This window comes from Falsiroseomonas sp. E2-1-a4 (assembly GCF_051433165.1).
Lineage (GTDB): Bacteria > Pseudomonadota > Alphaproteobacteria > Acetobacterales > Acetobacteraceae > Falsiroseomonas.
This window is the reverse complement of the sequence record NZ_JBHMFS010000007.1, coordinates 164,472-219,003: the sequence shown is the minus strand read 5'-3', so window position 1 is coordinate 219,003 and position 54,532 is coordinate 164,472. Positions and strand designations below refer to the sequence as shown.

The window sequence follows — 54,532 nt, the reverse complement described above, 5'->3', positions numbered from 1 at the left end:
GGCTTCGCCATCGCCGCCGGGGCGCTGGCCGCGCTGCTCGCGAACCCCCAATAAGGCGGGACCGCCCACATGATCCTTCGTATCCTCGTCGTCCTGTCGCTCATTATCACCGCTGCTGGCCTCGGCGCGTTGGGCACGCAGATGCTTGCGCCCCAGGCCCAGGCACCTTCCACCGAGATTGCCGCGCCCGCCCCGCCGCCCCCGCCCGTCCTCGCGCGCATGCTGGTCGCCGCCCGCGCGCTGCCCGCCGGCACCCTGCTGAAGGAGGAGGATTTCACCACGCGGGAGATCGCGCCGGAGCTGCTGCCCGAAGGCGCGGTGCCACCGACCGATACGGCGAAGGCGGAACTGCGCGGTGCCATGCTGCGGCATTTCATGGAAGCCGGTGCACCGCTGGATCGCGCGCAGTATCTGCGCCCGCGCGACCGCGGCTTCCTCGCCGCCGTGCTGGCGCCGGGCAAGCGGGCGATCTCGGTCGGCGTCGATGTGGTGACCGGCGCCGCCGGCCTGATCTGGCCGGGCGACCAGGTGGATCTGATCCTGACCCAGGAACTCGCCGCCGGCGACGCGCCGCTGGCCCGCCGCGTGGTCGGGGAAACGCTGCTGACGGATGTGCGCGTCATCGCCGTGGACCAGCAGATCACCCAGGGCGCCACCGGCGCCGAAGCCACCGCCAACCGCATCGCCCGCACCGTGACTCTTGAGGTCACGTCCGCGCAGGCCGAGCGCGTCGCCGTCGGCAGCCGGCTCGGCCGCCTCGCGCTGACGGTGCGCGCGATCGAGGCGGAATTGCCACTGGCCATCATCGTCCCGCCCGGCTCGGTGTTCGGGGAAGACGTATCGCCCGCGCTGGCCCGCGCCGGCCTCAGCCAGGGGCTGCGGATGCGCGTCATCCAGGGCGACGAAACGCAGAACGTCCTGTTTCGATGAGGCGCTTCCTCACCCTCATGGCCTGCGTACTGGCCACCGGCCCGGCGCTGGCGCAGCAGGCCGTGACGATGCCGCGGGACCAGCTGGCACCGCGCCCCTCCGCCGGCACCTCCGTGCCGGCCGCGACGGTGGCCGCCGCGCCGCGCATCAGCGGGGCGCAGCGGCTGACCCTGGTGGCCGGCACGGGCCGCCTGCTGGTGCTGCCGGAAGCCGCGCTGACGGTGCTCGCGGCGGATCCGCGCATCGCCCGGGTGCAGCCGGCTTCCCCCACGAGCCTGTTCCTGATGGCGGTCGGCGCCGGTCGCACCACCATCATCGCGACCGCGGAGGATGGCAGCCCGGTCGCCGAATACGACGTAACCGTGCTGCCCAACACACCCGCGCCGGAGCCTGGCCTTGCCGGGCCGGTGGCGAGCCCAGCTGCCAGCCCCGGCGCGATCCAGAGCATGATCCGCCGCATGGTGCCCGGCGCCGCCACGGCGCGCGTGGCCGCCGCCGGGCCGCGGATGCTGGAACTGACGGGCCAGGCCGCCTCCGCCGTTGATGCGCGCCGTGCGGAGGCGATCGCCCAATCCATGGCCGGCACGGACCGGGAGGTGACGAACAGCCTGGTTCTGCTCGGCTCGATCCAGGTGAATGTGCGCGTGCGCGTGGCCGAAATCTCTCGCCAGGTGTCGCGCGAACTGGGCTTCAACTGGCAGGCGCTGGCGAATACCGGCGGCAATTTCCTGCTTGGGTTGCGCAGCGGCGGCGCAGGCGCCGTGGCCGGAGCATTGCTGGGCGGCGCCGGTGTCGCCGTGCCGCAGCGCTATGGTGCGGCCTACAACTCGTCCCGCTTCGACATCAACGCGGTGATTGACGCACTGGCCGAAGACCAGCTCATCACCATCCTGGCGGAGCCGAACCTGACGGCGCAGTCGGGCGAGGTGGCGAGCTTCCTGGCCGGCGGCGAATTCCCCGTGCCGGTTTCCGCCAGCGCCGCCTCCGGCGGCATCACCATCGAGTTCAAGCCCTTCGGCATCAGCCTGGCCTTCGTGCCAACCGTGCTGGCGCCGGACCGGCTGAACCTGCGGATCCGGCCGGAGGTCAGCGAGCTGACCGACAATGGCGCGATTTCCCTGCCGCTCGGCGGTGGCGTGGTGCGGATCCCGGCGCTGTCGGTGCGGCGGGCGGAAACCACGGTGGAGCTCGGCAGCGGGCAATCCTTCGCCATTGCCGGGCTGCTGTCGCAGGGCAGCACCATGGCGAATAGCGGGCTGGCCGGCCTCGCCGACGTGCCGGTGCTCGGGGCGCTGTTCCGGTCAGACCGGTTTCGTCGCAACGAGACGGAGCTTGTCATCATCGTCACGCCCTATCTGGTGCGGCCGGTGTCCGACCCGAACCTGCTGGCCGCGCCGACCGATGGCTTCCGCCCGGCGACGGACCTCGACCGCATCCTGCACCGCCGCCAGATCGCCCGTGGCGCGCCGCCCCCGGCGAGCGGCGGCGCGATCGATGCCGGCTTCATCCTGGAGTGATGCCGATGCGCCTGCTGCCGATCCTGCCGATGCTGTTACTCGCCGCCTGCCAGGGCGAAGGCAGTGACTTTGCCCGGCCCGGGACCTGGCATTCCCGCGGGGCCAATGAGGCCAATCTGCGTGCCATGCTGGACGACCCGCAGGATGCCAGGCGTGGTCGCGCCGCGATCGGTGAACGCGGGCAGGCCGGCGCCGTCGCCGTGCGGCGTCTGGAAGCCGGGCAGCGCTTCCCACTGCCGGCCTCAACCCTGTCGAAGATCGCGCCGGTCAGCCCGGAGCCGGTGGCGCAACCGATGGGCGGCCCCAATGCGCGGTGACCTGCCACGCGAAGCCGCCGACCAGGCCCGTGGCGGCGGCCGCGCGGCCGGGGCAGGCCGCGGCGACCGCGCGCCCTTCCTGGCCTTCGTGCAGGACGAGGCCTCCGAGGCCGCGATCCGGGGCGGCCTTGCGGCGTTCGGTGGTGGGCTTGCCGTGCGGCGCGGCGGCATCGCAACCGCGATCAAGGCGCTGGAGCGAGAGGCGACGCCGCTTGTGCTGCTGGTTGATATCGCCGGCATCGACGACCCGATGGAACAGCTTGAGGCGCTGGCCGGTATCTGCACGCCGGACCTCCGTATGCTGGTGCTGGGCGACAACAGCGAGATCAGCTTCTACCGGCAACTGACACGGGACCTCGGCGTCGCCGAATACGTCCACAAGCCGCTGACCCGCGACGGGGCGGAACGCCTGTTCGGTCCCTTCCTGCGGGGTGGCGAGGCCGAGACAGAGGCGGCGCGGCGCGGTGGCCAGGTGGTCGCCGTCTGCGGTGCGCGCGGCGGCGTCGGCGCGACCACGGTCGCCGTGAACCTCGCGCTGCAACTCGCGGATGTCAGCCGTGGCCATGTGGCGCTGCTCGACCTGAATCTGCGCGGCGGCACCACCGGGCTGATGCTGGGTGTGCGCCCGGCGCCCGGTTTGCGCGTGGCGCTGGAAGATCCGGAACGGGTCGATGGGCTGTTCCTGGAACGCTGCGCGGCGCCGATCGGGGAGCGGCTGAAGCTGATCGCGGCCGAGGAGCCGATGGATGCCATGCCGCAGCCGACCATCGAGGGCGTCGCCGGGCTGCTCGGCCTGCTGCGGCAGCGCTTTAACTATGTGGTGGTGGATCTGCCGATGCCGCCCGGCCCGGCGGAGCGTGCCGTGCTGGCGGCGTCCCGCCTGATGCTGCTGGTGATGGGCCCGGACGTTGCCGGCATCCGGGATGCCATCGCCGCGCGCAAGCTGGCCGCGGGCGGCGCGGCGCGGATGATGACGGTGCTGAACCGCGAGGGCCTGCCCGGTGGGCTGAAGCGCAAGCACATCCTCGAAGGGCTGGGTGCGACGCCGGAGGTCACCATCCCTGACCTGCCCAAGCTGCTGCCGCGCGCCGCCAATCTCGGCAAGCCTGCGCTCAACGCCGTGCTGCGCCGCGCGCTGGCGCCGGTGACGGAGGAGGTGGCGGCGGTGCATAGCGGGCCGGTGCGTACCGGCCTGATGGCACGGCTGTTCGGGGGCCGCACATGAAGGCCTTCGGACGCCGGCTGGACGCACCGATGTCGCTGGTCAGCGCGACGCTGCCTGCGGAGGCCGGTGGAACCGTCATGCCGCTGGCACCCGGCGTGCCGCTGGAACAGCTGCGGGCGCGGGTGATGGAGCAGGTCGACCCCATCGTCGCCTCCGAACTGCCGCGTGCGGCGCTGCGCGCGCAGCTCGAATCGCTTGTGCACGACCTCGCGGATCGTGAGCGCATCGGGCTTTCGGCACGCGAGCAGGCGCGCATCGCGGAGGAGCTGGAACACGACATGGTGGGCTACGGCCCGCTGGAGCCGCTGCTGGCCGACGACACGATCAGCGACATCATGGTGAACGGGCCGGACCACGTCTTCATCGAACGGCGCGGCAAGCTGGTGCGCGCCGATGTGCGCTTCCGCAACGCGCAGCAGGTGGCCAACATCGCGCAGAAGATGGCCGCCACGGTCGGACGGCGCGTCGATGAAAGCAGCCCGCTGGTCGATTGCCGCCTGCTCGACGGTAGCCGCGTCAATGTGGTGTTCCCGCCGCTGGCGATCGACGGATGCAGCATCTCGATCCGGAAATTTTCCAAGAAGAAGATCGACCTGCAGGCGATGGCCGATGGTGGATCCATGTCCCACAGCGTGGCGCGCGTGCTGGAGATCGCGGCGCGGTGTCGGCTGAATGTGGTGGTGTCCGGTGGTACCGGATCCGGCAAGACCACCATGATGAATGCGATGAGCCGCTTCATCGACCACGGCGAGCGTATCGTCACAATCGAGGACGCGGCGGAGCTGCAACTGCAGCAGCCGCACATCGTCCGCCTCGAAACCCGCCCGCCGAACCTGGAAGGCAAGGGCGAGATCAACCAGCGCGACCTGATGAAGAACGCGCTGCGGATGCGGCCGGACCGCATCATCGTCGGCGAGGTGCGCGGCGCCGAGGCCTTCGACATGTTGCAAGCCATGAACACCGGCCATGACGGGTCCTACTGCACCGTCCACGCCAATACGGCGCGCGATGCCGTCGTGCGGATCGAGAACATGGTGCAGATGGGACAGAACAACCTGCCCTCGCGCGCCATCCGCACGCAGATCGCCAGCGCGGTGGACCTGATCGTGCAGATCGAGCGCATGCGCGACGGCGGTCGCCGCGTCTCGCAGGTGTCCGAGGTGGTCGGGCTGGAAGGCGAGGTCATCACCATGAACGACGTCTTCGCCTTCGAGTATCTGGGCGACGACGAGAATGGCCGCATCCGCGGACGCTGGGTCACACCCGGCATCCGCCCCGGCTTCTTCGACCGGCTGACCTATTTCGGCCTTGGTGAGGCCTGGATGCGCGCCATGCAGGATGGCCGCGATGCCGCGTGACCTCCTGTTGATCGTCCTGCCGGCCTTGCTGCTGCTGTGCGTGCTGCTGGCTGGCGTCGCATTGGCGCAATCCGGCGACGGCAGCGCCTTGCGCGCCCGGCTGCGCGACCTGGGCGGCGCCACGCCGGATGACGGGCCGAAGGTCGTGCTGCCCTCCATCCGGGTGGCGCGCTCGCGGCACGGCCGTGCCTCTGTCCGCCTGCTGCGGCTCATCCGCTTCGATCCGGAAATGCCGCAGGCGCGGTCCATCCCGTGGCCGCTGGTCGCGTTGATGGCGCTGGGCATGGCGGCGGTGGTGCACGCCATGGCGAGCGGCCGGCTCAGCCTGTCGCTCACCTGGCTGGCGTCGCTGGCCGCCGGGGTGATGGCGGCGCGTTTCCTGTTCGGCATGCAGCACGCACGCTATGCGGAAGCGGTGTTCCAACAGATTCCAGACGCGCTCGGCCTGATGGTCCGCGCGATCCGCGCCGGGCTGCCGCTGGCCGAGGCGCTGCGCGGCGTGGCGCGCGAGATCTCATCCCCGACGCGGGAGGAGTTTGCCCGCGTCGCCGGCGAGATGGCCATCGGCCGACCGGTCGAGGATGCGCTGGTCAGCCTGTCGCGCCGCACCGGCGTCACCGAATATGCCTTCCTCGCGGTCACGCTCGGCCTGCAGTCGCAGACCGGCGGCAGCCTGGCGGAAACGCTGGACAATCTGGCGGATCTGGTGCGCAAGCGCGTCGCCATGGCGAAGCGGGCACGGGCGCTGGCGGCGGAGGCCAACATGCAGGCCGGGATGCTGGTGGTCCTGCCCTTCCTGGCCGCCGGCGCCATGGCGATGATCCAACCCTTCTACATCGAGACCTTCACGCAGAACCCGACCGGCCAGACCATGGCCGTTGTCGGCCTGGTGATGATGGCGCTCGGCCTGGTCACCATCCGCTGGCTGATCCGCCAGGCCGGGAAGGGCTGAGCGATGCCGGCACCGGAAACCCTGCTGATGTTCGCGGCGGTCGGTGGCGCGGTCTGCCTCGCGCTGATCGCGGCGCTGCTGCTGGCGCATGCGGCGGAGGATCGCGACATGTCCGTGCATCTCCGCAGCGTGGTGGCGGCGGCGCAGCCGAAGGCCGCGGAACGGCGGCCCACCAGCCTGGGTGCGCGCACGCTGGGGCCGGTGCTGTGGCTGGGTGAGGTTCTGCGCAACAGCGCCTTCGTCTCGGAAAAGGATGCGGCCGGCTTCCAGCGTTCGGTCGCCGCCGCGGGGCTCGACCCGCGCGCGGCCGTGCCGGCGCTGATCGGGGCCAAGGCGGTGCTGGTGGTCCTGCTGCCCGCCGGGGCCGTGACCTATGCCGCCATGGCCGGGGTCAGCACCATGAACGGCGCCATGCTGTTCGCGCTCGCGCTATGCCTCGGGGTCGTGGTGCCGAACTGGCTGGTGGGCATGCTGCGGCGGCCCTTCCAGCAGCGGCTTCGCATGGGGCTGCCGGATGGGCTGGACCTGCTGGTGGTCGCGGCGGAGGCAGGCCTTGGCCTGGAGACCGCGGTGGACCGCGTGGCGCGGGAGCTTCAGGGCTCGAACCCGGCCATTGCGCTGGAGTTCAGCATCCTGGTGCAGGAGTTGCGCATGCTGCCGGATCGGCGCGTAGCGCTGGAACGGATGGGCGAGCGCACCGAGATGGAGGGCTTCAAACGGCTCGGCGCCACGCTCTCGCAGACGCTGCGCTACGGCACGCCGCTGGCGCAGGCGCTGCGCATGCTGTCGGCGGAGATGCGGACGGAACGCATGCTCCGCATCGAGGAAAAGGCAATCCGCCTGCCGGCACTGCTGGTCGGGCCGCTGATCCTGTTCATCCTGCCGGCGCTGTTCATCGCGCTGGTCGGGCCATCCGTGCTGGAAATCGGCCGCCAATTCTCGGGGACGCCATGATGCTGTTGCGGGGATGGGCGGGGCTGGCCCTGCTGCTGCTGGCGGGGTGCGCGGGCCAGGGATCGGGGCCGGTGACGCATGATACCGCGGCGCGGCTGCGGGTGGCGGCCGCGGCCGAAGCCTCCGGGCAGACCGACGTGGCGCTGTCCATGCTGGCCTCGGCGGCGGCGGCAGCGCCGGGGGATGCTGTGGTGCAGTCCCGCCATGCCGCGGCGCTGCTGCGCGCGGGGCAGTCCGGGCGGGCGGAGGACGTGCTGATGCGGGCGCTGCGCGGCCAGCCGGATGCGGCGCCGTTGCTGGTCGGGCTGGGCCGCCTGCGGTTGCGTGCGGGCGCGGCGCCGGAGGCGCTGGTGCTGTTCGGCCGCGTGCTTGCGCGCGACCCCGCCAACCCAGCGGCGCTGTCCGGTCAGGGTGTCGGACTGGATCTGCTTGGCAGGCACGCTGACGCCGCGGCAAGTCACCGCGCCGCGCTGTCCCGGTCGCCGGACAATCTTGCGATCGCGAACAACCTGGCGGTGTCACTGCTGCTGGCCGGCCAGCCGGCCGAGGCAGCGGTGATACTTGCGCCGCTCGCCCGACGCCCGGAGGCGCCGGAGCGTGTGGCCGTAAATCTCAGGCTGGCGCGCGCTGCGGCTGGGGACGATGGCGGCCCAGGACGCTTGCGAAACGGGGAGGACGGTTTGATGGCCCTGGCGGCGACGCTGCGCGCCGCGCCGTGACCTCGGGCGTCTGCGACCCGCCTCATGCGGCGCGCAGCTTTTCGTCTTCAAGGCGCCCATCGCGCAGCGCCACCATGCGGTCGAAGCGATCGAAGATCTTCTCGTCATGCGTCACCACGAGGATCGCCGCCTGCTGGTCGCGCGCCACTTGTCGCAGCAGATCCATCACCACCCGTGCGCGTTCGGAATCCAGCGCCGCGGTCGGCTCATCGGCCAGGATCACCTGCGGCCGGTTGACCAGCGCGCGGGCGATCGCCACGCGCTGCGCCTCGCCCCCCGAAAGCCGCGCCGGCATGGCGGAGGCGCGCTTGCCGACCTGGAGATAGTCGAGCAGCGCGCCCGCCCGCTGCCGCGCCGTGGTGCGGTCCACACCATCCAGCGTCATGGCCAGCGCCACATTGTCGATGGCGTTCAGGAACGGCAGCAGATTGTGGAACTGGAAGATGAAGCCGATGCGCTCCCGCCGCAGGCGGCGCAGATCGGCCACACGCCAGCGCCCATCCCACACCGTTTCTCCGCCGATGGAGAGCCTGCCGCCGGTGGGTTCCTGGATGCAGGCAATCAGGTTCAACAAAGTCGATTTGCCGCTGCCCGATGGTCCCTTGAGGCCGACGACCTCGCCGGCCTCAACCACAAGGTCCACGTCGGCCAGCGCGCGCACCGCGGTCTCGCCGGCGCCGAAGGTCTTGCTCAGCTTCTCGACCTGCACGAGGGGCATCGCCATGCGCCTCAGCCCCCCAGCGCCTGTTGCGGTTCGATCCTGAGCGCGGCACGGATCGATACCATGCTACCCGCGAGGCAGATCAGCGCGATCACCACGGCCATCACGGCGACCTCCGCAGGGCCAAGCGCCACGGCGCGCGGAAAGACATCCCTTGCGGCGAACACGATCCCCACGGCAGCGACATACGCGACGCCACCCAGGAGCAACGCCTGTTGCAGCACGAGGCCGATGATGGTGCGGTCCGGTGCCCCGATCAGCTTCAGCGTCGCGATCTCGCGCAGCTTGTCCATCGTCATGGTGTAGATGATCAGCGCGATGATGACGGCCGAGACGAACAGCAGCACCACGGTGAACATGCCGAGCTGCACGCGCGCACGGTTCACCACCGACAGTGTCAGCAAGTCCGATTGCTGCCGGTCCGTCAGCGCCGCCAGATGCTTCCACCGCCGCACCGTCTCCGCCACCAGGACCGGGTCCGCGCCCGGATGAAGCTGGGCGATGATGGCGTTCACCGTATCCGTCCCGCCACCACCGGTGGCCGCCGCGAGGGCGCGCCGTGCCGCGGCGGGGGCGAGGCGGAATTGCAGATCCTGGCTGTCACGCAATTGCATGAAGATCAGCGGATCGCCACCCGAGGAAACCAGCCCGCGCGTCGTGCCAACCACGTGGTAGCGATGCCGCCCCAGCAACAGCACGGCGCCGAGTGGCAGGCCTGAGCGCGCATCGGCGACGATCTCGAAGCGTGTCGCCCCCAGGCCGCGCCCCGTGGCGAGCGCCGAAGGCCCGCCCGGCCGGCCCGGCTCGTAGCCGATCACCTGCACGCGGATCGTCCCCTGCGGCGCCTGGGCCTCGGCGGTGCGCAGCGTGATGGCGCCGGCCGCCGCCACGCCAGGCAGCCGCGCCACCATCTCACGCACATCGCCCGGGATGCGCGAAGCTTCCGCGAAGGGGCCGCGCGTGCCGGATTCCACCACCCACAAATCCGCGCGCAGGCTGCGTGACAGGGCCAGCGCCTCGCTCACCACGCCCTGGTAGATGCCCACCATGGACAGCGCGACCGCCATCAGCAGGCCGAGCCCGAGGCAGGTCAGTACGAAGCGGCCGAGCTTGTGGCGGATGTCGGCGAGGGCGAGGTTCACGGCACGGACACCGCGCGCGCCGCGCGCCCGACGACGAAACGCGCGCCCACCTGGCTCACCAGCGCGACATCCTCGGGCAGGCCATCGGTGATGGCAACGCGCCCATCGACCAGCCGTGCGGCGATGCGCACGTGTCGTCGCGCAAGCTTTCCATCCTCGATGGTCCAGACGGTGCCGGCAGCACCATCGAAGCCGTGCAACGCCTGTTCGGGCAGCAGTCGCGCCCGTGGCAGGCGTGAGGTTTCGATCACCACCTCCGCCTGCTCGCCCACGACGGGCATGGTGGGGCAGGCCCGGCAGCGCAGATAGACGCGCCGTTCTTCCGTCACGCGGTCGGCCTCCAGCCCGATGCGGACGATCTCGGCGGCGACTGGCCGGCCAGGGCGGCTGCGCAGCGTCACCATGCCGGTCTGGCCGAGCGCCAGGTCACCGGCGCGGCCTTCATCGATGAAGGCCTGCATCCAGATGCTGTCGGGCGCGACCAGCGTAAACACCGTCTCGCCCGGATTGAGCGCGCTGCCGACCTCGCGTGCGCGGGCGATCACCACCGCGTCGAAGGGCGCACGCAGCGTGTACTTGGCGAGGGTGGCCTGCTCGGTTTCGAGGTTGGCGCGCGCCTCGGCCTGGGCGGCGCGCGCCACGGCGGCATCGGCGCGATTCACCAGGAGATCGACGCGCGCGAGTTCCTGCTCGGTCTCGGCAAGCTCCGCGGCTTCCTGGCTCCCCACACCCCTGTTCGCAAGGTCGCGCCGCCGCCGCGCAGTCGCCTGTTTCTGGGTGAACTGCGCCTCCGCACGTTCGCGCTGCGCATCTGCGCGCGCCGCGGCAGCCGCGGCGGAGAGCACGGCGGCCTCGGCGCGCGCCACGCGCGCCTGCTGGCTGATCGAACTAATGCGTGCGAGCACGGAGCCGGCCGCGACGCGGTCCCCATGGTCGGCGGCAAGGTCAATCAGCGTGCCGGGCACTTCGAAGCCGATACGCGCGAGCACCTGCGCCTCGACCGCGCCCAGGCCGAAGACCGTGACCGGCACATCCCGTTCGATGGTGGCGACGGGCACGGCCAAGGCGCGCCGCTTTGCGTACCACCAGACGCCACCTGCAGCGATGGCAAGTATCAGCCCGGCGATCGCCAGGTACAAAAGGCGCCTGCTGCCGGTCGCGTTCATGTCGTGCTGTCCAGTCAACCGCGGTTCTGCATGTGGTGGGCAAGTTTATCGATCTGCGGCAGCACATCCTGGCTGAGCGCCGGATCCTTCACCTGCTCGTCCCAGGCGCGATGGAAGCACAGCAGCCAGCCGCGCACTTCCTCAGCGCCTATCGGGGCGCGCAGATGGCGGCGTCGCAGCATAGGCCGCCCATGGCGTTGGATGTACAGCGACGGGCCGCCAAGCCAACCCGAGAGGTATTCGAAAAGCCGTTGCTCCGCATTGGCGAGGTTCGGAGGATGGACGGCGCGGCAGGCGCCGGCCTCGGGCAGCGTGTCCATCAGCGCATGGAAGCGCCGCGTGAAGTGCCGGATGCCGGCTTCGCCGCCGATCCGGTCACGGGGGGTCACCGCCGGCCGAACCATCGGGCGGTGCGCTGGCTGTAGGCACCCCATTCCGCGCCGAACAGCGCCGCCAGATGCGCTTCCTCACGACGGATCGCAAGCTGCGTCACCGCCAGCGCGGCCATCAGTGCGGCCGGCAGGAACCACGGATTGGCGAAGGCCAGCGTGGCGCCCGTCATGGCGATGGTGTTGCCAAGGTAGATCGGGTTGCGCGACCAGACGAAGGGGCCGGTGGTGACCAGGGCGGTTGCCGCGCGGTGCGGCAGGATGTTGGCGCGCCGGCGCCACATCGCGACCATCGCGGCGAGGTCGATCGCCAGCCCGCTGAGCAGGGTCAGCCAGCCCAGCACCATCCAGGCCGACGCGTGCAGCCAGGCCGGCCCGGGCAGGACCATGCCCAGCCCCACCGCCGCAAGAGCCGCCGACACGAACAGGATCGGCGGCCAGGGGATGCGGTTGGGGGCAGCGACCATGCCTGGCCCTGCTTCATTGTCGCGCCGCCCGGTCACGGTGCGGCGGCTTCGCCGAGGGCCTCGGCGGCGGCAGCCTTTGGCGGCGGTACGATGAGTTTCTCGCCGGGTTGCCAGCCCTCCGGCGTGGCGACGCCGTGCGCATCCGAGGTCTGCGGCGCGACCAGCAGGCGCGGGATCTCATCGATGCTGCGGCCATTGCTCATCGTGTCGTACAGCATCGCGCGCAGCTTGCCCTCGGGGTCGGTCAGGAAGATCGGGCGCACGCCCTGCGGGTCTGCGTCACCGGGATGTACCATGCCATAGGCGCCGGCCACTTCCATCTTGATGTCCTCGATGATCGGAAAAGGATTGGCGACGCCAATCGGCTGATCGTGGCACCTTTCTGTAATTATTAGAATATACGGACAGGCGAATATTATATATTTGCGTCCAATGAATTGTTTGCGGCAGGAGGATCGACCTGCTCACTGCGGCCGAAGGCCAAGCCGGTCAGCCTTGCCGAGACATCCCACAGCCGCGCCGCCGCCACGCTGTCCCGCGCCTGCGGCGCGATCCGGCCCGGTGCTGGCGGCCCGCGCAGTTCCCACAGCCAGCTTCGGCCATAAAGGCAGCCGCCGCACGCCCTGGGCGAGGTTGCCGCGAACAGGATCGGCCCGGCGCCATGTACGGCGGAGTGGCTGAAGACCCGCGTGCCGAGCCGCATCAGACGCATCAGGGCGCTCGGCGTGCCGGCCGAGGCCGGGCCGTTCGAGAACAGGTTGGTCAGCGCCCAGCCCGGATGCGCGGCCAGGCTGGTCACGCCCCATTGCGCCGCATCGCTGCGCCGCTGCAACTCCAGCGTGAACATCAGCACGGCGAGCTTCGACTGGCTGTAGGCCTGCCACGCTCCATAGTGCGCTTCGGCCTGCAGGTCCTCGAAGTCGATCCGGCCGGTGCGGTGCGACAGGCTGGTGACGCCCACCACGCGCGGCGCCGGGGCGCGGCGCAGCAGCGGCAGGAGGCGGGCGGTCAGCGCAAAATGGCCGAGATGGTTGACCCCGAACTGCCGCTCGAACCCGTCGGCCGTGACGCGCCGCTCCGGCAGCGCCATCACCCCGGCATCGTTCACCAGGATGTCCAGCGCATCCTGCCGCGCAGCGACACGCGCGGCGAAATCCGCAACGGAGGCGAGATCCGCCAGGTCCAGCGCCTCGAAGCGCACGGAACTGCCGGGCGCGTGTTCCCTGATCACCGACACCGCCTCGGCACCGCGCGTGGCGTCGCGCCCGGCCAGGATGACCGCGGCACCGGCCGCCGCGAGGGCCGTCGCCGTGGCATGCCCGATCCCGCTGGTTCCGCCGGTCACCACGGCGCACCGGCCGTGCAGGGATCGCAGGTCTCGCTCGGTCCAACCCGTCACGCCTGTCTTGTCAGGGTCAGGTACATCAGCGCCGGATAGCCCGGGGCATGGCCAGCAGTACGATGGCAATGGTCACCACGGGTGCCCCACTGGTGCTGGCCGAAAGCCGCCAGGCGGCCACGCCGATCGCCGCGACAGGGCAGCAGGCGGTTGCGCGGCGTGATGGCAGGCATCGATGGATCTCCTCTTCTGAAGGTCACCGCATTGATCGGGTCCCCACGCGCGCGATCCCGGTCAGTGGGGCGCTGTGGCCTCGGCCCAGGCAATGATACGCCCGGCCGGCATGGCGCCCGCCTGCCGCGCGATTTCCCGGCCGCCGGCGAACACGGCGAGGGTTGGGATGCTGCGGATTTCCAGTTCGCCCGCGAGGCCCGGTGCCTCCTCGGTCGAGACCTTGATCACACGCATCCGCGGCTCCAGGGCCGCCGCCGCTGCCTCGAAGGCTGGCGCCATGGCGTGGCAGGGGCCGCACCAGGACGCCCAGAAATCCACCAGCAGCGGAATGCCGCTGAGGCGCAGATGCCGGCGGAACCGATCCTCCGACAGCGCCACCGGCTTGCCCGTGAACAGGGCTGATTTGCAGGCGCCGCAGCGTGGCGCCTCATGCAGCCGCGCCTGGGGCACGCGGTTGATCGCATCGCAATGCGGGCAGAGGATCTGAGTTGTCTCGGTCATGGTCGTGCTGCTGGTCACTCCACCGCATCTGCGGCATCGGGGTTGGCGCGGATCCAGTCCAGGATCGGCCCCCAGGGATCGAACGAGCGTAAACCTCGTGGGCAGGCCGAGGTCGGGCACGCTAGCCGCACAGAGGGCCGCAGACCATCCGGCCCGAACGCCGAGCCGACGCACCGGTTGCGAGGCGGCCCTCAAGGGCAGGCGCCGCACGCCCTGCACATTTTCGCACAAGGCACGGCGGGGCCAGCGCGCTGCAGCCTGGTCGGCTGATCGGCGTCGGGCCGTCACTGTCCCTGCAACGACTGACGGTTGCAGCAAACACCGAAAAGTGTTCACCAGGCGCCAGGGCTTGGCGCATAACCACGTACCGCACCTGCCAAGCCACGGGTTTGTGCCGTAAGGCAGACGCAATCCGGCCCGGTTACAACCGGGCGCCCTTTTTCAGGAGGTTGCGATGAACCGGACGCGGGAGCGGGCCGAGGTGCCCTGTCGTCGGGCAGGGCAGGACTACCCGAGATGAGCAGCCTGGCCGCCGCCCTGGCGCAGCGTATCGGCGCCGCCCATGTCGTGACCGATGCCGCAAGCTGCGCGCTGGCGACCTCCGACCTGTTCGACTGGCCCGATGCAGCCCCCGCCGAAATCGTCATACGCCCGGGCAGCACCGCCGATACCGCGACCGCCCTGCGTCTGCTGGCGGAGTTCGGCCGCAGCATCGTGCCGCGCGGCGCCGGTATGTCCTACAGCGCCGGGGTGGTGCCGCGGGCGCCGGCGGTGGTGGTGGACACCACGCGGCTGAACGACATCTCGATCGACGCCGGGAACCTGACCGCCGTGGTCGGCGCCGGCACCACCTGGCAGGCGCTGGCCGCGGCGCTGGCCCCGCACGGGCTGCGCGCGGCGCAGGCCTCCCCGGTCTCCGGCTCGGTCAGTACCGTGGGCGGCACCGTGGCGCAGAACCTGCCGGGCGGGATGGATGGCATTCTCGGGCTGACCGTGGTGCTGGCCGATGGCAACGCCGTCTGCACCGGCGCGCTGGCGCTGCGCGGCGCGTTGCCCTTCTGGCGCCATATGGGGCCGGACCTCACCGGCCTGTTCCTGGGCGATTGCGGCGCCTTCGGGGTGAAGACGCAAGTGGCACTGCGCCTTGCGCCCGATCGCCCCGGCGCCTTCGGGTCCTTCGCCTTCGACAGCAGCGCGGCGATGATGGCGGCGATGGTGGAGGTCGCACAGGCCAGCATCGTCAGCCGCGCTTTCGCGCTCGACCCGCTCCGCAGTTCAAACCCGGGCCAGGCAGCCGCGCCGCGGCGCCGCGAGGCCCGGCGCGAACCCGCCTGGACCCTGCACCTGACTGCCGAGGGCGCCACCGTGCCCGCGGCCGAGGCAGCGGTGGAGGTGGCGCGCGGCATCACCACCCGCCATGGCGCGCAGGAGGTTCCGGCCACCATCCCGAAGGCGCTGCGCGCCCGGCCCTATTCCATCCGTGGCCTGGTGGGGCCGGAGGGGGAGCGCTGGGTGCCGGTGCACGGCATGCTGCCACTGGCCAATGCCCGCGCCTGCCTGGCCGCGGTGGAGGCGCAGCACGCGGCGATGGCGGCGGAGATGACGGCGGCGGGCGTCAGCACCAGCCACATCATCTCCTCGCTTGGCGCCTATGTGACGATCGAGCCGATGTTCTACTGGCGCGATGCGCTGGATGCGCTGCACCTGCAGCATCTGTCGGATTCCAACCGAGCCCGTTTCGGCAACCACCCGCCCAACCAGGCGGCGCGTGACCTGGTGCGGCGGGCGAGGGAGGTGCTGTCCGGGATCATGGACCAGCATGGCGCGGTGCATGCCCAGCTCGGCCGCTTCTACCGGCTCGGCTCCCGCATGGAACCGGGGGCGGCGCAGTTGCTGCACAGTGTGAAGGCCATGCTGGATCCGCGCGGCCGGATGAACCCCGGCGCGCTGGAGGGCGTGCAGTCGTAAGGCTTCAGGCTGTCAGTTCCGGCTGCATCACCCCGGCGGGCAGCACCACGCGCAACGCCAGGTCGCGGTCGGCGCGCAGGTGCAGGCGCATCAGGCTCTCCGCATCCTCCGGCCGGTTGGCGATCAGCGCCGCGATGATCTGGCCGTGCTCGGCCAGCGCCCGCTCCACCCGCCCGTGCCGCAGCGTCAGCAGGCCGAAGCGATGCACCTGGTCGCCCAACTGCGCCATGAATTGCCGCAGCCGCGAATTGCCGGCCAGATCGAGGATGCGGCTGTGCATGAGGACGGAGCTGTCATAGGCGGCGCGCAGCGCGCCAGCCTCCATATGGGCGATCGCGGCCCGGTGGTCCGCCAGCAGTGCTTCGCCATCCGCAGGCCCCAGCCGTTCCGCCGCCACCCGCACCGCGAAGCCCTCAAGCTGTTCGCGTAGCTGGTAAACCTCCACGATGTCGTGCACCGAAAGCTCGGACACCACGATTCCCCGCTGCGGCAGGATCCGCACCAGCCCACCGCCGGCCAGTTCGCGCAGCGCCTCCCGGATCGGGGTGCGGCTGATCTGCAATTCTTCGGCGAGTTGGTTCTCGGACAGCAGGGCGCCCGGAGCGTAGCGAGAATCCAGAATGCCCCGCTTGATCGCCTCATAGGCCTGCTCCCGCAGGCTGCGGGGCGGATCGGTCCTGTCCGGTGTCATCGGCGCGTCGGGTCCCTGTGCATCCGGGTTTGCGCGCGACGCATCCGGCTGGACAAGATGTATACCGATCCCACAACGCCACGGCAAACCGGAGCAGGTCGCCCCGGCCACAGGGCCAGCGGTTGCCCGCGCCGCCTCAGAGGGAGGAAGCGACGGCCGGCGCCAGGGCCGGGTTCTTCCCCGCCGGGTGCCCCGGGTTGCGGAAGCGCAACTCGCCATCCGGTGCGCCATCGGGCGGCGCCACGCCGAACAGCTCCATCCGGCTGGTGCAGGCCACGGCGACCACTCGGCGAGCGGCCGGTTCCGTCATCCAGCGGCGGGCGGCGCCCTCCAGCTCCAGCCTTTCGCGCAGGGCGCGCCACTCCGCGCGGTCCACATCATCCACGAACATGGCCAGCAGGCCGGGGCGGTTGCCGCTGAGTCGGCTTTCCGCCACCAGGGCGCAGCGGCGGGTCACCGCCTTGGCGATGGAATTCTCCCGCCCCGCGCGCGCGGCCATGACGAAAACCGACCCGGCGCCCGGGCCGGCGGTGACGGCCAGATGCGCTTCTTCCCCGAACTGGGCGCGAAGCTGGGCGGGCAGGCCCTGCACGCTGGCCTGGGCACCGGCCAGCACCAGCGGGTCCAGCTTCAGCACCGCATCGGCGCTGGTATCCTGGCGCTTCTGCGCCACCAGCAGGGCGGCGATGCGGCCATGCAGATCCGCCACCTGGGCATCCGTCGCCATGCCGCCGGGCAGCGTCATTTTCAGCAAATAGCGGCCCGGATGCGCGGCAAGCCAGGTCTGCAATTCCGGGTTCACCTTGTCGACCAGCGCGCACCAGTCGCCGCGATGCACCTCCCGCCCTTCCTCGGCGGAAACCGTCTCGCACACCACCTCGGCCTCCACGCCATCACGGCGGATCAGCAGGTCGAAGGGGGCTTCCTCGGCCAGGCCGTTGAAGGTCACCTCAAAGCCGCGGCTGTGGTGCAGGGCGGCGGTCCGCAGCAGGTGGAACAGCGGCATAAGCGTGGCTTCGCCGGTCAGGCCGGCGGCGATCTCGGCCCGCAGCCGGGCGCGCTGCGGCGTGGGCAATTGGGCGGCGAGCTTCACCGCCTCCCGCGCGAAGGCCAGCGCATGGCGCTCGGCCGGCGTGGCGCGGGCCAGCGCCTTCGGGTCCGTCAGCCGGGCCAGCACCAGCTCCAGCGCGTGGCGCTGCTGCGCTGCGCGGCCGGAGAGGGAGGGGGCGGCAGCAAGCTGGGCAATATCCCCCAGCCGCTTCGCCCAGAGCCGGGCGCCGCAAAGGGCACGAAAACGATCGAGATCGGCCGGGTCCGGCCGATGGTCGGCAAAAGGCATGACTTTGGCCCGATCACGTTGATGCGTATCCCTAACGCCTTCCGAGGGGGCAGCGTCAAGCACCAGATGCGTGATAGGCGACTAAATTCGTCGGAATTGAGAATCCGGACGTCAGTTGCGCGGCAGGCGGGCTGTTTCCGGCGCATCCGGGTTCTGCGCGCGGTGCCGCAGCAGAGCATCGGCCAGCACCAGGGCGAGCATCGCTTCCCCCACCGGCACGGCGCGGATGCCGACGCAGGGGTCGTGCCGGCCCTTGGTCAGCACCTCCACATCCTGCCCGAAGCGATCCACGGATTGCCGGGGGGTGAGGATGGAGGAGGTGGGCTTCACCACGAAACGCGCGACGATCGGCTGCCCGGTGGAGATTCCGCCCAGGATGCCGCCGGCGTGGTTCGAGCCGAACACCACCTGGCCATCCGGCCCCATCCGCATCTCATCGGCATTGCCTTCGCCGGACAAGGCGGCGGCGGCGAAGCCATCACCGATCTCGACGCCCTTCACCGCATTGATGCTCATCAGCGCGCTGGCGAGCTCCGCATCCAGCTTGCCGTAGATCGGCGCGCCGAGGCCGGGAGGCACGCCCTCCGCCACCACTTCCACCACCGCGCCGAGGGAGGAGCCGGATTTGCGGGCGGCGGTCAGCGTGGCTTCCCAGCGGGCGGCGGCGAGGGGGTCCGGGCAGAAGAAGGGGTTCTGGTCCACCTGCGCCCAGTCGAAGCGGGCGCGGTCAATTTCGTCGCCGCCCATATTCACCAGGGCGCCGCGGATGGTCACACCCTCCAGCACGCGCCGGGCGATGGCCCCGGCGGCGACGCGCATCGCGGTTTCCCGCGCCGAGGACCGGCCGCCGCCGCGATAGTCGCGGACGCCGTATTTCAGCTCATAGGTCAGGTCGGCATGGCCCGGCCGAAAACGGTCCTTGATCTCGCCGTAGTCCTTGCTGCGCTGGTCGGTGTTGTCGATGTGCAGCGCGATGGGGGTGCCGGTGGTGGCGCCCTCGAAGGTGCCGGACAGGATGCGCACGGCATCGGCTTCCTGCCGCTGCGTCACGAATTTGGACTGGCCGGGGCGGCGGCGGTCGAGGTAGGGCTGGATATCCGCCTCTGTCAGCGCGAGGCGCGGCGGGCAGCCATCGACGACGCAGCCGATGGCGGCGCCGTGCGACTCGCCCCAGGTGGTGACGCGGAACAGGTGGCCGAAGGTGTTGTGGCTCATGGTCGCCCCGTTAGCGCCGCCTGCGCTTAGACCGTCGCGATATCCGGCGCGTCCGGGTTCTTCATCCCCACCACGTGGTAGCCGCAATCCACATGGTGCACCTCGCCGGTGACGCCGGAGGCGAGGTCGGACAGCAGATACAGCCCCGCGCCACCCACATCCTCGATCGTCACATTCCGCTCCAGCGGCGCGTTGTACTGGTTCCACTTGAGGATGTAGCGGAAATCGCCGATCCCGCTGGCCGCCAGCGTCTTGATCGGCCCGGCCGAGATCGCGTTCACCCGGATGCCGGATTTGCCGAGGTCGGCCGCCATGTAGCGCACGCTGGCCTCCAGCGCCGCCTTGGCCACGCCCATCACGTTGTAATGCGGCGTCACCCGCTCGGCACCCAGATAGGACATGGTCAGCAGCGATCCGCCCGGCTTCATCAGCGGCACCGCACGCTGCGCGACGGAGACGAAGGAATAGACCGAAATATCCATCGCTTGAAGGAAGGCCGCCCGCGGCGTGTCCATGTAGCGGCCGCGCAGGAACTGCTTGTCGGCGAAGCCGATGGCATGGACCACGAAATCGAGTCCGCCCCACTCCCGGCCGAGGGTCTCGAACACCGCATCGACGCTGGCATCGTCGGTCACGTCGCAGGGCAGCACATGCTTGCTGCCGATACTCTCGGCCAGCGGGCGCACGCGGCGCTCCAGCGCCTCACCCTGGAAGGTGAAGGCAATCTCGGCGCCCTGGGCGGCCAGGTATTGCGCGATGCCCCAGGCGATGGAGCGGTCATTCGCCACGCCCATGATGACGCCGCGCTTCCCCGCCATCAGCGAGCCCGTGGGCACTTTCGCGCCGTTGGCTTCGGAGGGAACATCATCTGGCATGGAAAGGGGGCACCGGAGACTGGTTGCGAGTAGCGCACCGTGGTGGCACATGCCCTTGTCACGGGCAAGGGGCCTCACACCTGTCTGGCCCCGCCCGACCAGGAGTGTGCACCTTGGATTCGCCCGCAACCGAAGACCCGATTGCCATCTTCGAGGCCTGGATGGCGGAGGCGGCGAAGACCGAAACGAACGACCCGAACGCCGTCTGCCTCGCCACCAGCACGCCGGAGGGCCGGCCCTCCGCGCGCATGGTGCTGCTGAAGGGCGTCGATCCGGAAGGGTTTGTCTTCTACACCAACCTCGAAAGCCGCAAGGGCGGCGAACTGACGGCCAACCCTTTCGCCGCGCTGTGCTTCCACTGGAAGACGCTGCAGCGCTCCGTGCGGGTGGAAGGCGCGGTGCAGCCGGTGACGGCGGCGGAGGCCGATGCCTACTACGCCTCCCGCGCCCGCGGCTCGCGCATCGGCGCCTGGGCCAGCAAGCAGTCCCGGCCGCTGGAATCCCGCTTCGCGCTGGAGAAGGCGGTGGCGGAGCAGACCATGCGCTTCGGCATCGGCGAGATTCCCCGCCCGGCGCACTGGTCAGGCTTCCGCCTGGTGCCGGACCGCATGGAGCTGTGGCGCGACATGCCCTTCCGGCTGCACGAGCGCCGCGTCTTCCACCGGGACGGCGCCGGCTGGCGGATCGAGATGCTCTACCCATGACCATCTGGCCGTGACCATTCCCGCCGATCAGGCCCCGGTGGCGGCGCTGCTGCGGCGCCTGGCGGGGGCGGATCCGGTGGAGACGCATATCTCGGCCGTCTTCATCGGGCCGGATACGGTGTGGAAGCTGAAAAAGGCCGTGCGCCTCGGCTTCCTGGATTTTTCCGATCTGGCGGCGCGCGAGCATTTCGCGCGGCGCGAACTGGCGCTGAACCAGCCGCACGCGCCGGCCCTATACCGTGATGTGGTCGCCGTGACCCGCGCGCCGAATGGCACCCTGGCGCTGGATGGGGCAGGGGAGCCGGTGGAGTGGGTGCTCCGTATGGCCCCCGTGCCGGCGGGGGATTTCCTCGACGTCGTTGCGCGCAGCGGCGGGCTGACGCCGGAACTGCTGGACGCCACGGCCGATGCGGTGGTGGCGTTGCACGAAGCCGCCGCCCCGGCGCCGCCCGGCTTCGACGCGCCGGCGGCCATGGCGCGCGTGCTCGCCGGCAATATCCGCGACTGCCGCGAAACCGGCCTGCCAGAGGGGCGCGTCGCGGCGCTCGGCGCGGCCATGCAGGCGCGGCTCACCGCGCTCACCCCGCATCTGGCGGCACGCGCGGCGGCGGGGCGGGTGCGGCGCTGCCATGGCGATCTGCACCTCGGCAATCTGTGCCTGTGGGAAGGCCGGCCGACGCCCTTCGACGCGCTGGAATTCGACGAGGCGATGGCGACCACGGATACCGGCTACGACCTCGCCTTCCTGCTGATGGATTTTTGCCAGTCTGGCCAGCGCCCGGCGGCGAACCGTGTGATGAACCGGTACCTGGCGCGGACCGGGGATTTCGGCCTGCTGCCGGCGCTGGGCTTCTGGATGGCGCTGCGGGCAATGGTACGCGCGCATGTGACGGCGCGGACCGGCGGCGACGGGCTGGCCTATCTGGCGGCGGCGGAGGCGCATATCCGCCCCATGCCGCCGCGGCTGGTGGCGGTGGGCGGGTTGCAGGGCACCGGCAAGACCTGGCTCGCGCGGCAGATGGCCCCCGATCTCGGCGCCGCCCCCGGAGCCCTGCATCTGCGGACGGATGAGACCCGCAAGCGCCGCGCTGGCGTTGCGCCGGAAGCACGCCTGTCGTCCGAATCCTACGCCGAGGCGGAAAGCCAGGCCGTGCACGCCGAGATCTACGCCGCCGCCGCCCAGGCCCTGGCGGCCGGCCACAGCGTGGTGCTGGACGCCGTCTTCCTGGACCCGGCGCAGCGCCAAGCGGCGGAGGCGGCCGCCGCGCCGTATCCCTTCAAGGGTTTCTGGCTGGTCGCGCCGCTCGACCTACTGCGCCAACGCGTCGCCGCCCGCAGCGCGGAGGGGCGGGATGCCTCGGATGCGACGGTGGCCGTGCTGGACCAGGCTGCCGCCGCCGATCCCGGCGCCGTCACCTGGCAGGTGGTGAATGCCGGCGCGCCGTTGGAACCGGTACGGGCTGCGCTGGCCTTAACCCCTGGAACTGGGGCATAAAGTCTCCGGGAAGGCTTTCCGCACCCAAACCTGGATAAAGGAGAGGCGCGATGGCTTATCGCCGCCTGTTGCTGCCATTGACCGGTACCGCGGCCGGGGAAGCCGCGCTTGCCACGGGCCTGATTGTCGCGCGAATCTGGAGCGCGCATCTGCACTGCCTGCATGTACGCGTCGATGCGCGCGATGTCGCGCCGCTGGCCGGCGAAGGCCTGTCGGGCGCCATGATCGAGGAGATGATGGCCGCGACCGAACGCGAATCCGGCGAGCGCGCCGGCCGCGTCCGATCCCTGTTCGAGAAATTCACCGCCACCCATGGCGACCTGACCATGGCGGCGGACCCCAACACCGCGCTGAAGGTGCCGGGCGTCACCCTGTCCTTCGAAGCGATCGCGGGGCGGGAGGAGGATGTGGTGGCGCAGCAATCGCGCCTCTACGACATGGCGGTGGTGCCGCATCCGGAGGCGGATGAGGATGTCTCCTCCTCCGACGCGCTGCATGCCGTGCTGTTCGACAGCGGCCGCCCGGTGCTGATCGCGCCGCGCACGGCGCCGGATGTGCTGGGCGCGCGGGTCTGCATCGCCTGGAATGGGAGCGCTGAAAGCGCCGCGGCGGTCGCTGCCGCGCTGCCCTGGCTGCACCGCGCCCAGGCCGTCCGCATCCTGCATTCCGAGGACTACCAGCGCCGCGGCCCGGCGGCGGAGGGTATCCAGGCCTATCTGCGCTGGCACGAGATCGAGGCGGAACTGGTGCCCTTCAAGTCGCAGACCCGCGAAGTTGGCGCCGGGCTGCTGGGCGCGGCGCGGGATTTCGGCGCGGACCTGATGTGCCAGGGCGCCTACAGCCATTCCCGCCTGCGCCAGTTGATCCTGGGCGGCGTGACACGGCATGTGCTGGAGAATTCGGAAATCCCGATCCTGATGTGCCGGTAGACCCAGCGGGGTCATTCACCCGCTGAATGGCCCCCATCCCGGCCGCCTTGCTGTGCGGGCGGGCCGTTACGCCTATCTCTCCGCTCAACTGACGCGCCGCGGGCTTGGGCCCGGGCGCAAGGACCGGAGAGAACCGATGATCGATGTTCGCCCCTTCGCCAGCCTCGGCGGCGCCAACCATGGCTGGCTCAAGGCCAAGCACCACTTCTCCTTCGCCAACTACCGCGATCCGGATCGCATGAGCTGGGGTCGCTTGCGCGTCTGGAACGATGACGAGATCGCGCCCGGCACGGGCTTCGACGCCCACCCGCACCGCGACATGGAAATCATCACCTATGTCCGCGAAGGCGCCATCACGCACCGGGACAACCTCGGCAATGAGGGCCGCACCGCGGCGGGCGACGTGCAGATCATGTCCGCCGGCACCGGCGTGACGCATGCCGAATACAACCTCGAACCCGATGTGACGAAGATTTTCCAGATCTGGATCATGCCAGATGTGCGGGGTGCCAAGCCGAATTGGGGCGCCAAGGAATTCCCCAAGGCAGCGCGGGGTGACGGCACTGCCGTCACGGGGTTCGAGGTGCTGGCCTCCGGCCGGCCCGGCGATGCCGGCTCCGGCGCGCTGCCGCTCAACGTCAATGGCGCGGTGCTGGCGGCGAGCCTCGCCAAGGGCCAGACGCTGACCCAGGCGCTGGAGCCTGGCCGCGCCGCCTATCTGGTGGTGGCGAAGGGCGCGGCCACGGTGAATGGCGCGGCCCTCGCCCTGCGGGACGGCGCCGGCATCGTCGATGAGGCGGCCATCCACATCACGGCGGATGAGGATGCGGAGCTGGTGCTGGTGGAAGTGGCTAAGGAATGAGGCGAGTCCCGGGGCGCGGCATGCGCCCCGGGCCGTGGGATGCGGCGCGTCTCAGGGCAATCAATTTTTAACGCTTGCATTCATTTTGGCTGCGCTTCTTTATCCGTCCCAATTCGAACCTTGGCCGGACCGGAGCCCCCCCCGTGCAGATCAACACCGTATTTGTCAGGCGCGATTTCCAGGACGGCTTCTTCACGCTGGAGCCGATCTGGCTTTTCACGGCGGGTCCGGAACGCACCGTTTCGCTCCGAGGGCAACGATAGGGCCTTTGGCGGCGTGGGCAACGACCTGCTGAGCGGCGGCGCCGGCAATGACACACTGATGGGCGAGGACGGCGATGATCGTGTCCTGGGCGGCGCCGGCGACGATCTGCTGTTTGGCGGCGCGGGCAACGACCTGCTGAATGGCGGCACCGGCAATGATGTGCTGCATGGCGAGGACGGTGAGAACACCCTTCTGGGCGGCGACGGCGACGATGTGCTGTATGGCGGGTGGGACAACGATCTGATCAACGGCGGTGCAGGCAATGACTACCTCTTCGGCGGTGCCGGCGATGACACGCTGGTGGGCGGCGCCGGGGCCGATACCTTCTTTGGTGGGACCGGCGCCGATCTGCTCCAGACCTATGCCGACGGGGCGCAGGATGTCTTCATGTTCGTCGATCGGGCGGATGGCGGCGATATCATCCGCGGCTTCGTGAGCGGGGAGGATGTGATCCGTTTGTTCTTCGGCACGCCTGGGCCGCTGGTCCAGGGCAGCGCACCCGTGGCCGGCGCGGAATCGACCTTGCTGTTCAACACCACCAATGGCGAGATGAGCTTCGACATGGATGGCCTGGGTCTCGAGGACCCGGTGCTGATCGCCACCCTGCGCGGCGTCACCTCCCTGGCGGAAGGCGAGGTGATTTTCGGCTGACCAGGCAGATCAGGCCGCCGCAAGGACCACAAGCCCCAGCGCCATCCGCAAGACTTCCACCGGATCCCGCCCTGGGCCGCGCGCCACCAGCGCGCGGTGGCAGCCAGGCAGCACCGCCTGGCGGGCCCCGGGCAGCAGGGCGGAGGCGACGGGTACCAGCCCGTCATTCGGCCCGGCCCCCTGCGCCAGCATCCAGCGCGCCAGCGGGCGGTAGATTGCGTCTCGCCAATCGCCGCCCTCGGCGCCGAGATCCGTCGCCAGCGTGACAACCGGCAGCCGCACGGCCAGTGCCGCCACCTCCGCGGCGTGGGCGCGCATCCAGGCCTGCCTTACCGGCGTCGTCAGATCCCGCAGCCCACGCCCAGTACCGAGGCGCGACATCCTTGCCACATGATGCACCGCCATCAGCACCGGCCGCCGCGCCAGGATCAGATCCGCGACCGGGGAGCCGAAGAAGGGCGTCTGAAGGGCGATGAAGCCGCGGCATCCCTCGGCCATGCCAGGCCGCAGCAGCGCCGCCAGCGCCTCCAGCCCGCCCTTGGAATGGCCGACCAGGATGGCCGGGCGGGGGTCGGCCAGCATGGCGGCGGCGATCCGCCCGGCATTGACGCCGACCGGCGCGGCGGTCGGCAGCTTCACCACCTGCACCGCGACGCCGAGGCCGGTGAGCCACGCCAGTTGCGCGCCCATATAGCCCATGCCCACCGGGGCGAGGCCGGCAATGACCTCGCCCAGCAGGCCGTAGCACAGCAGCACGCGGGTGCCGCCCAGCCGGTCGGCCAGCGCGGCATCGTCCATGTCAGTCGAGCGCGACAACCTGCTTGCCGAAATTCCGCCCCTCCAGCATGCCCATGAACGCCGCCGGCGCATTGGCCAGGCCGTGGGCCACATCCTCCCGATAATGGAGGCGCCCGGCCTGGATATGGCTCAGCATCTCCTTGCGGAACTGGCCGTAGCGCGGCCAGCCGGTGTCGGAGACGATGAAGCCCTGGATGCGCAGGCGCTTGCGTACCACCGGCCCGAGATTCGGCCCCGCCGGGGCCCCGGCGGCGGCGGCCCCCGATGCGGTGTTGTATTGCGCGATCATGCCGCACATCACCATGCGGCCGAAATCGCGGAAGCGCGGGAACACCGCCGCCTGCACCGCACCGCCCACATTCTCCCAATACACATCCACCCCATCCGGGCAGGCGGCATCGAGTTGCGCGTTGAGGTCGCCGCGGTGGTCCAGCGCCGCGTTGAAATGCAGCGTGTCCTTCACGAAGGCGCATTTCTCCGCCCCACCGGCGATGCCCACCACCTTCGCGCCGCGGATCTTGCCAAGCTGCCCCACCACCTGGCCGACGGCGCCGGAGGCAGCGGAGACCACCAGCATCTCCCCCGATTTCGGCTGGCCGATATCCTCCAGCCCGACCCAGGCGGTCAGCCCCGGCATGCCCAGCACACCGAGCGCGGTGGAGGGCGGTGCTTCCTTCGGGTCGAGCGCGATCAGTGACTTGGCGGGGCGGATGGAATAGCCCTGCCAGCCAAAGCCGCCGAGCACCCAATCCCCCTCCCGGAACCGCGCATCGCTGCTGGCCGCCACCTGGCCGACCGCCTGGCATTCCATGACGCCGCCGATGGCAACGGGCGCCGAGTAGGACTTCACGTCATCCATGCGGCCGCGCTGGTAGGGGTCGAGCGAGATGAAGCGGTGCTGCACCAGCACATCGCCAGGGCCGGGATCGGGGATCGGCGTCTCGACCAGCCGGAAATCCTCGGCCACGGGGGCGCCCTGCGGGCGGCGGGCGAGCAGGATCTGCTGGTTCAGCATCGCGGTGTCCTCCGGTGTGTCCATTCAGCCATGGGCGCGCGAGATCGCCTCGTCCAGCGCTGCGACGATGCGCGTCGCGCTGTTGTCATCGGCCAGCGAGCCGACCAGCGGGCCGAGCGCGCCGCGCGGGATGGCGGTGGTCTGCAGGATATCGAGGGTCAGGTCATGCCCGGCGATGGTGAATCGCGGCGTGCGCTTCGGGTACCCCGCCGCGGCGGCCTCGGCCGAATCGATCAGCGGCGCGACCAGGCGGGTTCGCAGATGGTCGAATGCGGCGGATTGCAGCACCACTACGAAAGGCACGGAGCGGGTTTTGGTGCGGTGCACGTCGAACTGCGGCATCAGCGTCGGCGCATCAGAATTGCGCGTATTCTTCGGCCCAGAAGCCGTGCTTCTCGATGAAGGCGTTGGTGGCGGCGGCATGCGCCTCCGCCGCCGCGCGGCTTTCCGCCAGCTTCGCGTCCTGGTCCGCGACATGGGCTTCCAGCAGCCGCGCGATCGTGCCGGGCAGGTCGCGGTTCAGTTTCTCCGCGCGCTGCACCAGCGCCTCGTCCAGTTCCAGCACCACCGGGCGCTTGCCGCCGGGGAAGGGGGCGTTCATGCGTTGGGCTCCTGCCTGCGCCGGGTGAACCTAGGCGCGCGATCCCGTGCCCGCAATCAGGTCGCGTCCCGCTTCGCCCGCTCCGCCTCCCGCAGCCAATCCTCCGTGGTCTTGGCGATCGGGCGGTCGGGGCCGGCATAGGGGTCGATGGCCGCGTCGGTGGCGGCGAAGGGGCGGCAATCCTCGCACAGCCGCAGCAGGGCCAGCTGCTTCGGGTCGCGGAACATCCAGTGGCCACCCTGCTGCAGCTTGGCGGTGACACGGTCGATCTGCGACTTCACGCCGAAGGGTTTCGCGCAGCGCTCGCAGCAGAAGGGATCCTCCTGCTTCACCACCTGCATCCGCCCGGCCTCCGGCGTCAGGTTCAGCCGCGGCTCCAGCGTGATGACCTTCTCCGGGCAGGTGGTGGCGCAAAGGCCGCATTGGACGCAGGCATCCTCCAGGAAGCGAAGCTGGGGCGTTTCGGGATTCGCGGTGAAGGCGGCGGTCGGGCAGACCATGGTGCAGGCCAGACACAGAGTGCAGCCATCCACATTTACCTTGGCCAGGCCGAAGGGGGCCAGCGCCGGCATCGGCAGCACCGCGTCCCGCCGGCTCATCCCCTCCGCCAGCGCACGCCCGGCCTGGCGTAGCATCTCCCGCGGTGTGCCCAGCGCCAGGAAGGTGGCGGGCGGGAAGGGCAGACCGCGGCGGGGCAGGGCGGCGAGGGCCTCGCCCAGCGTGAAGGGATCATCCGTCTCGATCGCGCCGGCGCGGGGCGTGCCGTGGTCGGGCACGGACAGGCCCGACAGGATTTCCGCCGTGAAATCCAGGTTCCGCAGCACACCCTCCACCCCATGCGCGCGGCGGCCGCGCAGCAGCAGGCGGATCTGCGCCGCACCCCAGGCGAAACCGGCCAGGAAGAAGGCGAGGTCGAGCTGGGAGACCTCATTCACCCGCAGCGGCAGCACCCGGGCGGGCAGGCCGGTGCCGTGCCGGGCGAGCGCGTCGATCAGCGCCTCGCCATGCTCCGCATCATGCACCAGCACCACCGGCGCCTCCCCACCCGCCTCGCGGTAGGTCAGCAGCAGGGCGCGCAGGCGGCGCAGCAGATTTTCCGAGGCCGGCAAAGCGTAGGTGGCGGCACCGGTCGGGCAGACCGCGGCGCAGGCGCCGCAGCCTGCGCAAATCTCGGCCGAGATCACCACGCTGTCCCGGCCAGGCGTGATCGCGCCGGTCGGGCACAGATCCAGGCAGCGGGTGCAGGCCACGCGCCTGTTGCGCGAATGGGCACACAGCCCGGCATCGAAGGTGATGAAGCGCGGCTTGTCGAACTCCCCCACCAGATCCTTCGCCGCGCCGATCGCGCGTTCCACGGCGGCGGCATCGGTGGGGTCGGCGCGCAGATAGCCCTGGCGGACCTCGGCTGCCGGGAACAGCGGCGCGCCGCCGGTCAGGTCCAGCAGCACGTCGCAGCGGCTGACCGCGCCATCGCGCCGTGGCCCCCATTCATAGACGGTGCGGGAAGACGGGCGCGGCATGGCGTGGCCTTCCACCACCACCTCGAACGCTCCGAGCCAGCCTGTCGCCGTGCCGGCACGGCCCCGCGCCACCGGAAACTCCGCCGTCCGCAGCGGCGCAACCGGCGCGCTGCCATCCAGCAGCACGGTCACATCCAACGCGCCCGCGAGGCGTTCCGCGGCCCGCAGCGCCACCTCGTCCCGGCCGAGGATCAGGGTGATGCCCTCGCTTTTCAGTGGCACCAGCGGCGTTGCCGGCATCGGCACGGCGGCAGCGGCGATCAGTGCGGCCATCTTCGGACCGGCGGCCTTGGCCTCCGCGGACCAACCCGCCGTTTCCCGCACATTCACGAAATTCAATGGCCGCGCGAAACCGGCATCCTCCGCCACCTCCGCAAACAGCGGCGCCTGGGCGGTGCAGGCCACCGTCACCGGCACATCCTCCGCCAAGGCGGCCAGGAAACGGTCGAGCTGCGACTGGCAGAGCTGTTCGGCCAGGCGCGCCGCCCCGCCAGGGCAGCCGCGCGCAATGGCGCGGCCATCCAGCGGCATCGTATCCTCGCAACTGCAGACGAAGGTGATCGGGGTACGTGTCATGCGGGCGCCGCGATTCCTCGTGCCTGCCCAGGCCCTAGGCCCGGGGGTTGGACCGCCATATATGCCGGGCTCCGCGCTGTTGCGAGGGATCGCCGAGGAAGACACCGCCGCCGTGACAACCGGCCTGCCCGATCTGCCCACCGCCTTCGGTCCCATCTTCGCCCTGCGTGAGGGCGGGGATGCGCTGGCCCGTGCCATCGAGCTCGCCCCGCAGCACGGGGCCGGTACGCTCACCTGGGTGCGGTCCTCGGCCCGGATCGAAGCCGCGGTGGTGCTGGAGCCTGAACTGCCGCTGGCCGCCGCCCGCCCGGCCCTGTTCGCCGCCGTCAGCGCCCTGGCCGATGCGCTGGGCGCCCATGGTCCGGCGGAGGTCGCCCTCACCATCGGCTGGCCTGCCACCCTCCGCGTCAACGCCGGCCGCATTGGCCAGGCCCGCCTCGCCTGGCCGCAGGGTGCGGCGGAGGATGCGGTGCCCGATTGGCTGGTGGTGGGCATCGAGGCGCGGCTGACCTTCCCCGCCGGGTGGGAGCCCGGCCACGGCCTGCACCAGACCGCTTTGCGGGAGGAAGGCTGGGCGGAGGAAGATATCTCCGCCGCCGATCTCACCGCCGGCTGGGCGCGGCATCTGATGGCCGGCCTGGCCGAATGGCAGCATCCGGGGCCGCAGGGTGGCTTCGCGCGCCTGGCTTCCCGCTACCTCGCCCGCCTGGAGGCCGCGCCCTGGATGGGCGAGGCACGCCACGGGCTGGACCCGGCAACCGGCGCGCTGGTGTTGGAACATGACGGCACGCGCCGCCTGCATCCGCTGGCCGCCGCGCTGATGGAGGCCGCATGACCCACCGCCTGCCGCGCACCCTGCGGCTCGACCCCTCCGACACCGTGATCTTCGCGGACGCCGCAGAGCCCGGCGAATGGGCGGTGCCCGGCGGCTTCGCCTTCTGGAACGAGGCGCCGGAGGCGCTGTCCGGCAAGCGGCGCCAAGCGTTCCGCGGCGGCTTCCTCGGCCTCACCTCCTTCGGCTGGTCCACACTCGTTGAGGTGGCGGAGGCGACGGAGGCCCAGCACGCGGCAGCGCTGGCCGCCCTGGCGCAGCACATCCGCACGCAGCACGGCGCGCCGGATGACGCGGCCGCGGAGGCCGCGGCGCGGGAGGAGCTGGGCTTCGCCGAAAGCCTCTGCGACCACCCCCCCGGCACGGTGCTGGCCCTGTCCCGCAGCGTCGAGGACGGCCAGGTGCGCGAGCGTTTCCGCACTCTGCACCGGCGCGAACAGCCGCACAGCCAATTCACCAGCCTGCCGGTCTTCGCCGTGGTGGAGAGCGAGGACGAAGCCGTGGAGCACCCCGACCTGACAGCCCTGGGCAGGCGCCAGCCATGAGCGCCCCCGCAGGCCTGGCACCGGGGGATTTCTGGGTCGCCTCCGGCCATCATCTGTGTGACCGGGACGAGCAGGGCCGCATCCTCGGCACCCCCGACCTCTGGCGCGCCTTCTGCGCGCGGCCGGAACTGGTGCCGCCGGAGGAAGCCTGCCCGGCGGAACGCGCCCTGCACGCGGCGCTGCTGGCGGAGCCGATGCGCGTGGTGTCGCCGGCCGAACTCACCCGGCTGGCGGACCCTGATGCGCAGGAGAATTTCGCCGTCTTCCTCGGCTTCCGCGATCGCGTGCTGGCGCAGCCGAGCCTGGAGGCCGCCTGGCTCGATCTGTTCCGCGACGGCGTGCAGGGCGTGCCGCCGATCTTCCTGCAGATGCTGACCCATCTGGTGACCCGCGCGGCGCTGGAGGGGGTGGAGGATGCCTTCACCCTGCGCGCGGCGGAGTTGTTCTTCCGCCCGCAACGCGCCGCCATCCACCACGGCGCCCTGCTGCTGGCGGATGAGGAATATCTGGATGCCCGCGGTGGCGATGGCGGCTTCGGGCCTCTCGGGCAGTTGCTGGTGGAGGCCGGGTCCCCGCCGCGGGAGGTGGAGCTGGATGTGCTGTCGGAGGACAACGCGCCGCTGTATCGCGGGCGGTCCGACGCACATGACTTTGCCCTCGACATTGCCGAGAACCGCCCTGGCCAGCATGGCCTGGCCCGCGCCCTGGAACACTTCATTGGCCATGTCATCGGCGAGCAGGTGACGATCCGCCCTGTGCCGGTGATCGAGGATCACAACTGGACCTGGCATGTCGGCCTGGACGCGGAGGCCACCGGCATCGCCAATGATCTGTGGCAGGGGAAAAAGGTGAAGCAGGCGCGGCTGGCGCGCATCCTGTGGCTCGGCGTGCTGGAGTTTGCCGAGGCGTCCCGCGTATTGCCGCGCGTCGCAGGCAAGCCGGTGTACCTGGCGCTCGCCACGGATGCGGCCCAGAAGCTGCGGATGAAGCCGCAGAACCTGGTGACGGGGCTGCCGCTGCGGGCGCGGGAGAGCGGCGCATGACCCGCACGCACAACCCGGACAGCCTGTTCATCCCGCTCGCCGTGCTGGTGGAACGCCGCCCCGGCGTGACCCGCTGGGCGGAATACGCCTGGCGCGCGGTGGAGGTGCTGGAGGAAGCACCGGACGTACCGCCCTGGACCATCCTGCGGGAGGAGCCGGGCCGTACCGTGTTCTTCGCAGGCAGCGCGGAGGTCGCGCTGTACCCGACCGACACCGACAATTACCGCCACAACCTCGCCTCCGCCAAGCCGCTGGTCTGGGTGCTGCTGCGGCCCGCGGAGACGGTGAGCGGCTGGACGCTGCAGACCGTGACCGCCGATCCGGGGGAGGCGCATCTCTATGCCGATGTCGGGCAGGACCTGCTGGAATCGCTGCCCTTGCCGCCGCGCCTGCATGCGGTGATGCAGGAATTCGTCGCCCGCCATCACAAGGAACGCGGCTTCTGGAAGCGCAAGCGCGACCAGGCGGACCCGGAGGCCCTGGCGCATCGCAGCCGGATCGCGGAGCCGGAAAAGTGAGCGGGCAGGAGGATGGCTTCCTCAGCCGCTGGTCCCGCCTGAAACGCCAGCCGGAGCCGGAGCCGGAGCTGGAGCCGGAGCCGGAGCTGGAGCGGGAATCGGAGATCGCGCCTGACGCACCGGACGAAGCCGAAGTCGCGCCCCCCGCGCCAAAGGCCTGCCCGATCCCGGGCGTGCCGGAGATCGATCTGTCCGCCCTGCCGCGGATCGAGGACCTGACCGAGGCCAGCGACTTCAGCCAGTTCCTCCGCCCCGGCATCCCCGCGGCGTTGCGCGGCGCGGCGCTGCGGCGGATGTGGTCGCTGGATCCGACCATCCGCGACTTCATCGGCCCCTCGGACTATGCATGGGACTACAACAACCCGGCCGGCATGCCGCCCGGCTTCTCGCTCGATATCGGCGGAAAGCTGAAGGAGTTGCTGGCCCAGGCGATCGGGGAGCGACCTGAGACGCCAGATGACGCAGCGCCCGAGGCCCAGGACGCGGCACCGGACGACCCCGACCCGCCGTCGCTGCTGGCCGAAGCCACGCCATCAGACCCGGCCTTGGTGGGCGAAATACATGCCGAACCGGTGCAGGATCCGGCACAGGATCCGGGGCAACCACGGCGCCGCCACGGCGGCGCCATGCCCGCCTGACGGCGCGTGCCGCGCCATCGGGTCGGGTCAACTGAGAACGATTCGCAGTACAAATTCAAAGACTTGCCTAAAGCCGAGCTTTGCGCTTGGTAGGCTATCTGTCTGTGATTGCTGTGGCTGGGAGGCCGTGCTGTCACTCTTTTAGGTACATTCGACGGGATGCAGGAAGAACAGACTCAACTGGTTCTCGACCCCGTGGATGCGGAACGGGCGCGGCTGTTTGCGCTGCTCGGTCGCCTGCTGGGTGCCGCCCCGGATGCCGGCCTGCTGGTCCGCATGCGCGCCCTGCGCGGCGAATCGGGCGAGTTGGGCGCGGCCTATGGCGCGCTGGCGGAGGCTGCCGGCCGGACACGTGCCGAGGCGGCGGAGCAGGAATTCTTCAAGCTGTTCATCGGTGTCGGCCGCGGCGAGCTGTTGCCCTATGGCAGCTACTACCTCACCGGCTTCCTGCATGAACGGCCGCTGGCCGATCTGCGCGGCGACCTCGCGAGGCTCGGCATCCTGCGCGCCGAAGGCGTCGCGGAACCGGAAGACCATATCGCGTTCCTTTGCGAGGCCTATGCCGGGCTGCTGGCCGGAGCCTTCCCCGGCGAACCGGGCGCTGCCCCGCCGTTCTTTACCCGCCATATCCGCCCCTGGGCCGCGCGCTTCTTCGCCGACCTGGAAAAGGCGGAGATGGCGGATTTCTATCGTTCGGTCGGGCGGCTCGGCCGCCTTGCCGTGGAACTCGAGGCCGCCGCAGCGGATCTGCCGGCCTGATTTGGGGAGAGCCAAGATGAGCGAACAGGCAGCTGAAAAGCCCGTCCGTCGCGGTTTCCTGAAAGCGCTTGGCCTCGGTGCGGCGGTGGCGACGCCGGCGCTAGCGCAGCGCGCGGATACCGTGCCGTCGCGCGATGCGCGGAAGGAGAACCAGGCGCAGCGCCTGGCCGCCCGGTACCAGCCGGATTCGGCCCATGTGCAGGCCTTCTACCGTACGAACCGTTACGAATAAGAATCGGGAGCAAGTCAGATGCTGATCAAGCGCTCCGAAGGCAAGGCCGCACGCCAGCGTCTTGCCGCCGCCTATCAGGGCCTTTCCTCCGGCGGTCTGGACCGCCGCAGCTTCCTGCGCCAGGCGGGCTTCGCCGGCGCGGGCCTCGCGGCGCTGGGCTCGCTAGGCGCATCCCGCGCGCAAGCCGCACCGGGTAGTGCCCTGGGTGTGCAGGACCACAGCCAGCCTGTGCAGCGCATCAAGAACATCTGCACGCATTGCTCCGTCGGCTGCAGCGTGACGGCAGAAGTGCAGAACGGCGTCTGGACCGGGCAGGAGCCGACCTGGGCCAGCCCGATCAACCGCGGAACGCATTGCGCCAAGGGCGCTTCCGTCCGCGAATTGGTGCATGGCGACCGGCGCCTGAAATACCCGATGAAGCTGGTGAACGGTCAGTGGACGCGCCTGTCGTGGGACGTCGCATTGACGGAAATCGCCGACAAGATGATGACGATCCGGCAGGAATCCGGGCCGGACAGCATGTTCCTGCTGGGCAGCGCCAAGTTCAGCAATGAAGGCGCGTATCTGTTCCGCAAGTTCGCGGCCTTCTGGGGCACGAACAGCGTCGATCACCAAGCGCGCATCTGCCACTCCACCACGGTGGCCGGCGTGGCGAACACCTGGGGCTACGGCGCGCAGACCAATTCCTACAACGACATCCGCAATTCCAAGACCATGATCATCATGGGCGGGAACCCGGCGGAGGCGCACCCCGTTTCGCTTCAGCACGTGCTGTCGGGCAAGGAACGCAACCGCGCCAACCTGATCGTCATCGACCCGCGCTTCACCCGCACGGCCGCCCACGCCAACGAATTTGTCCGCATCCGACCGGGCACCGACATCCCGATCATCTGGGGCATGCTGCACCACATCTTCGCCAATGGCTGGGAGGACAAGGAGTTCATTGCCCAGCGCGTCTACGGCATGGATGAGATCCGCGCCGAATGCGCGAAGTGGACGCCGGAGGAAGTGCAGCGCGTCACCGGCGTGCCGGGGCCGCAGCTCAAGAAGGTGGCCGAAGCCTTCGCCACCCAGAAACCGTCCACGCTGATCTGGTGCATGGGTGCGACGCAGAAGACCGTCGGCACCGCCAATGTGCGCGCCTTCTCCATCCTGCTGCTGGCCACTGGCAATGTCGGCAACAATGGCGGCGGCGCGAACATCTTTCGCGGCCATTGCAACGTGCAGGGCGCCACCGACTTCGGCCTCGATGTGACCACGCTGCCCGCCTATTACGGGCTGGCGGAGAGCGCCTGGCGCCATTGGTCGCGCGTCTGGGACGTGCGCTACGAAGACATGGTGCCGCGCTTCGACAGCCCGGCGATGATGGGCACGCCCGGCATCCCAACCACCCGCTACTTCGATGCGGTGACGCTGCCAAAGGACCAGATCGAGCAGCGCGACCGTCTTCGCGGCATGCTGGTGGTGGGCCATGGCGGCAACACCGTCACCCGCATGCCGGAAGCGGTGAAGGGGCTGGAGGCGCTAGACCTGCTGGTGGTCGCCGACCCGCACCCCACCACCTTCGCCGTGCTGGCCGACCGCAAGGAAAACACCTACCTGCTGCCCGCCACCACGCAGTTCGAATGCGATGGCAGCCGCAGCGCCTCCAACCGCTCCATCCAGTGGGGCGCGCGTATCGTCGCCCCGCTGTTCGAATCGAAGACCGACTATGAGCTGATGTACCGCCTGGCCGGCGCGCTGGATGGCGCGGCGGAACGCAAGGGGCTGCCGATCCGCATCCAGGCGGAAATGTTCAAGCCCTACGAGATCCGCAACAACGCGCCGACCGCCGAAAGCATCCTGCGCGAGATCAACCGCGGCTCGCTCAGCACCGGCTATTCCGGCCAGTCGCCGGAACGCCTGAAGCTGCACATGGAACACCAGGACAAGTTCGACCTGGTGACGCTTCGCGGCGCCCCCGGCACGCCGGTGGAGGGCGAGTTCTACGGGCTGCCCTGGCCCTGCTGGGGCACGCCGGAGATGAAGCACCCGGGCACGCACATCCTGTACAACACCAACCTGCACGTGAAGAACGGCGGCGGCACCTTCCGCGCCCGCTTCGGCGTGGAGCGTGAGGGCAAGACGCTGCTGGCGGAGGGGTCCTACTCGCTCGGCTCCGAGATCCAGGACGGCTACCCGGAATTCACCGTCGACGTGCTGAAGCGCCTCGGCTGGTATGAGGAACTGACCGAGGCGGAGCGCGGCTGGATCGAGAGCAATGGCGGCAGCTTCTCCTGGGCCACCGACCTGTCCTGCGGCATTATCCGCGTTGCCATGGAACATGGCTGCGTGCCCTACGGCAACGCAAAGGCCCGTGCCGTGGCCTGGAACCTGCCCGACCCGGTGCCGGTGCACCGGGAGCCGATCTACACGCCGCGCACCGACCTGATCGCGCAATACCCCACTCTGCCGGACCGCCGCGGCTTCCGCCTGCCGCATCTCGGTGTCTCCGTGCAGAACCGCAGCCATCAGGTAGCCGGCGACTTCCCCATCATCCTTACCTCCGGCCGCCTGGTCGAATATGAGGGTGGCGGCGAGGAAACCCGCTCCAACAAGTGGCTGGCCGAGCTGCAGCAGGACATGTTCGTCGAGATCAACCCGGAGGATGCGGCCACCCGCAACATCCGCGACGGCCAGAACGTCTGGGTGCTGGGGCCGGAGAGCAACGCCCGCGTGCGGGTGAAGGCGCTGGTGACGGAACGCGTCGGCCGTGGCGTGGCGTGGATGCCCTTCCACTTCGCCGGCTGGTTCCAGGGCGTGGATCAGCGCAGCAGGTATCCGCAGGGCACGGACCCGATCGTGCTCGGCGAAAGCGTCAACGCGGTGACCACCTATGGCTACGATCCGGTGACCTTCATGCAGGAAACCAAGGTCACGCTCTGCCAGATCAGGAGTGCCTAATCATGGCGCGCATGAAGTTCCTCTGTGACAGCGACCGCTGCATCGAATGCAACGCCTGCGTCACCGCCTGCAAGAACGAGCACGAGGTGCCCTGGGGCATCAACCGCCGCCGCGTCGTCACCATCAATGATGGCCGGCCCGGTGAGCGTTCGATTTCTATGGCCTGCATGCACTGCACCGATGCGCCCTGCGCTGCGGTCTGTCCCGTCAGTTGTTTCTACACGACGGCGGATGCGATCGTGCTGCACGACAAGGATCTGTGCATCGGCTGCGGCTACTGCTTCTACGCCTGCCCGTTCGGGGCGCCGCAGTATCCGCGCGTCGGCAATTTCGGTGGCCGCGGCAAGATGGACAAATGCACCTACTGCGCCGGTGGGCCGCAGCAGGACAACACCATCGTCGAATATACCCAGTACGGCTCCAACCGCATCGCCGAGGGCAAGCTGCCGCTCTGTGCCGAGATGTGCAGCACCAAGGCGCTGCTGGCCGGCGATGGCGAAATGATCGCGACCATATACCGCGAGCGTGTGCAGCAGCGCGGCTACGGCGCCGGCGCCTGGGGCTGGCGCACCGCCTATCAGGAGACGGTGGCGATATGATCCGCCTCGCCCCCGCCCTGGTCGCGGCGCTGCTGCTGGCAGCCCCGGCCTTCGGGCAGACCCAACCCGGCGCCCCGCCCCCCGGCGCCCCCGAAATCCAGGCGCCTGTGCCGGAAGTCGGCCCCGCCAGCGGCGGCCAGGGCAGCGGGCAGGTGCCCGAGACCACCCTGCAGGGCGACACGCCCACCGGCACGGCGCCGTCGCCAGCGGCCGAGGCCGTGACCGATCCGCAGCCGCGCCAGCCCTCCAACGTCCCGCCGACGCCCGCACCCTTCAGCGACCGCGGCCAACTCTCGGCCGAGGAGATGGAGCTGCAGGCGGCGCTGCGCGGTGAGCGTATCGGCGGCCGCATCACCATCCCGGACCGCCAGGCCGCCACGCTGATCCAGCCCGAGGGGCGGGAATGGCGCGACTTCCACAACCGCACGCTCACCTGGGTCGGCGGTGTCGCCGTGCTCGGCATGCTGGCGATCCTGGTGATCTTCTTCCTGGCCAAGGGCCGCATGACCGTGGAGGCCGGCCCCGCCGGCCGCACCATTCAGCGCTTCAACCTGTTCGAGCGGGTGGCGCATTGGATGACGGCGAGCAGCTTCATCGTGCTGGCCCTGTCCGGCCTGAACCTCACCTTCGGTCGTTTCCTGCTGCTGCCGATCATCGGGCCGGAGGCGTTCACCGCGATCAGCCTGTGGGGCAAGATCGCGCACAACTACCTGGCCTTCCCCTTCACCCTCGGCATCGTCCTGATGTTCCTGGTCTGGGTGAGGGACAACGTCCCGAACAGGCTGGATCTGGTCTGGCTGAAGGCGGGCGGCGGCTTCATAGGCAAGGGGCACCCGGATGCGGCGCGCTTCAATGCTGGCCAGAAACTGGTGTTCTGGATCACGGTCCTGGGCGGCACGGTGGTTGCCATCTCCGGCTATGTGCTGATCTTCCCCTTCGCGGTCACCGACATGTCCGGCCAGCAGTTGGCGCACACCGTGCACGGCATCCTGTCCGTCCTGATGATCGCCGTGATGCTGGGCCACATCTATATCGGCTCCATCGGCATGAAGGGCGCCTTCGATGCCATGGGCTCCGGCCAGGTGGACCTGAACTGGGCGAAGGAACACCATTCCCTGTGGGTGGAGGAGGAGCTGGAGAAGGCGCGCACCACCGTGGCCGGCCCCGCGGGCGCCCGCCCGCTCGGCGCGGACTGAGACACGCCCCACTTGCCCTGACGGGGCCGGCCGTGGTGAAGCCACGGCCGGCCCTTCTCATTTCCAGGATGCCCTGACCTTGCGCCTGATCGGACTGGCCGGCTGGAGCGGCTCCGGCAAGACCACGCTGCTGACGCGCCTGATCCCGGAGCTCGCATCCCGTGGCGTGGCGGTCTCCACCCTCAAGCACGCGCATCATGAGTTCGACGTCGACCGTCCGGGCAAGGACAGCCACGCGCATCGGCAGGCGGGCGCGCGCCAGGTGCTGGTTTCCTCCGCCCGCCGCTGGGCGCTGATGACGGAGCTGCGCGGCACGCCGGAAGCCACGCTGGCGGAGCTGCTGGCCCGTTTCGATCCGGTGGATCTGGTGATCATCGAGGGCTTCAAGCGCGACCCGCATCCGAAGATCGAGGTGTTCCGCGCCACCAACGCCAAGCCCTGGCTGCACCCGGACGACCCCGCCATCATCGGCATCGCCGCCGATGTCGCGCCACCTTCCCGCACGCTGCCACATCTGCATCTGGACGATATCGGTGCCATCGCCGATCTGATGCTGGCGCGCGCCATTCCGCTGCGCGGGTGAGGGGAGGCGGGCATGGCGCAACTCAGCGACGATTGCTTCGCCTTCGGCGGCAAGCTGATGTCCGTGGACGCGGCGCAGGCGCTGATCGCGGAGCGGGTGCCGCCACTGCCGGGGGCGGAACCGGCCGCGCTGTTGCACGCGCTGGGCCGGGTGCTGGCCGGGGATCTGCGCGCGCCGCTGCCGCTGCCCCCCTTCTTCAATTCCGCCGTCGATGGCTATGCCTTCCGCCATGCCGACCTGGCCGCGTCAGGCGAGACGCGGCTTCCGGTCGTGGCCCGCTTGCAGGCCGGCCAGGAAAGCGGCGGCATCACCCCCGGCACCGCCATCCGCATCTTCACCGGCGCGCCGATGCCGGCTGGCGCCGATACGGTGATGATGCAGGAGGATGCGCGGGAGGAAGACGGCGCGGTGCTGCTGGCGCCCGGGCTAAAGCGCGGCGCCAATTGCCGCCCGGCCGGGGAGGATGTGGCGCAGGGCGCGGTGGCGCTGGAGGCCGGTCGCCGGCTGCTGCCGCAGGATATCGGCCTGGCCGCGGCGCTCGGCCTCACCAGCCTGTCCGTGCGGCGGCGGGTGCGGGTCGGCGTCTTCTCCACCGGGGATGAACTGGCGGAGCCGGGCACGCCGCTGGCCGCCGCACAGACCTATGATTCGAACCGCTTCACCCTGCTTGCGCTGCTGGCCGGGCTGCCGGTGGAGGCGCGGGACCTCGGTATCCTGCCCGACCGGGCGGATGCCACCGCCGCCGCCCTCGCCGGCGCCGCGGCGACGCATGACCTGCTGCTGACCTCGGGTGGCGTCTCGACCGGGGAGGCCGACCATGTGAAGGCGGCGATCGACCAGGGCGGGCGGCTGGTGTTCTGGCGGCTCGCGATCAAGCCGGGCCGCCCGGCGGCCATGGGGGTCATTGGCGGCACGCCGGTGGTGGGACTGCCCGGCAACCCGGTGGCGGCCGTGGTCACCTTCCTGCATCTGGCCCGGCCGCTGGTGCTGCGTCTGGCCGGGGCGCTGCCCGAGCCCCTGCCGCGCTTCCCAGCGGAAGCCGCCTTCGCCTATCGCAAGAAGGAGGGGCGGCGGGAATATGTGCGGGTGCGCCTGATCCCCGGTAGCGGCCTGCCGCGGGCCGAAAAATTCGCCCGCGAGGGGGCGGGGCTGCTGACCTCGCTGACGCAATCCGACGCGCTGGCCGAATTGCCCGAGGAAGTCACCACCGTCAGCCCCGGCGACCGGATCGCCGTGCTGCCCTTCCGCGGCGTATTCTGAACCAGCCTACAGCCGCACGCCCTGTGTCGTGTGGCGCTGCTCGGCGGTCTGCTGGAAGTTGCGGTCGAGCACCACATAGGCGCCGATGGCCAGGATGATGGCGGCGAGCGAGCCGAACAGGACGGACTTCATCGGATTTGCTTCCCGGTATGGCGCATCGTTGTGTGACGCACCGCTTCTGTATCGGATCAGCGACGGTCGGTTGCAAGGGCCGCCAGCAGCGCCTCGGCCTCCGCCAGGTCTTCCGGGGCATTTGCATTGAAGAAGGGGTCGATCGGCTGGGTGGGCCAATCGGCATGGGCGATGCCGTGGCGCGCCGTCCAGCGGTCGATTTTGCGTTCCCCTGCCGCCAGCGCTGCACGCAGATCATGGCGCAACGCCACCGGCCACAGGCCGATCGGCGGGTGGGTCTGGCCGTCGGAGCGGGCACAGGCCAGTGGCACCCCCGCCGCCTCGCGCACGGCATGCAACCGCGCCACCAAATCGTCCGGAATCAGCGGCGAATCGCCGGGGACGGAGACCACCCAGGCGCAATCGAGCCGTGCCTCCGCCGCCCAATCCAGCGCGGCCAGGATGCCGGCGAGCGGGCCGGGGTGGTCGGGCATGCCATCCGCGACCACGGGCAGGCCCCAGGCGGCAAAGCGCGCCGGGTCGCCATTGGCGTTCAGGATGGTGGCCGCCACCTGTGGCAGCAGCCGTTCCAGCACATGGTCCAGCAGCGGGCGCCCGGCGAGCAGCCGCAGCGGCTTGTCGCCACCGCCCATGCGCCGCGCCAGCCCACCGGCCAGCACCACGGCGAGTGTTTCATTCCGCATCGGCGGAGCCCATCGCCTCGGCGCTGTTCTTGCGCCAGTGCTTTGCCGATTCCTCCGGCACATGGGTGAGGTCCGCGTCGAACACCAGGCGCTGTTCACCGGCCAGCGCCACGAAGCGCTTGCCCTTGCAGCGGCCGATCAGGGTCAGGTTCGCCTCCCGCGCCAGTTCCACCCCCCAGGCGGTGAAGCCGGAGCGGGACAGCAGGATGGGGATGCCCATGCGGACGGTCTTGATCACCATCTCCGAGGTCAGGCGACCGGTGGTGTAGAAGATCTTGTCCTCGGGCGCTTCATTCTCCCGGAACATCCAGCCGGCGATCTTGTCCACGGCATTGTGGCGGCCGACGTCTTCCATGTAGACGATCGGCTGATCCTCCCGGCACAGCGCGCAGCCATGGATGGCGCCGGCCTCCAGGTACAGGCTCGGCAGCGTGTTGATGCGGTGCAGCAGGCGGTACAGCCAGGAGGTGTGCAGCCGCGCTGCTTCCGGCAGCCGCACCCCGGCGAAATCCTCCATCAGATCGCCAAAGGCGGTGCCCTGGGCACAACCGGAGGTCAGCGTCTTCTTGCGCAGCTTGGCCTCGAAATCCGTCTTCGCCTCGGTGCGGACCACCACGACCTGGAGGTCCTCGTCATACTCCACGCCAGTGACGTGATCCGCCCGGCGCAGCATGCCCTGGTTCAGCAGGTAGCCAATTGCGAGGTCCTCCGGTCGGTCCAGGATCGTCATCATGGTGACGATCTCCTGCCCGTTCAGATACAGCGTCAGCGGTCGTTCCACCGTCACGCTGGTCTCGATGGCCTGGCCGGTGTGGTCGAGGCCGGTCACGCGCCGTGTGAGGCGTGGGTCCGTCGGGTCGGGTTGTACGCGAAGGGATTCGGCCATCTGGTCAAGGTGGCGGCGCGCCCGCCGCTGCGCAAGCGAGCCCTTGCGTCCTGTCGGATGGTCCCACCCGCCCCAGCCTTTTGACGTTACCGCTGACACGACTGCAGTAAGGTGGTAATCTCGGCTACGTGAGCGAACCGACCACCACATTCTCGCCAGAGTCCTTAGCGCTGGACATCTACGCCGCCGTGGTGGACGGGCATGGATTGGCCAATGCCATTGCCCCGCTGGCGAAACGTCTGCAGGCCAGTACCCATGCAGTGCACCTCATGCAGTATGAGCATGGCGTGCTGCGGGAAAGCCGCTGCGAGGGCGGCGGCCTGGCCCCGGATGTGACCGCGCGCTACCAGGATCACTGGATTCATCGCGACCCCTGGGCCGCCGCGGCCGCCCAGCAGGGGGAAGGCGTGCTGAACATGGGCCGCGTGGTGCCGCTGTCCGCCTATCGGCGCTCGGCCATCTGGAACGAATGGAAGGCCCCGCGCGACGGCGCCTTTCATTGCCTCTCGGCCAGCATGCAGACGGCGGATGGCATGGTGGGGCGCATCGCCTTTCATCGCTCCGTCGGCGCGGCGCCCTTCGACACGGCGGAGGAGGCGCTGCTCGGGCCGATCTTCCCGCATCTGCGCCGCGCCCTGATGATGGAGCACCGCCTGGCGGCCGATGGCTGGCAGGCGGCGCGCGCCATGCGGATGGGCTTTTCGGCGCTGCGCCAGGGGGTGCTGCTGCTGGACCTGCAGCGCCGCATCATCGTCACCAATCCGGCGGTGGAGGCGATGGCCGCGCAGCAGGATGGGCTGGCTCTGGCCACGGAGGGGGGCCTCGCCACCCCGCATGCGGCGGCACGGCAGGCGCTGGCCCGCGCCGTGGGCGCTGCGCTCGCGGCGATCTCCGGCAAGGTGAAGATGATGCCGGATGCCGCCAGCGTGGCGCTGCCCCGGCCCAGCGGCGCGCCGCCCTATCTGGTGCAGGCGGTGCCGTTGCGGCGGCTGGAGGCCTTCGGGGTCCCGGATGGATTTGCCGGCGTCATGCTGCTGGTGACGGATGACCGCACCCGCAGCCGTCCCCGTGCCCCGCTCCTGCGCCAGGCCTTCGGGCTGACGCCCGCCGAGGGCGCGTTGGCCGCCTCGCTCGGCGCAGGGCGGACGCTGGCGCAGCATGCCGCGGCACGGCAGATTTCGGTGGCGACGGCGCGGGACCAGCTTGCCGCCATCCGCCGCAAGACCGGCTGCCGGCGGCTGGCCGACCTCACGGCGCTGCTGGGGCGACTGACGGGCTGACGTGCCGTTCAGCCACCACGCAGCGAAAAGGGCCGCATCAGGAAGGCCGTGCCCCAGCCAAAGGCACCGTTGAGCAGCGCCGCCCGTGCCCAGATGATGGTGTTGCCGCCGGCCCACATCGGCACGCCGCGATACTGCGCCACCAGGGTGAAGCCCACCACGGTGCAGACCACGGCGCCCAGCACGAAGCCGGTCAGCAGGTCCGGCATCCGCCCCCAGCGGATCAGCGCCGCCAGCACAATGCCCCACAGCCCGCCCCAAAAGGCCATCGACAGCACCTGCGGCACCCCCCAGGGCGGCACCGGCCGCAGGCTGAAGCCGGCGGAGGCGGGGCGGAAGGCATCCGGCACGAAGGGCAGCAGCTTGATCAGCGCGAACTGGTGATGCAGCACGTATTGCGTGCCCTGATGGAACACCAGCACGGCCAGCGCGCCGCAGATGAAGCCGACCAGCAGAACCTTCTTCATCGACATCATCCGGAGTCTTGTTGCGCCAGCCTACCCCGCGGCTGACGTTGCCGCCATCCGGCCACCTTCTACTGGTCCAGCAGTTCCTCCGGCCGGCGCAGCGTATTGGTGTGGCGGACGCCGTTGTTGAGGTAGAATTCGTCGCGCGGGAAGACATCGGTCAGCGATACTTCCGGCCGGCGCGATCCCGGCGCCCAGGCCAGCGCCGGCGCGGCGAACATTCCCGCATAGTCACCGAAATCGCGATTGCCGCGGGCCAGATGGGCCGTCACCTCCGGCTGCGCGAAACGCTGCGCCAGTCGGGCCGGGTCGTAGGGGATCGGGCTGTTGGAGCCGATCAGCACGGAGCCGGGCATCAGCAACAGCGTGTGCGGGAAGACTGCGGCGAAGGTCGCCACCACGCGGCGGCTCGGCCCCCACTGCACATAGATGCCGCCAGGCGCCAGCCGGGCGCGAACCTGCTCCAGGAATTCGGCAGAGTACAACAGGCCGGAATGCGAGCCCTCGGGCAGAATCGCATCCGCCTGGATCACGTCATACAGCTCATCGCCCCGCGCCAAGGCACGGCGGCCATCGCCATACTCCAGCGCCCAGCGCGGGTTCTCGACCATTTCCGCGATCGGGCTGCTGGGGTAGCGCGCCGCGATCTCCGCATGCGCGGTCAGCACCGGCCCCACCAGCTCGATCGCTCGCACAGATTGCGTGAGGGGCGACACGCCGGCCGCCCAGGGCGTGCCGCCGGAGCCGATGCCGATGCACAGCACCGCCTTCGGGTCCGGGTGCAGCAGCGGCCCGACCGCGCCAAGGAACTGATGGATCGGCAGGAAGGGGATGCGCCCCTGGCTGAAGCCCTGGATGAAGAAGGGGCCGTGCGGACCCTCACCGGGCCGGTTTTCGTCGCGGAAGAAGGCGATGCCGGACCGGTCCTCGGACCAGGCGACCGTCTGGCCCGGCTGTTCGGCATGCAGGCGGGACCACAGCGTGGCATTGCTCGGCAGCGCCACCAGCGCCACGGCACAGGCCGCCGCCAGCGCCATCTCCGGTTTCCGCCCGCGCCCGGCGCGCCAAAGCCAGCCGAGCATCAGCAGCAGGGACAGCGCCGCCAGCAACAGCAGCGTGCCGGCGGTGCCGATGAAGTGAAAGGTCACCAGCCCGGTCAGGATCGACCCCGCCGCATTGCCCAGGATGTTCGACAGCTGCACCCAGCCGACCCGTGCGCCGACGCTCGCCAGATCCTGCTGGACGGCGCGCTGCACGAAGGGGAAGGTCATGCCGATCAGGAAGCTCGGCGGGCCGACCACGAACAAGGTCAGCAGGACCGTCGTCACCAGCCCGCCATCGCGCAGCCGCTGCATGTCGGCGGAGACGTATTGGTTGATCGGCCAGTAGGGCAGCGCCCAGATCAGCAGCAGGATCAGCGCCGCGCCCAGAGCGAAGCCGCCCGCCTGGGTCATGAAGAAGGCCGGTCGCGGGTCGCGCATCCGCCGCACCATGCGCGACGCCACCGCGATGCCCGCGCCATCGGCCAGCAGGAAGATGCCGAGCACGGTCGGGAACAGATAGGCGTGGTACTGCCCGATCTGCCCCATCAGCCGCACCCAGACGATCTCCATCGCCACGATGATGTAGCCCGAGAGGAACACCAGCAGGCACCACATCCGCAGGCTGCCGAAGGGCTCGGCCTCCGCCGTGGTGACAACGCGCGCCGGTGGCGGCGGCGCGAGGCGGGACAGGCCCGGCAGCAGGGTCAGCGCCAGCCCCGCCGCCAGCACATCCAGCCCCGCCGCCAGCGCCAGCGCGCCGACGAAACCCAGGTGCCCCACCAGCACCCAGCCGCCGAGCAGCGCGCCGAGGCCCGCGCCCAGCGTATTCAGCCCGTAGAGGCTGCCGATTCGCTCCGCCACCGTGTCCAGGCTGGTCGCCACTGCGCGCGCCAGCAGCGGCAGGGACGCGCCCATCAGGGTGGTCGGCAGCACCAGGCCGGCGAAGCACAGCGCGAAGATCGCCACCGGGCTGTCCACCACGCCGGCAAGGTCCGTGGCCAGGAAGTCATACAGGAACAGCTTGGAGACCAGCGCGAACACCGCCACCCCGGCCTCCGCCAGGGCGAAGCCCAGCAGCGCGTGATAGGGCGAAAGCCGGTCCGCCAGCTTCGCCCCGATGATGGAGCCCAGCCCCAGCCCCGCCAGGAAGGCGCCCACCACCAGGGCGGCGGAGATGGTGTCGGAACCGGCGAAGATGCCGAGCATGCGCTGCCAGACGATCTGGCACAGCAGGGCTGCGAAGCCCGAGCAGAAGAATGCAATGGCCAGGCGCGGCATGCCCGGAACCCTCCCCCATACGCGCCGAAGCCCCCCTTCTGACGCGATCGTTATCATCGCCAATCTCGCTGCTTTGCGTAACCCACCGTCCATGCCTAAGCCACATAATGAAGAAAGGGCAATCTTTCCCCACCCTTGCGGCTGCGCCCCGGCCCGCGCACCTTGCGCCCCTGTCATTGGGGAGGATTGCGGTGAACGGAGCCGAAAGTCTGGTGCACACCCTGCTGGGCGCTGGGGTGGATACGTGTTTCGCCAATCCCGGCACGAGCGAGATGCATTTCGTCGCCGCGCTGGACCGCATCCCGGGCATGCGCTGCGTCCTTGGTCTGCAGGAGAATGTCGTCACCGGCATGGCCGATGGCTATTTCCGCATGGCCGGCAAGCCGGCGGCGACGCTGCTGCATTGCGGCCCGGGCCTGGCGAATGGCCTGGCCAACCTGCACAACGCCCGCCGCGCAAGGTCCGGCATGGTGAACTGCGTCGGCGACCAGGCGACCTATCACCGCCCGCTGGACGCACAGCTCACCGCCGACACGGAGGGTTTCGCGCGCGGTGTCTCCGGCTGGGTCCGCACGGTGGAGAAGGCGACGGATGTGGCGCGCGATGCGGCGGTAGCCGTACAGGCCGCCCGCACCTCGCCCGGCCAGATTGCCAGCCTGATCCTGCCATCGGATGTCTGCTGGGACGAGGCGCCGAACGGCCCGGCCGCCGCGCTGCCGGTGCCCGCCGCGCCGCAGGCGGACCCGCTGGCCATCCGCAACGCTGCCAGCGCGCTGCGCGGCCGCAAGGATGTGCTGATCCTGCTCGGCGGCCTGGCGCTGACGCAGCAGGCGCAGGCGCTGGCCTGGCGCATCGCCCAGGCAACGGGCGCGCATGTGCTGGCCGAGATGTCCAACAGCCGGGTCGAGCGCGGCCAGGGCCGCATGCAGCTGGAGCGCGTGCCCTATCCGGTCGATCTCGCGATCGAGGCACTGAAGCCCTACACCACCATCATCCTGGTCAACAGCAAGGCGCCGGTGGGCTTCTTCGCCTATCCGAACAAGCCGTCCCGCCATCACCGGGAAGACGCCGACATCCTGCTGCTGACGCGGTACGAGGCGGACCCGATCCAGGCGCTGACGGCGCTGGCCGATGAACTCGGCGCACCGCAGGCCGCCTTCGCCAATCCGGGTCCGCGGCCCGAAGCCGTGCGCGGCACGCCGACCCCGGAAGGCCTGGCGCAGACGCTGGCGGCGCTGATGCCGGACAACAGCGTGGTGGCCGATGAATCCGTGTCCTTCGGCCGCGGCTTCTACAAATTCACCCACGCCGCGCCAGCGCATGACTGGCTGCACATCACCGGCGGCGCCATCGGCTGCGGCATTCCACTCGCCACTGGCGCCGCGATCGGCGCGCCGGGCCGGCGGGTCATCAACCTGCAGGCCGATGGCTCGGGCATGTACACGCTCCAGGGGCTGTGGACCCAGGCGCGGGAGAAGCTGCCCATCACCACCATCATCATCGCAAACCGCAAGTACCAGATCCTGCTCGGCGAATATCAGGGCGTCGGCGCCAATCCGGGCCGCACGGCGATGGACATGCTGGACCTGGGCAACCCGAACCTCGATTGGGTGAAGCTGGCCAACGGCATGGGCGTGGAAGCCGCGCGCACCAACACGCTGGAGGGCGTCGCCGACCTGATGCGCCAGAGTTTTGCCAGCGACCGCCCCTTCGTCATCGAGATGGAGGTCTGACGCCGGTGGACATGAACCTCGCTGGCCGCCGGGTGCTGATCACCGGCGGCTCGAAGGGCATCGGCCTGGCTTGCGCCCAGGCCTTCGCGGCAGCGGGCTGCGACCTGGTGCTGGTCGGGCGCGATGCCGCGACGCTGGACGCTGCGGCCGATGCGGTGCGCGGCGCGGCGCAGGTGCGGGTCGAGACGCTGGCGGCCGACCTGTCCCAGCCGATCGAGCGGGAACGCCTGCACGCTGCCTTCCCGGAGGTGGACATCCTGGTGAACAACGCCGGCGCGATCCCCGCAGGACGGTTGCAGGACATTCCCTTCGCCCGCTGGCAGCAGGCCTGGGACCTCAAGGTGCTCGGCTACATCCACATGTGCCAGCTCTACTATGCCGGAATGGAGGCGAAACGCGCGGGCGTCATCCTCAACATCATCGGCATGGCCGGGCGGGCGCCACGCATGGCTTATATTTGCGGTGGTGCCGGCAATGCGGCGCTGGTGGCCTTCACCTCCGCACTCGGTGGTTCGGCGCAGGCCAGCGGCGTGCGGGTGCTGGGCATCAACCCGGCGGCGACGCGGACGGACCGGATGGAAACGCAGGCGCGCGTGAACGCCCAGCTCCAGTTCGGCGATCCGGAGCGCTGGGCGGAAACGCTGACCGGCCTGCCCTATGGCCGCCCGATCGAGGCGGCGGAGATCGCCGACCTCTCGGTGTTCCTGGCCTCCCCCCGTGCCGCCTATATCAACGGCACGGTGGTCGACGTGGATGGAGGCGGAATGTTCCGGTGAACGACCACGCCGGAACCGCGGCGCGGTTGCGGCGACTTCCCGGCCATGTCAGCATCAATCTGGCTGTAGATGCGCCGCCTGGCCCATTTTGGCGCCAGCAGGCGGTCACAGATGGTCGCGGCGCCAGAATGGCGCCAGGCAAGGGCGGCGCAGGCCGACCCCGGGCCGGGTCGACCGGCCCGGCCTTGGACGCCGGAAAGGGGGTGGCCTTGGCATGAGCATCCGCGCTCGATTGCTGTGGCTGGTTGCCATGTCGATGATCCTGCCCGGACTTCTGCTCGGCCTGCGTTCGTTTCATGAGCGCGGGGTTCAGATCGATTCCGCGACCGCACGCATTGTCGAGGCCTCCTCCGATGTGGCGCGTGACCTGGAGGCCCGCATCCTGGCCACCGGGCAACTCCTGTACGGGCTGGCCCGGGCGCGGGACCTGCAGACCGAAAGCCGCGAAGGCTGCTCGGCCTTCCTGACGCGGGTCCGCGAGCAATATCCGCAATATACCGGCATCCTGACCACCGACCGCGAAGGCCGGCTGTTCTGCGATTCGTTGCAGTCGGGGCGTGAGCTCAGCCTGGCGGACCGAAGCTACTTCCAGCGAGCGCAGACAACGGAAGACGGGCTGGTGCTGGACGCCGCCTTCGGACGCATGAGCGGTAGCGCGGTGCTACAAATCGTCCGCCCGGTCCGCAACCTGGCGGGCGACCTCGAATCGGTCATCCTGGCCGGACTCGACCTGGAGCGGCTGGTCGGGGAGGATCTGCGGCTGGTCGGGCCCGGCATGGAAATCCTGCTGCTGGACCAGCAGGGCACGGTGCTGGTCTGGCAACCGAACCCGGCGCGTGCTTCGCGCATCGGCCAGTCGATCCTGGACGCACCCCTCGGCCGCTTCGCACTATCTGCCGGCGCGGGTGAGACGGCGGCGTTGCGGGCGGAAGATGGTGCCACCCTCATCTGGGCCAGCGGCACGGCGCCGCTTCTGACCGAGTCCGGGCTGCGGGTCCTGGTGGGGCAGAATCAGCAGGACCTGTTGGCGCCGGCGAACCGGCGGCTGCGCGAGGATCTGGCCATCCTCGCCTTCCTGTCCCTGCTGCTCGGCACCGCGGTCTGGGTGATCGGTGAGGTGACGATCCGCCGCCAGGTCGCGCGCATCGCCACCATGGCGGCCCGCCTGGGCGAGGGTGATCTCTCCGCCCGCATCCCCGCGCCCCACCCGAAGGGCGAGTTGGGCGGGCTGATGGCGGTGCTGAACCGCAGCGCGGAATCCCTGCAGCAACAGCGGGAGGCGATCACCGCGCTGAACCGCAAGCTGCTGCGCGCCCAGCGGATGGAGGCGGTGGGCCAGCTGACCGGCGGAATGGCGCATGATTTCAACAATCTGCTGACCGTGATCCTGGGCAGTGCCGAACTGCTTGCCGAACGGCTGGAGCATGATCCGGATCTGCTGCAACTGGCCGAGACCACCCGCATGGCGGCCGAGCGCGGCGGTGAGCTGACCCGCAGCCTGCTCGCCTTCGCCCGCCGCCAGCCGCTGGAGCCGCGCGCCGCGGATCTGTCCACCGAGATCAGACGGATCGAGCGGCTGCTGCGCCGCACGCTGGGGGCACATGTGGAATGCCGCTTTGAACTGCCGGCCGGCCTGCCGCCCGCGCTGGTGGACCCCTCCCAGCTCGAGGCCGCGCTGCTCAACCTCATGCTGAATGCGCGCGATGCCATGCCGCATGGCGGCCTGCTGACGGTGGAGGTGGCGGAGGCGGAGTTGGATGCCGCCTATGCGGCGCGGAATGATGAGGTTGTACCGGGCGAATACCTGTTGATCGCGGTCACCGACACCGGCCAGGGCATGACGCCGGAGGTGCTGAGCCAGGCCTTCGAGCCGTTCTTCACCACCAAGGAATTCGGCCGCGGCAGCGGGCTCGGCCTCAGCATGGTCTATGGCTTCGTCAGGCAGTCCCAGGGCCATGTGAAGATCTATTCGGAGCCGGGCCAGGGCACCACGGTGAAGTTGTATCTGCCGCGCGCCATGAGCCCCGGCGCCGCACGCATTCCGCCGCGCCCCATCGCCCCCCGGATCGGCGGCGGTACGGAATCGGTGCTGGTGGTGGAGGATGACGACATGGTCCGCGCCCATGTGGCGGGCGAGTTGACCCTGCTGGGCTACACCGTGCTGTCGGCGCGCGACGGGCGGGAGGCGATGGAGATCCTGCGCGGCGATGCGCTGATCGACGTGCTGTTCACCGATGTGGTGATGCCAGGCGGCATGTCCGGCCCGCAGCTCGCCGTCTCCGCCCTGCTGCTGCGGCCGGGGCTGCGGGTGCTGTACACCTCCGGCTATACCGAGAATGCGGTGGTGCATCACGGCCGGCTCGACCCGGGCGTGGTGCTGCTGTCCAAGCCCTATCGCCGGCAGGAACTGGCGGAGAAGCTGCGCTTCGTCCTGCGGACAGAAGTGTAGTCAGACCCGCTCGATCTCCGCGCCCACCGCGGACAGCTTCTGCTCCAGCGCCTCATAGCCGCGATCGAGGTGATAGACGCGGTTGACGATGGTCTCGCCCTGCGCCGCCAGGCCGGCCAGCACCAGGCTGACGCTGGCGCGCAAGTCGGTCGCCATCACCGGGGCGCCGGACAGCTTCGGCACGCCGCGCACGATGGCCGACTGGCCATGATACTTGATGCGCGCGCCCATGCGGGTCAGTTCCGGCACATGCATGAAGCGGTTCTCGAAGATGGTCTCCGTGATCATGCTGGCACCCTCCGCCACGCACATCAGCGCCATGAATTGCGCCTGCATGTCGGTGGCGAAGCCGGGGAAGGGCTCGGTCATCACATCGGCGCCGCGCAGCCCATTCTTGCGAGTGATGCGCAGCCCCTCCGTCTCCTCCGCCACATCCACCCCGCATTCGCGCATCGTCCGCACCACGGCGCCGAGGTCCAGCATCCGCGCGCCTTCCAGCAGCACGGTGCCGCCGGTGATGGCGGCGGCGCAGGCGTAAGTGCCGGCCTCGATCCGGTCCGGGATGATCGGGTGCGTCGCGGCGCCGAGGCGCTTGACGCCTTCCACCACCAGCCGATCCGTGCCGATGCCCTCGATCCGCGCACCCATCCGCATCAGGCACATGGCGAGGTCGCCGATCTCCGGCTCCCGCGCCGCATTCACCAGTTCGGTGGTGCCTTCGGCCAGCGTTGCCGCCATCAGCAGGTTTTCCGTCGCGCCGACGCTGACCTGCGGGAAGATGATGGTGGCACCGCGCAGACCCTGGGGCGCCTTCGCATGCATGTAGCCGCCTTCCAGGTCGAAGACGGCGCCCATCTGCTCCAGCCCCTTGATGTGCAGATCGACCGGCCTGGTGCCGATGGCGCAGCCGCCGGGCAGCGACACGCGCGCCTCCCCGAACCGTGCGACCAGCGGCCCCAGCACCAGGACGGAGGCGCGCATCTTCCGCACCAGGTCATAGGGCGCTTCCAGATTGTCGGCGGCACCGGACAGCACCAGGCGGCGTTTCGGCTTGTCGTGCTCCACCTTCATGCCGTGCTGCACCAGCAGGGCGCGCATGGTGGCGATATCGGCTAGGTCGGGCGCGTTCTCCAGTGTCAGCGGCCCGTCCGAGAGCAGGCCGGCGGCCATCAGCGGCAGGGTGGCGTTCTTCGCGCCGCCGATCGGGATGTTGCCCGAAAGCGGCTTGCCGCCGCGGATACGGATGCGGTCCATCAGATGTGCTTCCCTGGTCGGATCGTCGCAGCAAGGCGGGCGACTGAAGGGCGCCCGAGGCCCCGAATGGGGCCCGCTTCCCGTGCCGCGCGCTTCAGAGTTTCGGCAGCGAGACGCCCCGCTGCCTCATATACTTGCCCTTGCGGTCCGCGTAGCTGACCTCGGGCGGCGCGCTGCCTTGCAGGAACAGGAACTGGCAGATGCCCTCATTGGCGTAGATGCGGGCGGGCAGGGGGGTGGTGTTGCTGATCTCGATGGTCACCTGGCCTTCCCATTCGGGCTCCAGCGGCGTGACATTCACGATCAGCCCGCAGCGCGCATAGGTGGATTTGCCGAGGCAGATCACCAGCACATCCCGCGGAATGCGGAAGTATTCGATGGTGTGGCACAGCACGAAACTGTTCGGCGGGATGATGCAGGTCGCCCCCTGCCGGGTGACGAAGCTCTGGTCCGAGAACACCTTCGGATCGACCAGGGCATTGTCGACATTGGTAAAAATCTTGAACTCGTCGGCCAGGCGGGCGTCGTAGCCGTAGCTGGACAGGCCGTAGGAAATCACGCCCTCCCGCCGCTGCGATTCGACGAAGGGCTCGATCATCGCCGAGTCCTGCGCCATGCGGCGGATCCAGGTGTCGGGCATGATGGACATGGGGCAGCGGCCTTAGGCGACGGAGGAGGGCAAACGGGGGAGGGCGGGGTTACCCGATGCGCGCCCGGGCGTCCAATCCGTCAGTCTTCCGCCGAGGGTTCGGCCTCGGGCGGCGGCTCGGCCCGCGCACGCGCCTGCGCCTTGCGGCGGCGCAGGTTTTCCCGCAGCGCGGCCGCCAGCCTGGCTTCCCGCGCCAACTGCGCTTGCGTCTTCACCGGGGGCGTCTTCACCGGGGGCGATGCGGGGTCCGGCTTGTCCATGATGGGCAGGAACCGCGCCGGGCGCGGCCGGTCAAGCCCCGAGTGACCACGACGATCACCCTGCCGCGAGAAGCGCCCGGTCTTCCCGGTGCCTCGATATCTTAACGAGACGTTGCCTCCGGCCGCCGGCTACCACCCCGCGCGGCGCAAGAGGGGCGGTACCATGACCAGCATCTTCATCAACGAAATCCACTACGACAATGACGGCGCCGATGCCGGTGAGCGCATCGAGGTAGCCGGCCCCGCCGGCACCGACCTGACCGGCTGGAGCCTGGTCCGCTACAACGGCTCGAACGGCTCGGCCTACAACAGCCCCGCCGCGCTGAATTCATTGGGCGGCGTGTTGGCCGACCAGGGCGGCGGCTTCGGCACCGCGGTGGTTTCCTACCCCGCCAATGGCCTCCAGAACGGTGCGCCGGATGGCATCGCGCTGGTCGATCCGAACGGCACTGTGGTGCAGTTCCTGAGCTATGAGGGCACCATGGCCGCGGCAGATGGCCCGGCCGCCGGCATGGTCAGCACCGATATCGGCGTCGCGCAGGCGGGCAACGAGCCGCTGGGCTCCGCCCTGCAGCTCGCCGGTACCGGCGCGGAATATGGCGACTTCACCTGGGTGGCCACGCCGGGTTCCAACAGCTTCGGTGGTCCCAATGCGGGCCAGAGCTTCGGTGGCGAGGCGACGCCCGGCCTGGTGGTCTCCACCGGCGAGCTGGCGTTGCAGGAAGGCGGCGCCGCCGGCCTCTTCACCTTGGCGCTGCGGACCCAGCCCACGGCCGATGTGACGGTGATGCTGGCTGCCCCCGGTGCGGATCTCTCGCTCTCCGCCTCCAGCCTGGTCTTCACCACCGCCAATTGGGACCAGCCCCGGCAGGTGCAGGTGACGGCGATCGAGGACGGCGTGGCCGAGGGTACGGAGGCGCTGTCCATCGCCATCACCGCCACCTCCGCCGATGCCGATTACGATGATCTCGACCCGATCGGCGTGGATGTGCGTGTGGAGGATGCGCTGGTGCTGACCGCCATCTACACCATCCAGGGCAGCGGCCTGGTCTCCGACCTC

58 protein-coding genes (2 of these 58 only partly in view) are annotated in these 54,532 nt (G+C 70.0%); 32 read left to right on the top strand and 26 right to left on the bottom strand.

Going from position 1 to position 54,532, the window contains the following annotated elements; translation table 11 throughout:
• The 9 genes in view from ACFHNC_RS10405 to ACFHNC_RS10365 are tightly spaced (at most 15 nt apart) and all read left to right on the top strand, a layout consistent with a single transcriptional unit that may run on beyond the window.
• A protein-coding gene (locus ACFHNC_RS10405; RefSeq protein WP_437169141.1) for a prepilin peptidase crosses the window boundary here: on the top strand, positions 1–54 show its 3' end. Its footprint begins 447 nt before the window's first position; the window shows 54 of its 501 coding nt (coding positions 448–501); the start codon falls outside the window, past its left edge; the stop codon is at positions 52–54.
• A 15-nt stretch (positions 55–69) separates the two neighbouring features.
• Positions 70–930, top strand: a complete 861-nt coding sequence (cpaB, locus tag ACFHNC_RS10400) for a Flp pilus assembly protein CpaB (RefSeq protein WP_437169140.1) — start codon at positions 70–72, stop codon at positions 928–930.
• Positions 927–2,447, top strand: a complete 1,521-nt coding sequence (locus ACFHNC_RS10395) for a type II and III secretion system protein family protein (RefSeq protein ID WP_437169139.1) — start codon at positions 927–929, stop codon at positions 2,445–2,447. Before cpaB ends, ACFHNC_RS10395 begins: the two co-directional genes overlap by 4 nt.
• A 5-nt stretch (positions 2,448–2,452) precedes the next feature.
• Positions 2,453–2,764 carry a hypothetical protein gene (locus tag ACFHNC_RS10390; protein ID WP_437169138.1) on the top strand — a complete coding sequence of 104 codons (312 nt, stop codon included), beginning with the start codon at positions 2,453–2,455 and terminating at the stop codon, positions 2,762–2,764.
• The gene (locus tag ACFHNC_RS10385; protein ID WP_437169137.1) at positions 2,754–3,989 is read left to right on the top strand and encodes an AAA family ATPase; all 1,236 of its coding nucleotides are present in this window, start codon (positions 2,754–2,756) and stop codon (positions 3,987–3,989) included. The genes ACFHNC_RS10390 and ACFHNC_RS10385 overlap by 11 nt, the downstream gene beginning before the upstream one ends.
• Entirely contained in the window at positions 3,986–5,347 is a 1,362-nt protein-coding gene (locus tag ACFHNC_RS10380; protein ID WP_437169136.1) for a CpaF family protein, read from the top strand. The genes ACFHNC_RS10385 and ACFHNC_RS10380 overlap by 4 nt, the downstream gene beginning before the upstream one ends.
• Entirely contained in the window at positions 5,337–6,299 is a 963-nt protein-coding gene (locus tag ACFHNC_RS10375; RefSeq protein WP_437169135.1) for a type II secretion system F family protein, read from the top strand. The genes ACFHNC_RS10380 and ACFHNC_RS10375 overlap by 11 nt, the downstream gene beginning before the upstream one ends.
• Positions 6,300–6,302: 3 nt before the next feature.
• Complete coding sequence (locus ACFHNC_RS10370; protein ID WP_437169134.1) at positions 6,303–7,253, top strand: type II secretion system F family protein; 951 nt, start codon at positions 6,303–6,305, stop codon at positions 7,251–7,253.
• Positions 7,250–7,972, top strand: a complete 723-nt coding sequence (locus ACFHNC_RS10365; protein ID WP_437169133.1) for a tetratricopeptide repeat protein — start codon at positions 7,250–7,252, stop codon at positions 7,970–7,972. The genes ACFHNC_RS10370 and ACFHNC_RS10365 overlap by 4 nt, the downstream gene beginning before the upstream one ends.
• Positions 7,973–7,994: 22 nt before the next feature.
• On the opposite strand, the gene ACFHNC_RS10360 is transcribed toward ACFHNC_RS10365, so the two are convergent.
• The 9 genes from ACFHNC_RS10360 to trxC form a co-directional block, all read right to left on the bottom strand.
• Positions 7,995–8,696 carry an ABC transporter ATP-binding protein gene (locus ACFHNC_RS10360; protein ID WP_437169132.1) on the bottom strand — a complete coding sequence of 234 codons (702 nt, stop codon included), beginning with the start codon at positions 8,694–8,696 and terminating at the stop codon, positions 7,995–7,997.
• A gap of 5 nt (positions 8,697–8,701) precedes the next feature.
• A complete protein-coding gene (locus ACFHNC_RS10355) occupies positions 8,702–9,835 on the bottom strand; it encodes an ABC transporter permease (RefSeq protein ID WP_437169131.1) in 1,134 nt (377 codons plus the stop codon).
• On the bottom strand, positions 9,832–11,001 hold the full coding sequence (locus ACFHNC_RS10350) for an efflux RND transporter periplasmic adaptor subunit (RefSeq protein ID WP_437169130.1): 1,170 nt from the start codon (positions 10,999–11,001) through the stop codon (positions 9,832–9,834). Before ACFHNC_RS10350 ends, ACFHNC_RS10355 begins: the two co-directional genes overlap by 4 nt.
• 14 nt (positions 11,002–11,015) lie before the next feature.
• The gene (locus ACFHNC_RS10345; RefSeq protein ID WP_437169129.1) at positions 11,016–11,390 is read right to left on the bottom strand and encodes a group II truncated hemoglobin; all 375 of its coding nucleotides are present in this window, start codon (positions 11,388–11,390) and stop codon (positions 11,016–11,018) included.
• Positions 11,387–11,857 carry a methyltransferase family protein gene (locus ACFHNC_RS10340; protein ID WP_437169128.1) on the bottom strand — a complete coding sequence of 157 codons (471 nt, stop codon included), beginning with the start codon at positions 11,855–11,857 and terminating at the stop codon, positions 11,387–11,389. Before ACFHNC_RS10340 ends, ACFHNC_RS10345 begins: the two co-directional genes overlap by 4 nt.
• Positions 11,858–11,889: 32 nt before the next feature.
• On the bottom strand, positions 11,890–12,177 hold the full coding sequence (locus tag ACFHNC_RS10335) for a hypothetical protein (protein WP_437169127.1): 288 nt from the start codon (positions 12,175–12,177) through the stop codon (positions 11,890–11,892).
• A 95-nt stretch (positions 12,178–12,272) separates the two neighbouring features.
• A complete protein-coding gene (locus ACFHNC_RS10330; RefSeq protein WP_437169126.1) occupies positions 12,273–13,256 on the bottom strand; it encodes an SDR family oxidoreductase in 984 nt (327 codons plus the stop codon).
• Positions 13,253–13,429, bottom strand: a complete 177-nt coding sequence (locus ACFHNC_RS10325; protein WP_437169125.1) for a hypothetical protein — start codon at positions 13,427–13,429, stop codon at positions 13,253–13,255. The genes ACFHNC_RS10330 and ACFHNC_RS10325 overlap by 4 nt, the downstream gene beginning before the upstream one ends.
• A gap of 61 nt (positions 13,430–13,490) precedes the next feature.
• Positions 13,491–13,931, bottom strand: a complete 441-nt coding sequence (gene trxC, locus ACFHNC_RS10320; RefSeq protein ID WP_437169124.1) for a thioredoxin TrxC — start codon at positions 13,929–13,931, stop codon at positions 13,491–13,493.
• 516 nt (positions 13,932–14,447) lie between these two features.
• Between trxC and ACFHNC_RS10315 the strand changes: the two genes are divergently transcribed.
• Entirely contained in the window at positions 14,448–15,899 is a 1,452-nt protein-coding gene (locus ACFHNC_RS10315) for an FAD-binding oxidoreductase (RefSeq protein WP_437169123.1), read from the top strand.
• 4 nt (positions 15,900–15,903) lie between these two features.
• Here ACFHNC_RS10315 and ACFHNC_RS10310 read toward each other — a convergent pair whose 3' ends face one another.
• From ACFHNC_RS10310 to fabI, 4 genes are all read right to left on the bottom strand, one after another.
• The gene (locus tag ACFHNC_RS10310; RefSeq protein ID WP_437169122.1) at positions 15,904–16,590 is read right to left on the bottom strand and encodes a GntR family transcriptional regulator; all 687 of its coding nucleotides are present in this window, start codon (positions 16,588–16,590) and stop codon (positions 15,904–15,906) included.
• Positions 16,591–16,726: 136 nt separating this feature from the next.
• Positions 16,727–17,929: a hypothetical protein gene (locus ACFHNC_RS10305; protein WP_437169121.1), complete on the bottom strand. Its 1,203-nt coding sequence runs from the start codon at positions 17,927–17,929 to the stop codon at positions 16,727–16,729.
• Positions 17,930–18,040: 111 nt separating this feature from the next.
• On the bottom strand, positions 18,041–19,144 hold the full coding sequence (gene aroC, locus ACFHNC_RS10300) for a chorismate synthase (RefSeq protein ID WP_437169120.1): 1,104 nt from the start codon (positions 19,142–19,144) through the stop codon (positions 18,041–18,043).
• Positions 19,145–19,170: 26 nt separating this feature from the next.
• Positions 19,171–20,019, bottom strand: a complete 849-nt coding sequence (gene fabI / locus ACFHNC_RS10295) for an enoyl-ACP reductase FabI (RefSeq protein WP_437169119.1) — start codon at positions 20,017–20,019, stop codon at positions 19,171–19,173.
• Between the two features lie 113 nt (positions 20,020–20,132).
• On the opposite strand from fabI, the gene pdxH reads away from it, so the two are divergent.
• The 5 genes from pdxH (at position 20,133) to ACFHNC_RS10270 (ending at position 24,924) form a co-directional block, all read left to right on the top strand.
• Positions 20,133–20,723, top strand: coding sequence for a pyridoxamine 5'-phosphate oxidase (pdxH, locus tag ACFHNC_RS10290; RefSeq protein ID WP_437169118.1), 591 nt, complete (start codon positions 20,133–20,135; stop codon positions 20,721–20,723).
• A gap of 10 nt (positions 20,724–20,733) precedes the next feature.
• Positions 20,734–22,218, top strand: a complete 1,485-nt coding sequence (locus ACFHNC_RS10285) for an AAA family ATPase (RefSeq protein WP_437169117.1) — start codon at positions 20,734–20,736, stop codon at positions 22,216–22,218.
• 50 nt (positions 22,219–22,268) lie between these two features.
• On the top strand, positions 22,269–23,147 hold the full coding sequence (locus ACFHNC_RS10280) for a universal stress protein (protein WP_437169116.1): 879 nt from the start codon (positions 22,269–22,271) through the stop codon (positions 23,145–23,147).
• A 136-nt stretch (positions 23,148–23,283) separates the two neighbouring features.
• A complete protein-coding gene (locus ACFHNC_RS10275; protein ID WP_437169115.1) occupies positions 23,284–24,009 on the top strand; it encodes a pirin family protein in 726 nt (241 codons plus the stop codon).
• Positions 24,010–24,285: 276 nt separating this feature from the next.
• Positions 24,286–24,924, top strand: a complete 639-nt coding sequence (locus ACFHNC_RS10270) for a calcium-binding protein (protein ID WP_437169114.1) — start codon at positions 24,286–24,288, stop codon at positions 24,922–24,924.
• Between the two features lie 9 nt (positions 24,925–24,933).
• Here the strand turns inward: ACFHNC_RS10270 and ACFHNC_RS10265 are convergent, their stop codons facing one another.
• The 5 genes from ACFHNC_RS10265 to ACFHNC_RS10245 are packed head-to-tail and all read right to left on the bottom strand — an operon-like array spanning position 24,934 to position 29,434.
• Positions 24,934–25,740: a hypothetical protein gene (locus ACFHNC_RS10265; RefSeq protein ID WP_437169113.1), complete on the bottom strand. Its 807-nt coding sequence runs from the start codon at positions 25,738–25,740 to the stop codon at positions 24,934–24,936.
• A complete protein-coding gene (locus ACFHNC_RS10260; protein WP_437169112.1) occupies positions 25,724–26,761 on the bottom strand; it encodes an NADP-dependent oxidoreductase in 1,038 nt (345 codons plus the stop codon). Before ACFHNC_RS10260 ends, ACFHNC_RS10265 begins: the two co-directional genes overlap by 17 nt.
• Complete coding sequence (locus ACFHNC_RS10255; protein ID WP_437169111.1) at positions 26,762–27,079, bottom strand: CcdB family protein; 318 nt, start codon at positions 27,077–27,079, stop codon at positions 26,762–26,764. It lies immediately after the preceding gene.
• A 13-nt stretch (positions 27,080–27,092) separates the two neighbouring features.
• A complete protein-coding gene (locus ACFHNC_RS10250) occupies positions 27,093–27,338 on the bottom strand; it encodes a type II toxin-antitoxin system CcdA family antitoxin (protein WP_437169110.1) in 246 nt (81 codons plus the stop codon).
• Between the two features lie 56 nt (positions 27,339–27,394).
• On the bottom strand, positions 27,395–29,434 hold the full coding sequence (locus ACFHNC_RS10245; protein ID WP_437169109.1) for a 4Fe-4S binding protein: 2,040 nt from the start codon (positions 29,432–29,434) through the stop codon (positions 27,395–27,397).
• Positions 29,435–29,495: 61 nt separating this feature from the next.
• On the opposite strand from ACFHNC_RS10245, the gene ACFHNC_RS10240 reads away from it, so the two are divergent.
• The 12 genes from ACFHNC_RS10240 to ACFHNC_RS10185 all read left to right on the top strand — a co-directional run bounded on the left by ACFHNC_RS10240 (position 29,496) and on the right by ACFHNC_RS10185 (position 40,582).
• The gene (locus ACFHNC_RS10240) at positions 29,496–30,269 is read left to right on the top strand and encodes a biotin/lipoate--protein ligase family protein (protein WP_437169108.1); all 774 of its coding nucleotides are present in this window, start codon (positions 29,496–29,498) and stop codon (positions 30,267–30,269) included.
• Positions 30,266–30,811 (top strand): DUF6505 family protein, encoded by a 546-nt coding sequence (locus ACFHNC_RS10235; protein WP_437169107.1) that lies wholly within the window; start codon positions 30,266–30,268, stop codon positions 30,809–30,811. The genes ACFHNC_RS10240 and ACFHNC_RS10235 overlap by 4 nt, the downstream gene beginning before the upstream one ends.
• Positions 30,808–31,854 (top strand): DUF6352 family protein, encoded by a 1,047-nt coding sequence (locus ACFHNC_RS10230; RefSeq protein ID WP_437169106.1) that lies wholly within the window; start codon positions 30,808–30,810, stop codon positions 31,852–31,854. Before ACFHNC_RS10235 ends, ACFHNC_RS10230 begins: the two co-directional genes overlap by 4 nt.
• On the top strand, positions 31,851–32,372 hold the full coding sequence (locus tag ACFHNC_RS10225) for a DUF3305 domain-containing protein (RefSeq protein WP_437169105.1): 522 nt from the start codon (positions 31,851–31,853) through the stop codon (positions 32,370–32,372). Before ACFHNC_RS10230 ends, ACFHNC_RS10225 begins: the two co-directional genes overlap by 4 nt.
• Positions 32,369–33,010: a DUF3306 domain-containing protein gene (locus ACFHNC_RS10220; RefSeq protein ID WP_437169104.1), complete on the top strand. Its 642-nt coding sequence runs from the start codon at positions 32,369–32,371 to the stop codon at positions 33,008–33,010. The genes ACFHNC_RS10225 and ACFHNC_RS10220 overlap by 4 nt, the downstream gene beginning before the upstream one ends.
• 159 nt (positions 33,011–33,169) lie before the next feature.
• Entirely contained in the window at positions 33,170–33,769 is a 600-nt protein-coding gene (locus ACFHNC_RS10215; RefSeq protein ID WP_437169103.1) for a TorD/DmsD family molecular chaperone, read from the top strand.
• A gap of 16 nt (positions 33,770–33,785) precedes the next feature.
• On the top strand, positions 33,786–34,001 hold the full coding sequence (locus ACFHNC_RS10210) for a twin-arginine translocation signal domain-containing protein (protein ID WP_437169102.1): 216 nt from the start codon (positions 33,786–33,788) through the stop codon (positions 33,999–34,001).
• Between the two features lie 18 nt (positions 34,002–34,019).
• Positions 34,020–36,944: a formate dehydrogenase subunit alpha gene (locus ACFHNC_RS10205; protein ID WP_437169101.1), complete on the top strand. Its 2,925-nt coding sequence runs from the start codon at positions 34,020–34,022 to the stop codon at positions 36,942–36,944.
• A gap of 2 nt (positions 36,945–36,946) precedes the next feature.
• A complete protein-coding gene (fdh3B, locus tag ACFHNC_RS10200; RefSeq protein ID WP_437169100.1) occupies positions 36,947–37,543 on the top strand; it encodes a formate dehydrogenase FDH3 subunit beta in 597 nt (198 codons plus the stop codon).
• Positions 37,540–38,739 carry a formate dehydrogenase subunit gamma gene (locus ACFHNC_RS10195; protein WP_437169099.1) on the top strand — a complete coding sequence of 400 codons (1,200 nt, stop codon included), beginning with the start codon at positions 37,540–37,542 and terminating at the stop codon, positions 38,737–38,739. Before fdh3B ends, ACFHNC_RS10195 begins: the two co-directional genes overlap by 4 nt.
• A 79-nt stretch (positions 38,740–38,818) precedes the next feature.
• Complete coding sequence (gene mobB, locus ACFHNC_RS10190; RefSeq protein ID WP_437169098.1) at positions 38,819–39,322, top strand: molybdopterin-guanine dinucleotide biosynthesis protein B; 504 nt, start codon at positions 38,819–38,821, stop codon at positions 39,320–39,322.
• A gap of 12 nt (positions 39,323–39,334) precedes the next feature.
• Positions 39,335–40,582 (top strand): molybdopterin molybdotransferase MoeA, encoded by a 1,248-nt coding sequence (locus ACFHNC_RS10185; RefSeq protein WP_437169097.1) that lies wholly within the window; start codon positions 39,335–39,337, stop codon positions 40,580–40,582.
• Between the two features lie 6 nt (positions 40,583–40,588).
• Here the strand turns inward: ACFHNC_RS10185 and ACFHNC_RS10180 are convergent, their stop codons facing one another.
• From ACFHNC_RS10180 to fdhD, 3 genes are read right to left on the bottom strand one after another with little or no spacing between them, the layout of a single operon-like run.
• Complete coding sequence (locus ACFHNC_RS10180; protein ID WP_437169096.1) at positions 40,589–40,714, bottom strand: hypothetical protein; 126 nt, start codon at positions 40,712–40,714, stop codon at positions 40,589–40,591.
• 56 nt (positions 40,715–40,770) lie between these two features.
• Positions 40,771–41,397 (bottom strand): molybdenum cofactor guanylyltransferase MobA, encoded by a 627-nt coding sequence (mobA, locus tag ACFHNC_RS10175; protein ID WP_437169095.1) that lies wholly within the window; start codon positions 41,395–41,397, stop codon positions 40,771–40,773.
• Positions 41,387–42,283, bottom strand: coding sequence for a formate dehydrogenase accessory sulfurtransferase FdhD (gene fdhD / locus ACFHNC_RS10170; protein WP_437169094.1), 897 nt, complete (start codon positions 42,281–42,283; stop codon positions 41,387–41,389). Before fdhD ends, mobA begins: the two co-directional genes overlap by 11 nt.
• Before the next feature lie 128 nt (positions 42,284–42,411).
• On the opposite strand from fdhD, the gene ACFHNC_RS10165 reads away from it, so the two are divergent.
• Positions 42,412–43,563 carry a helix-turn-helix transcriptional regulator gene (locus tag ACFHNC_RS10165; RefSeq protein WP_437169093.1) on the top strand — a complete coding sequence of 384 codons (1,152 nt, stop codon included), beginning with the start codon at positions 42,412–42,414 and terminating at the stop codon, positions 43,561–43,563.
• 8 nt (positions 43,564–43,571) lie between these two features.
• On the opposite strand, the gene ACFHNC_RS10160 is transcribed toward ACFHNC_RS10165, so the two are convergent.
• Both ACFHNC_RS10160 and ACFHNC_RS10155 read right to left on the bottom strand, forming a co-directional pair.
• Positions 43,572–44,030 (bottom strand): hypothetical protein, encoded by a 459-nt coding sequence (locus ACFHNC_RS10160; protein WP_437169092.1) that lies wholly within the window; start codon positions 44,028–44,030, stop codon positions 43,572–43,574.
• Positions 44,031–44,098: 68 nt separating this feature from the next.
• The gene (locus ACFHNC_RS10155; RefSeq protein ID WP_437169091.1) at positions 44,099–46,351 is read right to left on the bottom strand and encodes a fused MFS/spermidine synthase; all 2,253 of its coding nucleotides are present in this window, start codon (positions 46,349–46,351) and stop codon (positions 44,099–44,101) included.
• Positions 46,352–46,542: 191 nt separating this feature from the next.
• Here ACFHNC_RS10155 and ACFHNC_RS10150 point away from each other — a divergent pair, with 191 nt between their 5' ends.
• From ACFHNC_RS10150 to ACFHNC_RS10140, 3 genes are all read left to right on the top strand, one after another.
• On the top strand, positions 46,543–48,084 hold the full coding sequence (locus ACFHNC_RS10150; protein WP_437169090.1) for an acetolactate synthase large subunit: 1,542 nt from the start codon (positions 46,543–46,545) through the stop codon (positions 48,082–48,084).
• A gap of 11 nt (positions 48,085–48,095) precedes the next feature.
• Complete coding sequence (locus tag ACFHNC_RS10145; RefSeq protein ID WP_437169089.1) at positions 48,096–48,860, top strand: short-chain dehydrogenase/reductase; 765 nt, start codon at positions 48,096–48,098, stop codon at positions 48,858–48,860.
• A 214-nt stretch (positions 48,861–49,074) separates the two neighbouring features.
• On the top strand, positions 49,075–51,309 hold the full coding sequence (locus ACFHNC_RS10140; protein ID WP_437169088.1) for an ATP-binding protein: 2,235 nt from the start codon (positions 49,075–49,077) through the stop codon (positions 51,307–51,309).
• On the opposite strand, the gene murA is transcribed toward ACFHNC_RS10140, so the two are convergent.
• The 3 genes from murA to ACFHNC_RS10125 all read right to left on the bottom strand — a co-directional run bounded on the left by murA (position 51,310) and on the right by ACFHNC_RS10125 (position 53,472).
• Positions 51,310–52,563, bottom strand: coding sequence for a UDP-N-acetylglucosamine 1-carboxyvinyltransferase (murA, locus tag ACFHNC_RS10135; protein WP_437169087.1), 1,254 nt, complete (start codon positions 52,561–52,563; stop codon positions 51,310–51,312).
• A gap of 94 nt (positions 52,564–52,657) precedes the next feature.
• Positions 52,658–53,212, bottom strand: coding sequence for a dCTP deaminase (dcd, locus tag ACFHNC_RS10130; RefSeq protein ID WP_437169086.1), 555 nt, complete (start codon positions 53,210–53,212; stop codon positions 52,658–52,660).
• A gap of 80 nt (positions 53,213–53,292) precedes the next feature.
• Positions 53,293–53,472 (bottom strand): hypothetical protein, encoded by a 180-nt coding sequence (locus ACFHNC_RS10125; RefSeq protein WP_437169085.1) that lies wholly within the window; start codon positions 53,470–53,472, stop codon positions 53,293–53,295.
• Between the two features lie 163 nt (positions 53,473–53,635).
• Between ACFHNC_RS10125 and ACFHNC_RS10120 the strand changes: the two genes are divergently transcribed.
• Positions 53,636–54,532: the 5' portion of a M10 family metallopeptidase C-terminal domain-containing protein gene (locus ACFHNC_RS10120; protein ID WP_437169084.1), read on the top strand. The gene runs 2,265 nt beyond the window's last position; only the first 897 of its 3,162 coding nucleotides appear in the window; its start codon is at positions 53,636–53,638; its stop codon lies beyond the right edge, outside the window.

Bases quoted from the DNA above. Each gene is read 5' to 3' on its own strand.
- cpaB (WP_437169140.1), top strand. From the start codon at position 70: ATGATCCTTCGTATCCTCGTCGTCCTGTCGCTCATTATCACCGCTGCT.
- ACFHNC_RS10395 (WP_437169139.1), top strand. From the start codon at position 927: ATGAGGCGCTTCCTCACCCTCATGGCCTGCGTACTGGCCACCGGCCCG.
- ACFHNC_RS10390 (WP_437169138.1), top strand. From the start codon at position 2,453: ATGCGCCTGCTGCCGATCCTGCCGATGCTGTTACTCGCCGCCTGCCAG.
- ACFHNC_RS10385 (WP_437169137.1), top strand. From the start codon at position 2,754: ATGCGCGGTGACCTGCCACGCGAAGCCGCCGACCAGGCCCGTGGCGGC.
- ACFHNC_RS10380 (WP_437169136.1), top strand. From the start codon at position 3,986: ATGAAGGCCTTCGGACGCCGGCTGGACGCACCGATGTCGCTGGTCAGC.
- ACFHNC_RS10375 (WP_437169135.1), top strand. From the start codon at position 5,337: ATGCCGCGTGACCTCCTGTTGATCGTCCTGCCGGCCTTGCTGCTGCTG.
- ACFHNC_RS10370 (WP_437169134.1), top strand. From the start codon at position 6,303: ATGCCGGCACCGGAAACCCTGCTGATGTTCGCGGCGGTCGGTGGCGCG.
- ACFHNC_RS10365 (WP_437169133.1), top strand. From the start codon at position 7,250: ATGATGCTGTTGCGGGGATGGGCGGGGCTGGCCCTGCTGCTGCTGGCG.
- ACFHNC_RS10360 (WP_437169132.1), bottom strand. From the start codon at position 8,696: ATGGCGATGCCCCTCGTGCAGGTCGAGAAGCTGAGCAAGACCTTCGGC.
- ACFHNC_RS10350 (WP_437169130.1), bottom strand. From the start codon at position 11,001: ATGAACGCGACCGGCAGCAGGCGCCTTTTGTACCTGGCGATCGCCGGG.
- ACFHNC_RS10340 (WP_437169128.1), bottom strand. From the start codon at position 11,857: ATGGTCGCTGCCCCCAACCGCATCCCCTGGCCGCCGATCCTGTTCGTG.
- ACFHNC_RS10335 (WP_437169127.1), bottom strand. From the start codon at position 12,177: ATGGAAGTGGCCGGCGCCTATGGCATGGTACATCCCGGTGACGCAGAC.
- ACFHNC_RS10325 (WP_437169125.1), bottom strand. From the start codon at position 13,429: ATGCCTGCCATCACGCCGCGCAACCGCCTGCTGCCCTGTCGCGGCGAT.
- trxC (WP_437169124.1), bottom strand. From the start codon at position 13,931: ATGACCGAGACAACTCAGATCCTCTGCCCGCATTGCGATGCGATCAAC.
- ACFHNC_RS10315 (WP_437169123.1), top strand. From the start codon at position 14,448: ATGAGCAGCCTGGCCGCCGCCCTGGCGCAGCGTATCGGCGCCGCCCAT.
- ACFHNC_RS10310 (WP_437169122.1), bottom strand. From the start codon at position 16,590: ATGACACCGGACAGGACCGATCCGCCCCGCAGCCTGCGGGAGCAGGCC.
- ACFHNC_RS10305 (WP_437169121.1), bottom strand. From the start codon at position 17,929: ATGCCTTTTGCCGACCATCGGCCGGACCCGGCCGATCTCGATCGTTTT.
- aroC (WP_437169120.1), bottom strand. From the start codon at position 19,144: ATGAGCCACAACACCTTCGGCCACCTGTTCCGCGTCACCACCTGGGGC.
- fabI (WP_437169119.1), bottom strand. From the start codon at position 20,019: ATGCCAGATGATGTTCCCTCCGAAGCCAACGGCGCGAAAGTGCCCACG.
- ACFHNC_RS10280 (WP_437169116.1), top strand. From the start codon at position 22,269: ATGGCTTATCGCCGCCTGTTGCTGCCATTGACCGGTACCGCGGCCGGG.
- ACFHNC_RS10275 (WP_437169115.1), top strand. From the start codon at position 23,284: ATGATCGATGTTCGCCCCTTCGCCAGCCTCGGCGGCGCCAACCATGGC.
- ACFHNC_RS10260 (WP_437169112.1), bottom strand. From the start codon at position 26,761: ATGGACACACCGGAGGACACCGCGATGCTGAACCAGCAGATCCTGCTC.
- ACFHNC_RS10255 (WP_437169111.1), bottom strand. From the start codon at position 27,079: ATGCCGCAGTTCGACGTGCACCGCACCAAAACCCGCTCCGTGCCTTTC.
- ACFHNC_RS10250 (WP_437169110.1), bottom strand. From the start codon at position 27,338: ATGAACGCCCCCTTCCCCGGCGGCAAGCGCCCGGTGGTGCTGGAACTG.
- ACFHNC_RS10245 (WP_437169109.1), bottom strand. From the start codon at position 29,434: ATGACACGTACCCCGATCACCTTCGTCTGCAGTTGCGAGGATACGATG.
- ACFHNC_RS10240 (WP_437169108.1), top strand. From the start codon at position 29,496: ATGCCGGGCTCCGCGCTGTTGCGAGGGATCGCCGAGGAAGACACCGCC.
- ACFHNC_RS10235 (WP_437169107.1), top strand. From the start codon at position 30,266: ATGACCCACCGCCTGCCGCGCACCCTGCGGCTCGACCCCTCCGACACC.
- ACFHNC_RS10230 (WP_437169106.1), top strand. From the start codon at position 30,808: ATGAGCGCCCCCGCAGGCCTGGCACCGGGGGATTTCTGGGTCGCCTCC.
- ACFHNC_RS10225 (WP_437169105.1), top strand. From the start codon at position 31,851: ATGACCCGCACGCACAACCCGGACAGCCTGTTCATCCCGCTCGCCGTG.
- ACFHNC_RS10215 (WP_437169103.1), top strand. From the start codon at position 33,170: ATGCAGGAAGAACAGACTCAACTGGTTCTCGACCCCGTGGATGCGGAA.
- ACFHNC_RS10210 (WP_437169102.1), top strand. From the start codon at position 33,786: ATGAGCGAACAGGCAGCTGAAAAGCCCGTCCGTCGCGGTTTCCTGAAA.
- ACFHNC_RS10205 (WP_437169101.1), top strand. From the start codon at position 34,020: ATGCTGATCAAGCGCTCCGAAGGCAAGGCCGCACGCCAGCGTCTTGCC.
- fdh3B (WP_437169100.1), top strand. From the start codon at position 36,947: ATGGCGCGCATGAAGTTCCTCTGTGACAGCGACCGCTGCATCGAATGC.
- ACFHNC_RS10195 (WP_437169099.1), top strand. From the start codon at position 37,540: ATGATCCGCCTCGCCCCCGCCCTGGTCGCGGCGCTGCTGCTGGCAGCC.
- ACFHNC_RS10185 (WP_437169097.1), top strand. From the start codon at position 39,335: ATGGCGCAACTCAGCGACGATTGCTTCGCCTTCGGCGGCAAGCTGATG.
- ACFHNC_RS10180 (WP_437169096.1), bottom strand. From the start codon at position 40,714: ATGAAGTCCGTCCTGTTCGGCTCGCTCGCCGCCATCATCCTGGCCATC.
- mobA (WP_437169095.1), bottom strand. From the start codon at position 41,397: ATGCGGAATGAAACACTCGCCGTGGTGCTGGCCGGTGGGCTGGCGCGG.
- fdhD (WP_437169094.1), bottom strand. From the start codon at position 42,283: ATGGCCGAATCCCTTCGCGTACAACCCGACCCGACGGACCCACGCCTC.
- ACFHNC_RS10160 (WP_437169092.1), bottom strand. From the start codon at position 44,030: ATGAAGAAGGTTCTGCTGGTCGGCTTCATCTGCGGCGCGCTGGCCGTG.
- ACFHNC_RS10155 (WP_437169091.1), bottom strand. From the start codon at position 46,351: ATGCCGCGCCTGGCCATTGCATTCTTCTGCTCGGGCTTCGCAGCCCTG.
- ACFHNC_RS10145 (WP_437169089.1), top strand. From the start codon at position 48,096: ATGAACCTCGCTGGCCGCCGGGTGCTGATCACCGGCGGCTCGAAGGGC.
- ACFHNC_RS10140 (WP_437169088.1), top strand. From the start codon at position 49,075: ATGAGCATCCGCGCTCGATTGCTGTGGCTGGTTGCCATGTCGATGATC.
- murA (WP_437169087.1), bottom strand. From the start codon at position 52,563: ATGGACCGCATCCGTATCCGCGGCGGCAAGCCGCTTTCGGGCAACATC.
- dcd (WP_437169086.1), bottom strand. From the start codon at position 53,212: ATGTCCATCATGCCCGACACCTGGATCCGCCGCATGGCGCAGGACTCG.
- ACFHNC_RS10125 (WP_437169085.1), bottom strand. From the start codon at position 53,472: ATGGACAAGCCGGACCCCGCATCGCCCCCGGTGAAGACGCCCCCGGTG.